The organism is Kribbella sp. NPDC056345, assembly GCF_042262745.1.
In the GTDB taxonomy this organism is placed as follows: Bacteria; Actinomycetota; Actinomycetes; order Propionibacteriales; family Kribbellaceae; genus Kribbella.
Genome location: NZ_JBHJQQ010000002.1, coordinates 409,095 through 463,336, shown reverse-complemented (window position 1 = coordinate 463,336; position 54,242 = coordinate 409,095). Strand labels below are relative to the sequence as shown.

The 54,242-nt window shown below is 66.1% G+C and carries 59 protein-coding genes and 3 tRNA genes (2 of these 62 cut by a window edge); 22 read left to right on the top strand and 40 right to left on the bottom strand.

Annotation, left to right across the window (positions count from 1 at the left end):
* From ACFCV3_RS07990 to ACFCV3_RS07935, 12 genes are all read right to left on the bottom strand, one after another.
* A protein-coding gene (locus tag ACFCV3_RS07990; RefSeq protein ID WP_376027368.1) for an antibiotic biosynthesis monooxygenase family protein crosses the window boundary here: on the bottom strand, positions 1-123 show its 5' end (the start). Its footprint begins 162 nt before the window's first position; only the first 123 of its 285 coding nucleotides appear in the window; its start codon is at positions 121-123; its stop codon lies beyond the left edge, outside the window.
* Positions 124-134: 11 nt separating this feature from the next.
* Positions 135-1,280 carry a VWA domain-containing protein gene (locus tag ACFCV3_RS07985; protein WP_376027366.1) on the bottom strand — a complete coding sequence of 382 codons (1,146 nt, stop codon included), beginning with the start codon at positions 1,278-1,280 and terminating at the stop codon, positions 135-137.
* On the bottom strand, positions 1,277-3,457 hold the full coding sequence (locus tag ACFCV3_RS07980) for a DUF5682 family protein (RefSeq protein ID WP_376027364.1): 2,181 nt from the start codon (positions 3,455-3,457) through the stop codon (positions 1,277-1,279). The genes ACFCV3_RS07985 and ACFCV3_RS07980 overlap by 4 nt, the downstream gene beginning before the upstream one ends.
* A complete protein-coding gene (locus ACFCV3_RS07975; RefSeq protein WP_376027361.1) occupies positions 3,454-4,533 on the bottom strand; it encodes an AAA family ATPase in 1,080 nt (359 codons plus the stop codon). Before ACFCV3_RS07975 ends, ACFCV3_RS07980 begins: the two co-directional genes overlap by 4 nt.
* Positions 4,530-5,933 (bottom strand): DUF5691 domain-containing protein, encoded by a 1,404-nt coding sequence (locus tag ACFCV3_RS07970; RefSeq protein WP_376027358.1) that lies wholly within the window; start codon positions 5,931-5,933, stop codon positions 4,530-4,532. The genes ACFCV3_RS07975 and ACFCV3_RS07970 overlap by 4 nt, the downstream gene beginning before the upstream one ends.
* On the bottom strand, positions 5,930-7,219 hold the full coding sequence (locus ACFCV3_RS07965) for an SWIM zinc finger family protein (RefSeq protein WP_376027356.1): 1,290 nt from the start codon (positions 7,217-7,219) through the stop codon (positions 5,930-5,932). Before ACFCV3_RS07965 ends, ACFCV3_RS07970 begins: the two co-directional genes overlap by 4 nt.
* A gap of 145 nt (positions 7,220-7,364) precedes the next feature.
* Complete coding sequence (locus tag ACFCV3_RS07960) at positions 7,365-9,533, bottom strand: MFS transporter (protein ID WP_376027354.1); 2,169 nt, start codon at positions 9,531-9,533, stop codon at positions 7,365-7,367.
* A 278-nt stretch (positions 9,534-9,811) separates the two neighbouring features.
* A complete protein-coding gene (locus ACFCV3_RS07955) occupies positions 9,812-10,459 on the bottom strand; it encodes an amidohydrolase family protein (protein ID WP_376027351.1) in 648 nt (215 codons plus the stop codon).
* Positions 10,456-11,328: an SDR family oxidoreductase gene (locus ACFCV3_RS07950; RefSeq protein ID WP_376027349.1), complete on the bottom strand. Its 873-nt coding sequence runs from the start codon at positions 11,326-11,328 to the stop codon at positions 10,456-10,458. Before ACFCV3_RS07950 ends, ACFCV3_RS07955 begins: the two co-directional genes overlap by 4 nt.
* Positions 11,325-12,062, bottom strand: coding sequence for an SDR family oxidoreductase (locus ACFCV3_RS07945; RefSeq protein ID WP_376027348.1), 738 nt, complete (start codon positions 12,060-12,062; stop codon positions 11,325-11,327). Before ACFCV3_RS07945 ends, ACFCV3_RS07950 begins: the two co-directional genes overlap by 4 nt.
* A gap of 93 nt (positions 12,063-12,155) precedes the next feature.
* Positions 12,156-13,088: a LysR family transcriptional regulator gene (locus ACFCV3_RS07940; protein WP_376027346.1), complete on the bottom strand. Its 933-nt coding sequence runs from the start codon at positions 13,086-13,088 to the stop codon at positions 12,156-12,158.
* A gap of 12 nt (positions 13,089-13,100) precedes the next feature.
* Positions 13,101-13,295 carry a hypothetical protein gene (locus tag ACFCV3_RS07935; RefSeq protein ID WP_376027343.1) on the bottom strand — a complete coding sequence of 65 codons (195 nt, stop codon included), beginning with the start codon at positions 13,293-13,295 and terminating at the stop codon, positions 13,101-13,103.
* A gap of 228 nt (positions 13,296-13,523) precedes the next feature.
* Here ACFCV3_RS07935 and ACFCV3_RS07930 point away from each other — a divergent pair, with 228 nt between their 5' ends.
* From ACFCV3_RS07930 to ACFCV3_RS07920, 3 genes are all read left to right on the top strand, one after another.
* Positions 13,524-14,330 carry a SigB/SigF/SigG family RNA polymerase sigma factor gene (locus ACFCV3_RS07930; protein ID WP_376027341.1) on the top strand — a complete coding sequence of 269 codons (807 nt, stop codon included), beginning with the start codon at positions 13,524-13,526 and terminating at the stop codon, positions 14,328-14,330.
* Entirely contained in the window at positions 14,327-14,824 is a 498-nt protein-coding gene (locus ACFCV3_RS07925; RefSeq protein ID WP_376027339.1) for a DNA polymerase ligase N-terminal domain-containing protein, read from the top strand. Before ACFCV3_RS07930 ends, ACFCV3_RS07925 begins: the two co-directional genes overlap by 4 nt.
* A 95-nt stretch (positions 14,825-14,919) precedes the next feature.
* Entirely contained in the window at positions 14,920-18,066 is a 3,147-nt protein-coding gene (locus tag ACFCV3_RS07920; protein WP_376027337.1) for a glycoside hydrolase domain-containing protein, read from the top strand.
* Here the strand turns inward: ACFCV3_RS07920 and ACFCV3_RS07915 are convergent.
* From ACFCV3_RS07915 to ACFCV3_RS07875, 9 genes are all read right to left on the bottom strand, one after another.
* Positions 18,063-18,689, bottom strand: coding sequence for a nitroreductase family protein (locus ACFCV3_RS07915; RefSeq protein WP_376027334.1), 627 nt, complete (start codon positions 18,687-18,689; stop codon positions 18,063-18,065). The genes ACFCV3_RS07920 and ACFCV3_RS07915 overlap by 4 nt on opposite strands.
* A gap of 454 nt (positions 18,690-19,143) precedes the next feature.
* The gene (locus ACFCV3_RS07910; RefSeq protein ID WP_376027331.1) at positions 19,144-19,752 is read right to left on the bottom strand and encodes a hypothetical protein; all 609 of its coding nucleotides are present in this window, start codon (positions 19,750-19,752) and stop codon (positions 19,144-19,146) included.
* A gap of 208 nt (positions 19,753-19,960) precedes the next feature.
* Positions 19,961-20,278 carry an ankyrin repeat domain-containing protein gene (locus ACFCV3_RS07905; protein ID WP_376027329.1) on the bottom strand — a complete coding sequence of 106 codons (318 nt, stop codon included), beginning with the start codon at positions 20,276-20,278 and terminating at the stop codon, positions 19,961-19,963.
* A gap of 64 nt (positions 20,279-20,342) precedes the next feature.
* Positions 20,343-20,867 (bottom strand): hypothetical protein, encoded by a 525-nt coding sequence (locus ACFCV3_RS07900; protein WP_376027326.1) that lies wholly within the window; start codon positions 20,865-20,867, stop codon positions 20,343-20,345.
* Between the two features lie 22 nt (positions 20,868-20,889).
* Positions 20,890-21,291, bottom strand: a complete 402-nt coding sequence (locus tag ACFCV3_RS07895; protein ID WP_376027324.1) for an ankyrin repeat domain-containing protein — start codon at positions 21,289-21,291, stop codon at positions 20,890-20,892.
* A gap of 109 nt (positions 21,292-21,400) precedes the next feature.
* Entirely contained in the window at positions 21,401-21,967 is a 567-nt protein-coding gene (locus ACFCV3_RS07890) for a suppressor of fused domain protein (RefSeq protein WP_376027321.1), read from the bottom strand.
* A 64-nt stretch (positions 21,968-22,031) separates the two neighbouring features.
* Positions 22,032-22,988, bottom strand: coding sequence for a penicillin-insensitive murein endopeptidase (locus tag ACFCV3_RS07885; RefSeq protein ID WP_376027319.1), 957 nt, complete (start codon positions 22,986-22,988; stop codon positions 22,032-22,034).
* An 82-nt stretch (positions 22,989-23,070) separates the two neighbouring features.
* Positions 23,071-23,688 (bottom strand): L-threonylcarbamoyladenylate synthase, encoded by a 618-nt coding sequence (locus tag ACFCV3_RS07880; RefSeq protein ID WP_376027316.1) that lies wholly within the window; start codon positions 23,686-23,688, stop codon positions 23,071-23,073.
* 9 nt (positions 23,689-23,697) lie between these two features.
* Positions 23,698-25,083 (bottom strand): PLP-dependent aminotransferase family protein, encoded by a 1,386-nt coding sequence (locus tag ACFCV3_RS07875; RefSeq protein ID WP_376027315.1) that lies wholly within the window; start codon positions 25,081-25,083, stop codon positions 23,698-23,700.
* Positions 25,084-25,147: 64 nt separating this feature from the next.
* Here ACFCV3_RS07875 and ACFCV3_RS07870 point away from each other — a divergent pair, with 64 nt between their 5' ends.
* Positions 25,148-26,191: a Gfo/Idh/MocA family protein gene (locus ACFCV3_RS07870; RefSeq protein WP_376027313.1), complete on the top strand. Its 1,044-nt coding sequence runs from the start codon at positions 25,148-25,150 to the stop codon at positions 26,189-26,191.
* Positions 26,191-26,514 carry a cupin domain-containing protein gene (locus ACFCV3_RS07865; protein WP_376027310.1) on the top strand — a complete coding sequence of 108 codons (324 nt, stop codon included), beginning with the start codon at positions 26,191-26,193 and terminating at the stop codon, positions 26,512-26,514. The genes ACFCV3_RS07870 and ACFCV3_RS07865 overlap by 1 nt, the downstream gene beginning before the upstream one ends.
* 1 nt (position 26,515) lies before the next feature.
* On the opposite strand, the gene ACFCV3_RS07860 is transcribed toward ACFCV3_RS07865, so the two are convergent.
* On the bottom strand, positions 26,516-27,076 hold the full coding sequence (locus ACFCV3_RS07860; RefSeq protein ID WP_376027309.1) for a class F sortase: 561 nt from the start codon (positions 27,074-27,076) through the stop codon (positions 26,516-26,518).
* Between the two features lie 74 nt (positions 27,077-27,150).
* Positions 27,151-27,900 carry a DUF4397 domain-containing protein gene (locus ACFCV3_RS07855; protein WP_376027308.1) on the bottom strand — a complete coding sequence of 250 codons (750 nt, stop codon included), beginning with the start codon at positions 27,898-27,900 and terminating at the stop codon, positions 27,151-27,153.
* Between the two features lie 223 nt (positions 27,901-28,123).
* On the opposite strand from ACFCV3_RS07855, the gene ACFCV3_RS07850 reads away from it, so the two are divergent.
* From ACFCV3_RS07850 to ACFCV3_RS07840, 3 genes are all read left to right on the top strand, one after another.
* Positions 28,124-28,816, top strand: coding sequence for a hypothetical protein (locus ACFCV3_RS07850; RefSeq protein WP_376027306.1), 693 nt, complete (start codon positions 28,124-28,126; stop codon positions 28,814-28,816).
* 36 nt (positions 28,817-28,852) lie between these two features.
* Positions 28,853-30,322, top strand: a complete 1,470-nt coding sequence (locus ACFCV3_RS07845) for an MFS transporter (protein WP_376027304.1) — start codon at positions 28,853-28,855, stop codon at positions 30,320-30,322.
* A 125-nt stretch (positions 30,323-30,447) separates the two neighbouring features.
* Positions 30,448-31,233: a type II CAAX prenyl endopeptidase Rce1 family protein gene (locus ACFCV3_RS07840; RefSeq protein ID WP_376027302.1), complete on the top strand. Its 786-nt coding sequence runs from the start codon at positions 30,448-30,450 to the stop codon at positions 31,231-31,233.
* Here the strand turns inward: ACFCV3_RS07840 and ACFCV3_RS07835 are convergent.
* From ACFCV3_RS07835 to ACFCV3_RS07825, 3 genes are all read right to left on the bottom strand, one after another.
* On the bottom strand, positions 31,173-31,985 hold the full coding sequence (locus tag ACFCV3_RS07835) for a M23 family metallopeptidase (RefSeq protein WP_376027300.1): 813 nt from the start codon (positions 31,983-31,985) through the stop codon (positions 31,173-31,175). The genes ACFCV3_RS07840 and ACFCV3_RS07835 overlap by 61 nt on opposite strands.
* An 80-nt stretch (positions 31,986-32,065) precedes the next feature.
* Positions 32,066-32,776 (bottom strand): DNA alkylation repair protein, encoded by a 711-nt coding sequence (locus ACFCV3_RS07830; RefSeq protein ID WP_376027297.1) that lies wholly within the window; start codon positions 32,774-32,776, stop codon positions 32,066-32,068.
* On the bottom strand, positions 32,773-33,516 hold the full coding sequence (locus ACFCV3_RS07825) for an SDR family oxidoreductase (protein WP_376027294.1): 744 nt from the start codon (positions 33,514-33,516) through the stop codon (positions 32,773-32,775). Before ACFCV3_RS07825 ends, ACFCV3_RS07830 begins: the two co-directional genes overlap by 4 nt.
* 245 nt (positions 33,517-33,761) lie before the next feature.
* Here ACFCV3_RS07825 and ACFCV3_RS07820 point away from each other — a divergent pair, with 245 nt between their 5' ends.
* Entirely contained in the window at positions 33,762-34,112 is a 351-nt protein-coding gene (locus ACFCV3_RS07820) for an STAS domain-containing protein (RefSeq protein ID WP_376027291.1), read from the top strand.
* A 102-nt stretch (positions 34,113-34,214) separates the two neighbouring features.
* On the top strand, positions 34,215-34,943 hold the full coding sequence (locus ACFCV3_RS07815; protein WP_132413941.1) for a polyprenol monophosphomannose synthase: 729 nt from the start codon (positions 34,215-34,217) through the stop codon (positions 34,941-34,943).
* 46 nt (positions 34,944-34,989) lie between these two features.
* Here ACFCV3_RS07815 and ACFCV3_RS07810 read toward each other — a convergent pair whose 3' ends face one another.
* Together ACFCV3_RS07810 and ACFCV3_RS07805 are read right to left on the bottom strand one after the other, a co-directional pair.
* Positions 34,990-35,340: a metallopeptidase family protein gene (locus tag ACFCV3_RS07810; RefSeq protein ID WP_376027288.1), complete on the bottom strand. Its 351-nt coding sequence runs from the start codon at positions 35,338-35,340 to the stop codon at positions 34,990-34,992.
* Positions 35,341-35,356: 16 nt separating this feature from the next.
* Positions 35,357-36,280, bottom strand: a complete 924-nt coding sequence (locus ACFCV3_RS07805; protein ID WP_376027285.1) for a hypothetical protein — start codon at positions 36,278-36,280, stop codon at positions 35,357-35,359.
* Positions 36,281-36,407: 127 nt separating this feature from the next.
* On the opposite strand from ACFCV3_RS07805, the gene ACFCV3_RS07800 reads away from it, so the two are divergent.
* The 4 genes from ACFCV3_RS07800 (at position 36,408) to ACFCV3_RS07785 (ending at position 37,949) form a co-directional block, all read left to right on the top strand.
* Positions 36,408-37,547: a hypothetical protein gene (locus tag ACFCV3_RS07800; protein WP_376027283.1), complete on the top strand. Its 1,140-nt coding sequence runs from the start codon at positions 36,408-36,410 to the stop codon at positions 37,545-37,547.
* Between the two features lie 73 nt (positions 37,548-37,620).
* Positions 37,621-37,693 (top strand) — tRNA-Glu (locus tag ACFCV3_RS07795).
* Between the two features lie 61 nt (positions 37,694-37,754).
* Positions 37,755-37,831: transfer RNA gene (locus ACFCV3_RS07790), tRNA-Asp, on the top strand.
* A 45-nt stretch (positions 37,832-37,876) separates the two neighbouring features.
* Positions 37,877-37,949, top strand: a tRNA-Phe gene (locus tag ACFCV3_RS07785).
* 209 nt (positions 37,950-38,158) lie between these two features.
* Here ACFCV3_RS07785 and ACFCV3_RS07780 read toward each other — a convergent pair.
* Positions 38,159-39,235 (bottom strand): methyltransferase domain-containing protein, encoded by a 1,077-nt coding sequence (locus ACFCV3_RS07780; RefSeq protein ID WP_376027281.1) that lies wholly within the window; start codon positions 39,233-39,235, stop codon positions 38,159-38,161.
* A complete protein-coding gene (locus ACFCV3_RS07775; protein ID WP_376027278.1) occupies positions 39,232-39,861 on the bottom strand; it encodes a hypothetical protein in 630 nt (209 codons plus the stop codon). Before ACFCV3_RS07775 ends, ACFCV3_RS07780 begins: the two co-directional genes overlap by 4 nt.
* 122 nt (positions 39,862-39,983) lie before the next feature.
* Here ACFCV3_RS07775 and ACFCV3_RS07770 point away from each other — a divergent pair, with 122 nt between their 5' ends.
* The 4 genes from ACFCV3_RS07770 to ACFCV3_RS07755 all read left to right on the top strand — a co-directional run bounded on the left by ACFCV3_RS07770 (position 39,984) and on the right by ACFCV3_RS07755 (position 41,540).
* Complete coding sequence (locus ACFCV3_RS07770) at positions 39,984-40,466, top strand: SAM-dependent methyltransferase (protein ID WP_376027276.1); 483 nt, start codon at positions 39,984-39,986, stop codon at positions 40,464-40,466.
* Between the two features lie 126 nt (positions 40,467-40,592).
* A complete protein-coding gene (locus ACFCV3_RS07765; RefSeq protein ID WP_376027273.1) occupies positions 40,593-40,862 on the top strand; it encodes an NUDIX domain-containing protein in 270 nt (89 codons plus the stop codon).
* A gap of 18 nt (positions 40,863-40,880) precedes the next feature.
* The gene (locus ACFCV3_RS07760; protein ID WP_376027272.1) at positions 40,881-41,183 is read left to right on the top strand and encodes a hypothetical protein; all 303 of its coding nucleotides are present in this window, start codon (positions 40,881-40,883) and stop codon (positions 41,181-41,183) included.
* A gap of 6 nt (positions 41,184-41,189) precedes the next feature.
* Positions 41,190-41,540, top strand: a complete 351-nt coding sequence (locus ACFCV3_RS07755; RefSeq protein WP_376028707.1) for a MazG nucleotide pyrophosphohydrolase domain-containing protein — start codon at positions 41,190-41,192, stop codon at positions 41,538-41,540.
* Between the two features lie 434 nt (positions 41,541-41,974).
* On the opposite strand, the gene ACFCV3_RS07750 is transcribed toward ACFCV3_RS07755, so the two are convergent.
* From ACFCV3_RS07750 to ACFCV3_RS07735, 4 genes are all read right to left on the bottom strand, one after another.
* Complete coding sequence (locus ACFCV3_RS07750; RefSeq protein ID WP_376027271.1) at positions 41,975-42,433, bottom strand: hypothetical protein; 459 nt, start codon at positions 42,431-42,433, stop codon at positions 41,975-41,977.
* Positions 42,430-42,813: a hypothetical protein gene (locus ACFCV3_RS07745; RefSeq protein ID WP_376027268.1), complete on the bottom strand. Its 384-nt coding sequence runs from the start codon at positions 42,811-42,813 to the stop codon at positions 42,430-42,432. The genes ACFCV3_RS07750 and ACFCV3_RS07745 overlap by 4 nt, the downstream gene beginning before the upstream one ends.
* Positions 42,814-43,015: 202 nt before the next feature.
* Positions 43,016-44,092: a TIR domain-containing protein gene (locus ACFCV3_RS07740; RefSeq protein ID WP_376027266.1), complete on the bottom strand. Its 1,077-nt coding sequence runs from the start codon at positions 44,090-44,092 to the stop codon at positions 43,016-43,018.
* Positions 44,093-44,526: 434 nt separating this feature from the next.
* Complete coding sequence (locus ACFCV3_RS07735; RefSeq protein ID WP_376027264.1) at positions 44,527-44,883, bottom strand: hypothetical protein; 357 nt, start codon at positions 44,881-44,883, stop codon at positions 44,527-44,529.
* An 851-nt stretch (positions 44,884-45,734) separates the two neighbouring features.
* On the opposite strand from ACFCV3_RS07735, the gene ACFCV3_RS07730 reads away from it, so the two are divergent.
* The 3 genes from ACFCV3_RS07730 to ACFCV3_RS07720 all read left to right on the top strand — a co-directional run bounded on the left by ACFCV3_RS07730 (position 45,735) and on the right by ACFCV3_RS07720 (position 47,552).
* On the top strand, positions 45,735-46,136 hold the full coding sequence (locus tag ACFCV3_RS07730; protein ID WP_376027262.1) for a VOC family protein: 402 nt from the start codon (positions 45,735-45,737) through the stop codon (positions 46,134-46,136).
* Positions 46,137-46,424: 288 nt separating this feature from the next.
* The gene (locus ACFCV3_RS07725; RefSeq protein WP_376027261.1) at positions 46,425-46,547 is read left to right on the top strand and encodes a hypothetical protein; all 123 of its coding nucleotides are present in this window, start codon (positions 46,425-46,427) and stop codon (positions 46,545-46,547) included.
* A gap of 501 nt (positions 46,548-47,048) precedes the next feature.
* On the top strand, positions 47,049-47,552 hold the full coding sequence (locus ACFCV3_RS07720) for a hypothetical protein (protein WP_376027260.1): 504 nt from the start codon (positions 47,049-47,051) through the stop codon (positions 47,550-47,552).
* 73 nt (positions 47,553-47,625) lie between these two features.
* On the opposite strand, the gene ACFCV3_RS07715 is transcribed toward ACFCV3_RS07720, so the two are convergent.
* The 6 genes from ACFCV3_RS07715 to ACFCV3_RS07690 all read right to left on the bottom strand — a co-directional run bounded on the left by ACFCV3_RS07715 (position 47,626) and on the right by ACFCV3_RS07690 (position 52,033).
* On the bottom strand, positions 47,626-48,312 hold the full coding sequence (locus ACFCV3_RS07715) for an HAD family hydrolase (RefSeq protein ID WP_376027257.1): 687 nt from the start codon (positions 48,310-48,312) through the stop codon (positions 47,626-47,628).
* The gene (locus ACFCV3_RS07710; protein ID WP_376027254.1) at positions 48,309-48,440 is read right to left on the bottom strand and encodes a hypothetical protein; all 132 of its coding nucleotides are present in this window, start codon (positions 48,438-48,440) and stop codon (positions 48,309-48,311) included. The genes ACFCV3_RS07715 and ACFCV3_RS07710 overlap by 4 nt, the downstream gene beginning before the upstream one ends.
* Positions 48,437-48,877: an HIT family protein gene (locus ACFCV3_RS07705; protein ID WP_376027251.1), complete on the bottom strand. Its 441-nt coding sequence runs from the start codon at positions 48,875-48,877 to the stop codon at positions 48,437-48,439. Before ACFCV3_RS07705 ends, ACFCV3_RS07710 begins: the two co-directional genes overlap by 4 nt.
* 156 nt (positions 48,878-49,033) lie before the next feature.
* Positions 49,034-49,795 carry a hypothetical protein gene (locus ACFCV3_RS07700; RefSeq protein ID WP_376027249.1) on the bottom strand — a complete coding sequence of 254 codons (762 nt, stop codon included), beginning with the start codon at positions 49,793-49,795 and terminating at the stop codon, positions 49,034-49,036.
* Positions 49,796-50,237: 442 nt separating this feature from the next.
* Entirely contained in the window at positions 50,238-50,888 is a 651-nt protein-coding gene (locus ACFCV3_RS07695) for a response regulator (RefSeq protein ID WP_376027248.1), read from the bottom strand.
* A complete protein-coding gene (locus ACFCV3_RS07690; protein WP_376027246.1) occupies positions 50,885-52,033 on the bottom strand; it encodes a histidine kinase in 1,149 nt (382 codons plus the stop codon). Before ACFCV3_RS07690 ends, ACFCV3_RS07695 begins: the two co-directional genes overlap by 4 nt.
* A 155-nt stretch (positions 52,034-52,188) precedes the next feature.
* On the opposite strand from ACFCV3_RS07690, the gene ACFCV3_RS07685 reads away from it, so the two are divergent.
* Positions 52,189-54,242, top strand: partial view of an MMPL family transporter gene (locus ACFCV3_RS07685; protein ID WP_376027243.1) — the 5' portion only. It continues 64 nt past the right edge of the window; 2,054 of the gene's 2,118 nt are visible here — the first part of the coding sequence; it begins with the start codon at positions 52,189-52,191; its stop codon lies beyond the right edge, outside the window.

The following is a 54,242-nucleotide window of genomic DNA, read 5'->3' as shown; positions in this document are numbered from 1 at the left end:
GCGTGCATCACGGAACCCGACCCGATCAGCCGCGAAGTCCGAGAGCATCTCCGCCCGCGCCTCCAGCAACTCCGAGGTCTTCTCCGGCAGCACGCGGAAGCGGGTCAGTTCGACGGTGGTCATCAACAGTCCTTTCACGACAGGTTGGTCGAGGCCCAGCTGGTGATGTCGTCGCGACGGATCGCGGCGGCCATCAGGTCCGGAAAGCGGTCCGGCGTACAGGCAAAGGTCGGTACGCCGAGCTCCACCAGCGCGGCGGCGTTCTCGGCGTCGTACGACGGGGTGCCGGAGTCGGCCAGTGCCAGTAGCGCGATCACCTGCACACCTGCTTCAACCAAACCACGGGCACGCCGCAACAATTCCTCACGCACCCCACCTTCGTAGAGGTCGGAGATCAGCACGAGAACGGTCTCCGACGGTTTGGTGACCAACTGCTCGCAGTACGCGAGGGCCCGGTTGATATCCGTCCCACCACCCAACTGGGTCCCGAACAGTACGTCGACCGGATCGTCGAGCTGATCGGTCAGATCGACCACCGCGGTGTCGAACACCACCAGACTCGTCTTCAGCGTCCGGATCGACCCGAGCACCGCCCCGAACAACGCGGCGTACACGACCGACTCAGCCATCGACCCCGACTGATCAATAGCCAGTACGACGTCCCGCTGCACACTGTGATTCCGCCGCGCGTACCCGATGAGCCGGTCCGGGACGATCGTGCCCAGGGTGGGTGAGAAGTGTTTGAGGTTGGCCCGGATCGTCCGGTCCCAGTCGATGTCGGAGTGTCGCGGCCGACCGGTCCGCCCAGCGCGGTCGAGGGCGCCGGTGACCGCCGCCTTGGTGCGCTCGGCAAGTCGCGCCTCCAGCTCGGCGACCACCCGGCCGACCACCTCGCGAGCGGTCTGCTTGGTCTCCTCGGGCATCACCTCGTTGAGCGCCATCAGCGTGCTGACGAGGTGAACGTCGGGCTCTACCGCGTTCAGCAGCTCGGGCTCCATCAGCATCCGGGTGATCCCGAGGCGGTCGACCGCGTCCCTCTGCATCACCTGGACAACCGTGCTCGGGAAGTACTGGCGGATGTCGCCCAGCCAGCGCGCAACCCGCGGCGCCGATGACCCCAGCCCCGCCGCACGTTGACCACCATGGTCGCCAGGCGACGCGTCGTACAGCGCGGCGAGCGCCTTGTCGATCGACTGGTCGCTGGAGGAGAGCGTCGTACCGGTCTCGGGGTCGGCCTCGCTGCCGAGCACGAGTCGCCAGCGCCGTAGTCGCTCGTTCATGAGACCCCCAGCAGCTGAGCAACCACAGGCAGCACAGAAGTAGCCAGCTCGGCGTCAAGGTCGTCGTCATTGGCAACCACCACACTCCCCGGATCGGCGAGCACCTTCGCTCGGGCCCCGATCGTACGCCGCTCCGGAGCCGCAAAAGTCCCAAAAGTCCTTCGCAGCAACGGTAAAACTTCGACGAAAGCGTCATCCGGGATTGCACCCAGCCAAGCGTCGACCAACCCCAGCAGGCGCTCGTCGTGCACGAGCAGCAATCCACCACCTGCCAGGAAGCCCTCGACAAACCCGGCCGCATCGGCGGTCGGCGTACCGGGTGACAGCGCGCGACCCAATCGGAGAGCAATCTCGTGGTCGGGCAACCGCGACGTGTCGAGCATCAGTCGCGTCAGTCGCCCGCGAATCAACGGCGGCACCGAAGGCCGGTCACTCAAGCCCTCCAAGGTGCGCAACCACTCAGCCCGAACCTCTTCCGCCAGCAATGAGGTCGCATCCTGTACGCCGTCGATCAGCTCCTGTACGGCGGTCGCCGCCTCCGGGTCGAGTCCGTGGACGGTGCGGCCGAGGCCGGCGCAGATCCGCGACACCATCCGGCTCGCGACCGTACCGAGCCCGGCGGTGTCGGTCCCGCGGACATCGCCGTACCGGGACGAACGAGCCAACGCGGGCAAGGCCTCCATCAGGTGACCGACATCCGCATCCGCGGCCGCCCTGGTATCGACGCCCTGCAGAAGATCGGGCAGGGCGTCGGACAGGTCGGCAAGGAGAGATTTCTCCAGCGCAGCAGTGATTTCCGCGAGGGTCGATGAGTCGGCCGCGACCTTGAGCATGACTGTGGTCGCGGCGCCGACGACCGTCGTACCGTGGGCGCCTGCGGCCACGAGCTCGACCTCGAGACCGGGATCCCAGATCAGCTTCCACATCTCCCGGAAGGTGCCTTGCGCGCGGCGCTCGTCGGCCGCGGGGACACCCCAGTGGACGCCGAGAATCCGGAGGCGATGCAGGAGCCGCGACTTCAGCAGGTCGTTCGGCTTGCGCAGGTCGAGCTCGATCACCCGCTCGGTCGCGTCCCGGCGCAGTCTGAGCGTCCGCGCCTGGGTCGCGAGATCGGCAGCCACTGGTGCCTGTGGCGTGTCACCTGGTACCGATCCGAGCAGCTCACCGACGACCGCTTCGCGGGTGACGAGATTGAGGAGAACATCGTTTCCGTTGCAGAGCACTGCTCTCGTTGCTTCGGTGACCTCGCTCAGCCCCGCCAACGGGCGCTCGCGCAAAGCGGCCAAGGTGTCGGCGAGCCGGACAGCCTCGATCACGTGCGCACTCGACACCGGCAGGTCCTCGGCCCGCAGTACTTGGGCCACCTTGGTCAGCCAACGGGTGGTGATCTGGTCCGGCGCGGTGAACAGGTGGTGGTACCAACCGGGCGAGGTGATACCGGCGCCGTACCCACTGGCCGCCGCCAGGCGACCGTGCGTCCACGGCACCCACGTGCAAGCGACCTTCCGCTTCGGCAAGCCCTTCAGGATCCGGGCGTCATGTGTTGCCGGAGGCAACGGAGCCTCCAGCGCGGGAACATGCCAGGCACCACAAACGACCGCGATCCGCTCGAACCCTTCGCGAATCGCCTTCCGCAGTACGGTCCGCATATAAGCCTCGCGCTGCGCCTCCCGGCCGCTCGCCTCTTCGTCGTGCCGCAGTTCGCGCATCGCATCAGCGATCACGGTGAACGGCTCGGCGCCGTCCCGCCGCGACTCGATCACGTCGTCCCACCAGCGCTCGGGATCGTCGTACCCACCCGCGTTCGCCAGCGTCGCCAACGGATCCATCGACACACCCCGCCGACCCTCGCGACCGGACGACGCGAACTGATGTGCCGCCGGCAGATCGCAGAACCGCACCGGTACGTCGGCCGCTAGCGCGTACCTGATCGCCTGCCACTCCGGACTGAACACCGCGAACGGCCAGAACGCCGCCCGCGTCGAATCGTCCATCGCGTAAGCCAGCAAGGCGACCGGCGGTTCCATCTCCTCGGACGCCGCCAGCCCGACGACCTTGTCGGCCTCCGGCGGACCTTCGATCAGCACAATGTCCGGCCGCAACTCGATGAGTGCAGTCGCGACCGCCCGCGCCGATCCCGGGCCGTGATGCCGGATCCCGAGCAGGTGAACGGTCATCCGGAGATCTCTCGCGCAGCCCGATAGAACGGGGCCCAGTCGTCGCGCTCGCGGACCACGGTCTCCAGGTATTCCGACCAGACGACGCGATCCGCGGACGGGTCCTTCACGACCGCCCCGAGGATCCCGCCGGCCACGTCGGTCGGCCGCAAGACGCCATCCCCGAAGTGCGCGGCGAGGGAGAGACCGCCGGTGACCACGCTGATCGCCTCGGCTGTGGACAACGTGCCGGACGGCGACTTGACCGCCGTACGGCCGTCTTCGGTGCGGCCCGAACGCAGCTCGCGGAAGATCGTCACCACCCGGCGGATCTCGTCCAGGGCGTCATCGGCCTGCGGCAGCTCGAGCGCCGCCCCGAGCTGTGCGACCCGGCGAGACACGATCTCGACTTCGTCCTCGGCGCTGTCCGGCAACGGCAGTACGACGGTGTTGAACCGGCGGCGCAGTGCGGACGAGAGCTCGTTGATGCCCTTGTCCCGATCGTTGGCCGTGGCAATGACGTTGAATCCCTTACGGGCCTGGACTTCGGTCGCCAGCTCGGGAATCGGCAGCGTCTTCTCGGACAGGATCGTGATCAACGCGTCCTGGACGTCGGACGGCATCCGGGTCAGCTCCTCGATCCGGGCGATCTTCGCGTCTGCCATCGCCCGCTGCACCGGACTCGGCACCAACGCCGCCTCACTGGGGCCCTGGGCAATCAACTGCGCGTAGTTCCATCCGTAGCGGATGGCCTCCTCGGCCGTCCCCGCAGTTCCCTGCACGAGCAGCGTCGAGTCCCCGCTGATCGCCGCCGCGAGATGCTCACTCACCCAAGTCTTCGCCGTACCGGGGACGCCGAGCAGCAACAGCGCGCGGTCCGTCGCCAGCGTCGCCACGGCAACCTCGATCAGCCGCCGCGGACCGACGTACTTGGGTGAGATCTCGGTGTCCCCGGCCCGTCCACCCAACAGATAGGTCACCACCGCCGCGGGCGACAACAACCACGCCGGCGGGCGCGCCCGGTCGTCCGCCGCCGCCAGCGCGGCCAGCTCCCCGGCGTACTCGGTCTCGGCATGCGGCCGCAGTACTTCGGTCATGACAGCTCCTCATAAAGCTCGCGGCGGAAGGTCAGGGTTTCGACGAGTCGACGGCGCCAGGTGTCTTCTTCGCCGGTCGGTTCGCGGGTGATCGGATGGTCCAGTACGTCGGGTGGCGCGGCGCGGGCGGTCACACTGGCCAGGCGGGCCCAGTCGCGCGCGGTGCCGACCTTGGCCAGCTGGTCGAGCAGCATGGTGGCGAGCGAGGCCGGCCAGGGGACGGGGAGGCCGCCGACCAGCTCGGTGATGTCGACGGTCTTGCGGAGCGCTTCGACAGCGGGGGCCCACTCGTCGGGTGGGAGAAGTCTGAGGAGTTCAGCGGGGCTGCGGGTGCCGGTGCCGGCGTTGGTTCGCAGGAGCTCGCGGGCCCAGTCGGCGGATGCTTCGCGGATGGTCGCCTCGGTCAACCCGGCTTGCAGCACCTCGGGTGCACAGCCTTCGACCGGCAGTTGCAGCCAGGCCGGGTCCATCGCCGACAAGGGGGTGGCGGCAACGATCTGGCGGAACCAGTTGGCGCGCTTGCCGATTCCTTCCGCAGCCTCGGAGATCACGCCGTCACGCTCCATCGCCGCGTTGAGCTGCCGGGGGAGATCGACGGTGAGAACGCCTTGACTGGCGAGCAGATGTGCGTGCAGGCGCTCGGACATGCGCTGGCTGAGGCGGCTGCCCGGCAGGCGGGTCAACAGTCCGGCAGCGACTCGCCGTACCTCTCGGGAACGGTCGTCGAGCGCAGCTTCGAGAAACTCCTCGTCGGCGGCGGACAGACCTTCTGTAAGCAGTGTGAGGAAGTCGGTCCGTGTTGCTGCGGATTCGGTCGGCCAGACCTCGCGCAGTGCCTCCAAGGCCGCAGCGGGATCGGTACGACGGAGGTCGCGCAGCCAGCTGCGTCGCTGCAGGGGGTCGCCATGGGCCCACAGCTCGGGGCTGTTGCTGTCAGCAACTGCCGCGTGCAGGAAGCGCCAGTCTGGATTGAGGTCTGCCAGCCAATGCGCCCGGCGCCCTGCGGCCGCGATCACCAGCGGACGGTACTCGGCTCGGTTACGCGCATGGTCGGCCAACGCCGGCAGGTACTCCGGTGGCACGCCCCATCCGCGCGCATCCGCAGCCCGCAACCACTCGCCGAGAGCTGTCGTCTGAAACCCACCGAGCATCGCGGCCAACCGACGAATCGCCACCGGCCTCGGCAACGGCCGGTCCTCACCAGGCACCCCAGGCAACGGCTCCACGTCACTCAGCGGCTTGCGCCCGGCCCGCCGGTAGAGCGTCGCCAAGGCCGCCGCATCCAGCAAGCCACCGTCACCAAGGCGTTCCTGGATCGGCTCCGGCAACTCCTCGAAATGCGTCGGCCGCCGCTCGGTCCCCAACAACGCCGAGCTGACCAGCCCGTCCCACCCCTTCACAGCAGCACCGGACGGTCGGCGTGCCAGCAGGTCATGGGGCGGAAGCCGGCTCGGTTCCATTCGCCGGCGACGGTGATCGGGTCGCCGGCTGAGACGGCCAGGAGCTTCCACGGGTCGACGCCGGGGAGGAGTTCAAGGGCGTCGCCTTCGAGATCGACGAGCGCCCAGCCTTCGCCGTACCGGGCTGGGCGGACGTCTTCGAGGACGAGGGGCCAGCGCTCGTTCCACGGGTCGGCGGCGACGGATTCGACGTACGACGCCAGGGCTTGGTGGGCGGTGGCCCCCGAGGGGCGCGGGGCGGGGAGGCGGGGTGCGGACTGGGTGAGCAATGCGCGCATCGGCAGGGCTCCGGGGTAGAAGGAGAGGACGCCGGGGACGTACTCGCCGGGTCGCGCCGGGAGCGGTTCGAGGGGACGACCGGCCGCGGCGAAGTTGAGGATCAGACCCACGCGGCCGGTTGTTGCCCCGCGCAACCACACGCGGCGGACTGTGAGGCGGTCGTCTGGTTCGATCACGCGGCCGAGGACCAGCCAGTCGTCCTCGACTTTCTCGCCATCGGCCAGGACGCGGGCGGTTTCGACAGTCCAGCCGATGCGGGACTGCACGGTATCCGCGAGCGCGGGTGGCAGCTCGGGGAGTCGGGCGTGGGCGGCGACGATCAGGTGGATGAGGGACAGTTCCTCGAGCAGCTCACCCGGCCAGCCGTGTCCACGCCCGACGACTGCGGCAGCACGCCGTACCGCCCCGGCGACACCCGGTGCCTGCGCATCGACCATCCGGGCAGCCAGCCGGCTCAGCTCGGTATACGCCCGCTGATCGAACCCACCCAGCCCCTGCCGCACCTGATCGTCCAACCAGCTCGCCAACTCCGCCATCCCCGCCGACACCCGATCAGCCCGGCGCGACGCCCGCTCCTGCGCAGCCAGCGGATCAGCAACCTCCCCCGGCTTCCGCTCCGGCCGCTCGGTCCGCTTGCTCACCCACGAGTCAACCCACTCCGGCTCCTCGCCCGGCCGAACCTCCCCGCCCGCCCACAACAACAGCAACCCCAGCGCATGCTTGCACGGAAACTTCCGGCTCGGACAAGAACACTTGTACGCCGGCCCACTCAAATCGACCGCAGTCTGATACGGCTGCTTCCCGCTCCCCTGGCACAACCCCCAGACGGCACGCCCGGACACCCCGCTGCCCGACCACTTCTCCGCCCGAGCCAACCCCTGCCCGGCCTTCGCCGACGCAGCATCAGAAGCCAGCGCAAGCACCTGCTCCGAATCCCACGTCTCCACCGCCCCATTCCATCACCCTCGACCGACACCCGAACGACAGGAGGTAGACGTGTACGCATACCCCACCGCCCGCCTGACGCTCGCCCGCAAACCCCAGTCGACCCATATACGTCCTGTCGTTCGTGCACGCGTTTGCCGGGGCGGGTCAGCCGAAGGGCTGGCGGTGTTCCACGTCGGGGTAGCCGTTGCCGGTGTGGTGATGGGTGGGCGGCAGGACGGTGTGCGGCGCCGCAGCACGTGTGGGGGTGGTGGAGAGTCCGTCTTGGATTTGGGTTAGGAGGCGGTGTTCGACCGCTTCGAGTTCGGCTATGCGGGTGCGGATCTCGTGTTCCTCGGCTCGGGCTTCGGTGAGGAGGTGGTCGGCCTCGGCCTTGGCGGTTTGGCGGAGGTGGTCGGCGGTGCGTTGGCTGGCGCTGAGGACGCTGAGCTCGTAGCGGCGGAGTTCGTCGGAGAGGTCGCCGGGATGGCGCCGGACGTCGAGCAACGCGGCGGCTGGTTGCGGGAGGGTGTCTTCGAGGGCGGCGATTTGCTGGTCGACGCGGGCGAAGAGGTCGGCGACGTCGGTACGCATCTGGCGGATGGTTATCGCCGCCGCCTGGACGCGTTCGTTGGCCTCGCGCTCGCGTTCGCGGGCGGTCCGCTCAGCCGAGGTGATCACGTCGAGGGCGACCGCAGCCGCACGCTCTGCCGGATCATCGGACTCACCCACCGATACGACGTCTTCATCGGTCATGGCGACCGTACGGCGTAGCGGGACCTCGCGGATGAACAGCACCGCGAGCAGGCTGACGACCGCCGACGCGGCCGCGATTATGAAGATCCGCCCGGTCGCGTCGCCATAGGCGTGCCGGACGATCTCAGCGACCGGTGCGGGCAACGCATTGACGTCCAGCACCGAACCACCCGAGCTGGGCGGCGGTGCGCCGACAGCCGCAAGGTTGCGGGTGATCAGTTCGGTGACCCGGTTCGCCAGGACCGCGCCGAGGACGGAGACTCCCACCGCACCACCGAGGCTGCGGAAGAACGTGACGGTCGCACTCGACGCGCCGACCTGGCTGACGTCGACAGTGTTCTGTACGGCGAGCACCAGGTTCTGCATCATCATGCCCATGCCGATTCCCATGGCGAGCATCCCGAGACCGACGTACCAATAGGCGCTCTCGTGGTCGATCGTGCCGAGCAGCCCGAGCCCCGCGGTCAGGAACAGTCCACCGAGAACCAGGTACCGCTTCCACTTGCCGTAGCGGGTGATCAGCTGCCCCGACCCGACCGATCCGAAGAACGAACCGAGCATCATCGGGATCGTCAGCAGACCGGCTTCGGTCGCGCTGTACCCGCGCGCGACCTGGAAGTACTGCCCCAGGAACACCGCGCTACCGAACATCGCGATCCCGACCGCAAGGCTGGCCAGGATCGCCAATGCAGTCGTCCGCTCGCGAACGACCGAGACCGGGACGAGCGGGTCGCGCGCGTGGGTCTCGACGATGACCGCCAGGAGACCGAGCAACGCCGTACCGCCGAGGTAGGCACCGGTCTGCCAGGACCACCATGCGAAGTGCTGGCCGGCGAACGAGACCCAGATCAGCGGCAAACTGGCCGCGCCGGCGATCAGTACGGCGCCAAGGTAGTCGAGCCTGATCGGGCGCTTGAGCACCGGCAAGGTCAGGTACCGCTGCAGCACGATCATGCTGACGACAGCCAGCGGCACGCAGACGTAGAAACACCAGCGCCACCCGAGCCACGAGGTGTCGACGATGACACCACCAACCAGCGGGCCGGACACAGTCGCGACCGCCATCACCGCGCCCATGTAGCCGGAGTACCGGCCGCGGTCGCGGGGCGGGATCGCCGCACCGACGATCGCCTGGGCCAACGCCATCAGCCCGCCCATCGCGAGCCCCTGCAGCACCCGGGCACCGATCAGGAACGGCACGTTGTGCGCCATCCCGGCCAGTGCCGAGCCGACCACGAACATGATGATCGCGAGCTGCACCAGCAGCTTCTTGCTCATCAGGTCGGACAGCTTGCCCCAGACCGGCGTCGACACGGTCATCGCGAGCAGGCTGGCGGTGACCACCCAGGTGTACTGCGTCTGCGACCCCTCGAGGTCCGCGATGATCGTCGGCAGCGCGTTACTGACGATGGTCGAGCTGAGCACCGCGGTGAAGAGTGCCGCGAGCAGGCCGACGAGGATCTCCAGGATCTGCCGATGGGTGAGCTCGGAGGCCGGTACGGCGGCCGGCGGATCCGCCGGTGCGTACTGGGACCGGTAGCGAGTGATCGGGGCCGTTGCCTCGGTCCGGGTGGCTGACATCGGGTTCCGTTCGTCCGCGGGGTCGCTTCGGCCGGAGGGCAGCGGATCAGCACTGTCCCCCGGGGCGGAAAGCGGCCGGCGTTTCCTCACCCAGCCAGGTATTTGGTTGCAACTACCAACGATAAACCCGCGGTGTCAGCAACTCGTCACCGGGAGTCCTGACTTCTTTTGAGACGACCCCTGCCCCGGATGGCGTTTGCCACGTACGATCCGGTGCTTGTCGAGTCAACGACACAAGCCACCCCGGCGGTGCTGTCAGGGCCCGCCGGGGTACCTCCTCACCGGCAGCAGTCGACGGCTGCGAAGTTCTTCCACAATGCCGACTCGTCGATGCGGTCGGCCAGGCAGGGCAGCAGGTCGCCGTGCGAGATGGTGAACCGTACGTCGGGGTGCCGGGCGAGGACTCCGGTCAGGGTCAGGTCGGTGACCGCTCGGGCGATGTCGAAGGGGAACTCGATCAGTGCGCGCGGCCGATCCAGCGCGACCTGCCGCCATTGCGGCGGTGAGGTCGGATGCAGAAGCACTTGAGCGGACCGCTCGTTGAGAGCTCGCCAGAGCGGCTCCCACGAGGGCTCACCCGGGTACAACCCAGTTACGTTGCTCATCAGGATGATGCCGTCGGCGTGCAGTACGTCGTACGCGTAGTCGAGCTCGGCCAGCGCCGCATCGACATCCGGCAACGGAAGACTGGCGAGGAAGGTGAGACCGGGCTGCTCGCGGCAGCGCTCGGCGGCCAGTTCGTTGACGCGACGCGCCAGCACCCGCGCGCGGAAGTCGTCTCCGAAGTGCACACCGGGCGACGGGATCGACAAGACGTCGCCACGCGAGTACGTCGGCCAGCCAGGCATCCCGTCCGGTCGGAGATGCCCGGCTCGCTCCGCCGCGGCGACGTACTCGGGCGGCAGGAAGTGCGTATATACAGTCATGCGACCGGGTGCAGGAGGTCTTCCAGGCCGATCCGGTGCAGGAGCTCGGAGCGGACTCGATCGGCGACCGCGTTGACGACGATCGCGCCGTCGTCCGACGGGTCGTAGCTCACCCGGAACGGGCGCTTGCCCTTCTCGGTATCGACCACCGACACGATCAGCCGCGCGACCTCGGCGACGTCGGACCACTCCGGTTCCAGCTCGGCCAACCGCCGACCGACCTGATCCATCAGACCGGCGTACTTCGTCTCGTACGCCGCAACCACGTCGGTGTCAGCCGGTGATCCGCTGTGCAGGAAGTGGTTGGTGCCGTGCGTGAAAGCACCCGGTACGACGATCGTCGTCTCGATCCCGAATCGCGCCAACTCCAACGCGTAGCTCTGGGCGAGCGCATCCATCCCGGCCTTCGCGGCGAAGTACGGCGCCAAGTACGGCGGGGTGCCGCCGCGGGTACTCGAGCTGCCGACCCAAACCACCAACCCGTCCTGCTGAGCCCGCAGCACCGGCAGTGCCGCCCGGTTGAGTCGCTGGGTGCCGACGACGTTCGTGTCGTAGAGATCCAGCACCTGCTCCGGAGTGAACGCCTCGGCCGGCCCAGTCACCATGTGCCCTGCGTTGTGAATCAGTACGTCGATGCGCCCCTCCGCTCCGACCACCGTGTCGACCGCTTGCTGCGCCGAGGTCTCCGAGCTGACGTCCAACTCGACCGGCCGCAGCCCCGGCGAGTAAGCGGCCGCGTCGGCCGCGGCAGTCGCGTTCCGGCCGGCGAGCTCGCGCATTCCGGCGTACACGGTATGACCGGCGTCGGTGAGGGCGCGGGCGGTGAGCGCACCGAAGCCACTGGATGCGCCGCTGATCAGGACGATCATGCTGCCGAACCTCCGTTGGCGTAGATGACCTGGCCGTTGATCCAGCGCGCGGGGCCGGCCAGGAAGGCGATGATCTCGGCGATGTCGGACGGCTGGCCGAGGCGCTCGAGCGGCGGTTCGGCGGCGATCCGGTCGATCAGTTCCTGCGGTTTGCCGTCGAGGAACAGCGGGGTCGCGGTCGGGCCGGGGGCGACGGCGTTCACGGTGATGTCGCGGCCGCGGAGCTCGCGGGCCAGGATCAGCGTGATCGCCTCGACGCCGCCCTTGCTCGCGGCGTACGCCGAGTAGCCGGGGCGGGCCAGCCGGGTCAGCGAGCTGGAGATGTTGACGATCGCGCCACCGTTGCGGACCCGGCGGCTGGCCTGCTGGTCGACCACGAAGGTGCCGCGCAGGTTGGTCCGGACGATGTCGTCGAAGACGTCCAGGTCGAGCTCGGCCAGCGGCGCGAGCGGCATGATGCCGGCCGCGTTGACGACCACGTCGACCCCGCCGAACTCCTGCTCGGCCCGATCGAACAGCGCGGTGACCGCGCGCTCGTCGGCGACATCGGCCTGTACGGCGATCGCCCGGCCACCGTCGGCCTCGACCTCCTTGACCGCCAGTTCGGCGCGGTCCTTGTTCCCGGAGTAGCCGATCACCACCGCGTAGCCGTCGCGGCCGAGCCGGCCGGCGGCCTCCCGGCCGATCCCGCTGGACCCGCCGGTCACGATCGCGACCCTGGTGTTCTCACTCATCGTCGTTACCTTTCGAGACTGTCGTTTCGTGCTGACATCTCGATCGTGCTCCGGACGATGGATCAAGTCCAACGACTCAAGTCGATGGCAGGATCAATCCTGTTGATGCATCTGCGCACCCAGCGAGGTCCCCGGCGGCTGCTTGAGATGCGTGCTCACCAGCCCGAGCAGCGCTCGCAGCGCCGCGGTCGGCTTCCGCTTCCGCAGGGTCGCCATGTAGAGCGACCACTCGAAGGTCTCGTCCAGGATCGGTACGACGCGGACCTCGTCCAGCCCGGCGACGGCGTACTCGGGCAGGATGCCGAGGCCGACCCCCTGCGCCAGGAACTGAACGCCGTTCTCGATTCCGAGCGCCTCGACCACCACCTGGCGCTCGATCCCGGCCGCCTCGAAGATCTGGTCGATCAGCGTCCGGGTCCCGAATCCCGGCGGAAAGTCGACGAACTCCTCGTCCGCGAGGTCCGCTACCCGGACAGATCGCCGCCGCGCCAGCCGGTGCCCGACCGGGACGGCCAGCACCTGCGGCACCCGGAGCAGCTCCCAGGTGGTCAACTCACGCGGCACACTGCCCTGCGGTACGCCGAGGAAACCGATATCGATATCGCCGTTACGCAACGCGACCATGATCCCGGCAGAGCCTTCGGCGTTCACTCTGAGTTGCAGTTCGACGTTCGGATAGCGACGACGGAACTCGGCCGCCGCGGCCGGCAGGTCGATCAGCCCCAGCCCGGGCAGCAGTCCGACGCGCACGGATCCACGCAGGCCGGCTCCGAGCTCGTCCACGACATCCCGGGCCCCCTGGACGGCATCCATCACCGCGAGCGCCTCGGGCAGCAACGCCGTACCGGCTTCGGTCAGGACCACGCGCTGCGCGTTCCGCTCGAAGAGGGTGACCTTCAAGTCCCGTTCAAGGGCCGCAATCGCAGCACTCACTGCACTTTGGACGACGTGCAGCCGGCGGGCGGCCAGCGTGAAGCTGCGCTCGTGCGCCACTGCCACGAAGTACTCCAGCTGCCGCAGTTCCACTCCGGCAGTGTGTCACTCGGCGGGACGGACCGCCTCGCGGTCCACCCAGACCAGGTGACCGTGGTGGCTGACCAGCACTTCGCCGGCACGCCGGCCGAGCTCGTGACCGGCGACCCAGCGGCCGCCGACGTTGATCTGGACGTCCCCAGAGGTCGGGACGCCGGTGGGTGCGGAGGAACCTTTGGCCGGGGAAGAGGCGAGAGGCATGGCGACCTGGATTCGTGACAGGGGCGGAGACTGGGGGTGGCAGCGACAAGACTACAACCGCATTGTGACGCGGCGTTAGCTGTAATTCGGATTGATCACGAAGCACAACGAAGCTGTAAGTGCCGAGAAGATGCATAACGGGGCCCGAGTGGGGTAGGAATGAGGTGCAAGGTCCTGACCGTGGTCCAGACATGTGCCGCGCCGTGACTCACGTCGCGAGGTCAGAACATGAACACCACTGCAGTTACCAGCTCCGCCCGGCAGCGCGCCGACCAGCGCGACAGCGAGGCGCAGGCCCTGCTGAGCCGCCGGGCCGCAAGCACCGACGAAGACGAACGCCGGCAGCTGCTCGATCAGGCGATCGAGCTGCATCTGGGCGTCGCCCACAGCATCGCGTCGCGGTTCCGCAACCGCGGTGTCGAGGCCGACGATCTGGACCAGGTCGCGTACCTCGGTCTGGTGAAGGCCGCCCGAAGTTTCGATCCCTCGACGGGTACGCCGTTCCTCGCGTACGCCGTCCCGACCATCCGCGGCGAGGTGAAACGGTATTTTCGGGACTGCTCCTGGACCGTCCGGATCCCGCGCCGCCTGCAGGAGCTGCAGGGCTCGATCGCCGCGGTCCGGCCGCAGCTGATCCAGGACCTGCACCGGGAGCCGACCCACGCCGAGATCGCCGCCGAAATAGGGGCCGAGGTCAACGAAGTGGAGGACGCGATCGCCGCCGACGGCTGCTTCTCCGTGCTCTCCCTGGACCGTCCGCTGGACGGTGACTCCGCGACCCAGCTCGGCGAGACGATCGCCGAGGACGACACGGCGTTCGAGCAGACCGAAGCGGTCGCCGTACTGGCGCCTGCGCTGACCATGCTGAAGCCGCGGGAGCGGCGGATCCTGGAGTTGCGGTTCGTCGAGGGGCAGACCCAGGCGGATATCGGGGCCGAGATCGGGGTCAGCCAGATGCAGGTGTCGCGCCTGCTCCGCGGCATCCTCGACCGGCTCCGGGACCGGCTCGAGCCCCCTGCGGCAGCCGCCGCTTGAGCCACCGGCCGATCTTCGTGGTGCAGCTGCACGACGCGCGAAGACTGCACTACGACGTTCGGCTGGAGGTGGACGGCGTCCTGAAGTCGTGGGCGGTCCCGCGGGGACCGTCCCTGGATCCGGTGGTGAAGCGGCTCGCGGTCTTCACCACCGATCACGACCTGGAGTACGCGTCGTACGAGGGCGTGCACGCGGACAGCAAGTACGGCAGCGGCGCCGTCATCGTCTGGGATGCCGGCGTCTACACGAACCTCACCCCGGGGAGTGCCGCCGAGGCGATCGAGCGTGGTCATCTCAAGGTGCGTTTACACGGGGTGAAGCTGGTCGGCGCGTGGGCATTCACGCGCACCGGGGAGGATTGGCTGCTGGTCAAGGTCCGTGACGACGACGCCGATCCGGCCGTCGATCTGACCGTGACCGAGCCGCGGTCGGTGCTGAGTGGTCTAACCATCGAGGAGATGGCCGCCTCAGCTTCTGACCGTCAAGAGACCTGACCGGTTCCGGCCAGGCGTCCTACCTTGACCGGTTACAGGGCGCGATTGACACTGCATGCGTAGTTCTGACCTTCCTTGCCGCCCGGAGGACAAGAATGCGCAAGATCGCCATCGCCGTCTCGACTGTCGTCCTGACCGCGCTGCTACCGCTGCCGGCTCAGGCGGCGCCACCACCGGTCTGGACCCATAACGCATCCGACCGGCTCTTCCCCTACGCCACCCGGCCGGCGAACGCCCCGGCCTCGATCGACCTGTACGCCGCCCGCAACGAGACCGAGGCCGCCCAGATCGCGGTCCGTCCGACCGCGTCCACGTCGGGCGTCTCGGTTGCCGTGAGCAACCTGACCGGCCCGGGCGGCGCGATCCTCTCGGACATCACGGTCCGTCGCGAATACCTCCATCCGAATGTCTTCCAGGCTCCCGACGCGGAGCGTGAAGGCACCGGTTCGGCGTACTACGACGCGCTGGTCGAGAACACCCCGCGGACCCTGGCTGCCAACGTCACCCAGCCGTACCACTACAGCGTGCGCGTTCCCACCGGCGCGACACCCGGGCTCTACACCGGTACGGCGACCGTCCGGAGCAGCGCCGGGGATACCGTCGTACCGGTCCGGGTGACCGTCGCGTCGGCGACCCTCCCGCCGACGAACCAGTCGAAATTCAAGCTGAACAACTGGACAACCTCGGCCGGCTGGGACTACACCGGCACGATCCAGGCGATCCCGCTGCAGTACAACGTGCAGATGTACGACGAGAACTGGTGGCGGGTGATCGAGGCGATGGCCCGCAACCACGCCCGGCACCGCAACAATGTGGTCTTCGCCGACTTCCAGGCACTGCTGATCCCGAACACCACGATCGATGCTGCTGGCAACTACACGTTCGGCTGGGAGAGCTTCGACCGGTTCATCCAGATCTACCGCGATGCCGGTGCGCTGCAGTGGATCCACACGCCGCACCTGCTGATGACCAGCGACCCGGGAGCCGGGCTGCCGAACCGGCTCGAGATGCTGAAGCGTTCCGCGAACGGATCCACCCAGATGGTTCCGGTGAACTCCGGTTCGGCGGAGGCGACGGCGTACCTGAACAAGCTGTTCCCGGCGCTCAAGCAGCACCTGGACGCCAAGGGTCTGACCGACATCTTCTACATGAGCGCGAACGACGAGACGACGCGGACCGAGGACACCAACGCGGCGAACTGGATGTACGAGATCTACCGCAAGTACTTCCCGAACCCGAAGCTGAACGAGGCCGAACTGGCCGTCCAGAACCCGACCGCGAACGTCACCGCGAACACTCCGATCCTCGATCTCTACGAGAACAACGTCGGGCATTTCCAGACCAAACGCCTTGCTGGCAACGAGTTGTGGATCTACAACTGCATCGGTCCGCGCGGTCCGTACCTGAACCGGTTCCTGATGTCGCACCTGGCCAAGACGCGGCTGACACCGATGCTGGCCTGGAAGGCGGATGCGGTCGGGTATCTGCACTGGGGGTGGAACTACTGGTTCGGCACGCTGGGGCAGAAGTTCGACACCTTCGACGGGGCGCAGAACGGGGACAACTTCATCGTCCGACCGAACGCGCCGGCGTACGACGTCTACGACAGCATCCGGAGTGAGGCGCAGCTGGACGGGGTCGAGGACTATGAGCTGTTCACGCAGCTCGCCGCGACGAAGCCGGTGCTCGCTCGCGCGTTGGCGAACTCGCTGCTGACGAACTCGTACACGCTCGACAAGTCGGGTGCCGCGGTGGACGCCGTACACCGTCAGGTTCTGGATGCTTTGGCAGCTGGCGGGCCAGATCAGGTGTACCCGTATTTGGACGACTTCAGTGCCGGATCGCAGTCCTGGCAGGCCAACGCCGGCACGTGGTCGGTGTCGGGTGGTGCTTTGACCCAGACGAGCACTGACAAGTGGAGCTACGTTGCCGGTCTGGAGGGACGCGCGTACGGCGATGTGGCGGCGAGCGTGGATCTGCAGATCCGTGGCGTGAATTCCAATGGCGGCAACACGAACTGGGCCGGGCTGGTGGTTCGCAACCTGAACCCGACCGACTTCGAGAGCGGCTATCTCGTGGCCCAGCGCAACAACGGTGAGGTCTTCGTCTTCAAGGCGGGCGCGACGCTCGGCAAGGCGCAGGCCGTCGGTTACGCACCTGGTCAGTTCAACCGGCTGCGGGTGGTTGCGCGCGGCAACAAGATCACCGTGTACGCCGGGACCGGTACGGCGCCGGTGCTGACCGTGACCGACTCGGCGTTCACTGCCGGCGGGATCGGGCTGGCGAGTGGTGGCGTGAACGTGGCCTTCGACAACGTCCGGCTCGACCCGGACGTGAACCCGGCCGAAGGCGGTGCGGTGTCCGTCTCCTCGTCGTACGACAGTGACGGCTGGCGCGCGATCGCAGCCGTCGACGGACGCCGTACGTCGGACGCCAGCTCGATGGGGTGGACGTCCGGGGCGGCCTCGAGCGCGACCGACCAGCAGACGTTCAAGGTGGATCTCGGTTCTGCGCGGTCGCTCGGCCGGGTGGATCTGTATCCGCGGGCGGACGGTGCCAATGTGGGGATCGGGTTCCCGATCGACTACGACGTACAGGTTTCGCCGGACGGATCGTCGTGGAGCACCATCGGCACGCGAGTCGGCCAGCCCAGGCCTAGCGGCGTACAGTCCTTCGACTTCTCAGCTCGCAGCGTGCGCTTCGTACAGGTGATCGGGAAGCGGCTGGCGCAGGACCCGTTCGGGACCTACCGGATGCAGTTGGCCGAGGTCGAGGTGGCCGGTGGCAACTTCGCGGCCGGGCGACCGGTCAGCTCGTCGACCTCCTCGGAGTTCACTGGTGAGGGCTGGCTACGCGCCAACCTGACCGACGGCGCACGCCAATCGCGCCTGTGGAACTCAATGGGCTGGACCAGCGATTCCGTCCCCGCCACCTCACCGCAGTGGGTCCGCGTAGACCTGGGCGGACCATCGCGTATCGCGAAGGTCGATCTGTACGCGCGGTCCGACGGTTCCAGCACCGGCGGCGGCTTCCCGATCGACTACGTCGTCGAAACCTCGGCCGACGGGGTCAACTTCACTGCGGTCGCCACGGCGAACGACGTACCGCAGCCCGGCTCCGGCGCGGTGACCCACACCTTCCCGACGACCACAGCCCGGTACGTGCAAGTGCGCGGTACCGAACTGCGGCCGGACGGCGAAGGCGGCCACCGCATGCAGCTCGCCGAACTCGAAGTGAGCTAGAACGTATCGATGTGGATGACCTCGTCAAGTGACTGCCGCGGAGCAGGCTTGAAGGTGTCCCCCGTGTAGTACGCAGTCGGAAGCAGCACGGACTGCCGGACCTCCTCCGGCAGTCCGAGCAGCTCCTGAATCTCCTTCTCGTAAACCATGTGCAGCGTCGTCCACGCCGTACCAAGCCCACGCGCCCGAGCCGCCAAGCAGTAACTCCAAGCCGCCGGCAGAATCGACCCCCAAGTCCCCGCCTGATTCCCAGCCGGCAACTTGCTCACCGTGAGGCACGGAATCACCAACACAGGCACCTGCCCCATCCGCTCCCCCAAGTACGCCACGCTGTCCCCCACCCGCCGCTGAACCGGCCCCCGCTCCGGATCATCCGCATGCAACTTCCCCGCCGCCCCCGCGCTGGCCAGATACTGTTCCACCGCCAGCCGGTAGTACTCCCCAATAGCAGCCCGCTTCTCAGCATCCGTCACCACCATCCAGTGCCACGTCTGCCTGTTACTCCCCGAAGGCGCCTGCACCGCCACCTCAATACACTCCCGAACCACCTCAATCGGCACCGCCCGCTCAAGATCCAGCCGCTTCCGCACGGTCCGGGTAGTAGTCAGCAACTCATCAGGCATCAAATCCAAAGTCTCCGTCACCCTCCCTTTCTACCTCGCCGCCTGCACAACGACAGGAGGTAGTCGCCCACGTAGACGGCACGCCCGCGGGGAACCACCCGCAGGAGGGTCGTCGCATACCTATACGTCCTGTCCTTGGAGCAACGGCTCAACAGGTACAGAGGGAGTTGGGCCATCCCGGGCACCGACCACAAGGATCGGCTTACTAAGGTGCAATCGCGCCAGTACTACAGATCCCTGAAGCTGATTTGCTAACAATTGCGGGCCTTGCAACGGCGGCAACCGCCAACCCCACCAAGCCTTACCGTAACTCCACCGAGATCGGCGAGCTGGTCTCGATCGCGAGCTCGCTATCGGATCGACAACTTGAGCGATTGATCGACCTTGCCCGCAACCTGAAGCCGGAGCGCCCTACAGCGCCGTGCTGAGCGAACTCGAGATACGGGACGGTTGCTCAGAAGCTGAATGACGCGCGCTGAAACTCCGTCCTCACGTCACTCAGGAGATAGCCCGCCTGACCGTAGAACGAGGGATCGTACGGAAACAGCCCCAAGTGCGCGCAATACCGCTCAAGCATGTCCGAAGTCAGACGCTCACGTTTCAGACGACGCGTATAACGCTCAGTCTCCTCGAACGGCAACGGCTCGCCGTACGTCTCAAACGTCCGGCGCCCCTCCCAGAGCGACCCAATCGCCCTTACCGTCTCCGCGCCCTTGTGCACCACAAACTGAAGATCCCGGCCGTGGTCGAACTCGGACACCCCATCGGTAAGCACAACCCCTTCGAAGCCGGCTTGTCTGCACAAACCACTCACCGCCGTCACAGCATCGGAGGCCGGCATGTCGTCGAAGTACGCCGTCCACTGTCCATCGCCGCAGTCCCACAGCAGTTCCCGATCGCGTTCAGGACCGAACGGGAGCAACCGACCGATCCCCGACGACAACTCACCTTCCAGGTGCTCCACGGCGAGACCCGGCTGCCATTTCGCAAACCAAGCATGCGACCGACGCCATCGCTCCAACGCCTCCGCAGCGACCGCGACGTTCACCTTGAAGAAGCCCATGCCTCGACCGGGGACAGGCAATTCAGATGTCATTGCGCTCCACTTCAGCTCGCTCCCACACCGCCCGCACGTTGCCGCCAACACGACCACCCACGATGAACTCGACGGACAGGTCGCTGGCCTCGCTGAACCACCCAGTCCAGCCATCGCTACAGAATCAGTCAGCCCGGCCTGCAGAGCCCATTCCCCTCCTCAGGGAGTTGTGTGACTATGTCCGTCGCTCCACGAAGGCCTCGATCAGCGATACCGCGAGCCAGTGCCCTCCGACCTGGGCCATGTGAAGAGCCCACGCTCCGCCATCCGTGGCGGGTGACGCCAGCGGATCCGCACCTCGCGCGAGCAAATATGCCGTGACATCGACATGCAGCGGTTCACCCGTTTGCGTGTGCCCGTCAAGTTCGACGTCGATCGCGTGCTGAAGGAGCGTCAGCCCGCCGTCGACTTCTCCGACGTCGACGCCACTGTCCAGCAGTTCGCGCAACGCCGGAAGATCCTCGTGTTCGACAGCAGCATGAGCTGGTGTCATCCCGGTCTCCTATCAGCCTGCAGTCATGTGAAATCCCATACCGGCTTGCGCAGTTGACTTTGAATCAGGCCTTGGCGGTTGCACCATCGACCCAGCTGACGAAGGCGTCGGTCTCTACGCCCTGGCCTGCGATGATCCGGTGACCATACATCGCGGTGAGCAAGTCGGGGTCGATGTTGTACTTGGGGTTCGGGACCCGTGTGAAGCCCATGATCACGTGCCGCTGGTACGCAAGATCACGCTTCCCCTTGTCGAACATCACCCATTTCAGATGGGGGTTCCGCTCGATCATCACATCGCCCAGGAACAGTCCGATGTCGTTCACCACGGCGTACCAGATCGGTCGGAGCCGACTCACCGCCGAGTCGCCCTCGACCTCGCTGCGGAACCAATCATTGAGCGCCTGAAGGCCGGGAGAGCTCGACGACAACTCGACGCCGTTGTTCTCCAGCAGTCGCCGCAACTCGTCGATGCGTTCCGACTTGGCCGCCATCAGTAGCTGAAACGCGGCACGCGCCTCGCGCCTCGGCAACTCGTGCAGCGGCCCCCATACACCGGGGTCGAAAGGCTTGTACTCATCCCAGTTCACGCTTACCCCGTGCAGTCTGTGCTCAGTCCGGCAGATCGGTGAAGAATTGCGCCACGTCATAGTTTGCTATTAGACGCGCCAAACCGACCGGCGTCTGACCATGCTTATTAACAGCATACGGATCTGCTCCGTGGCTCCGCAACAGAGATATCAAATCACCGGCACCCTTGGAGTTGAAGACTGCGTCAGACAAGGGTGTATTGCCGAATCTGTTCACGACATTGACAGATGCGCCACGATCGAGCAGCAGACGCGCTGCTTCTACTGCATTCTCTTGACACGCGAAATGTAACGCCGTGAATCCACGAACATCTTGGGCATCAACGTGGGCGTCTTCATCGAGGCATCTGATTATCCGCCCGACATCATTCTCCAAGGCAGCATAATGCAACTCGGTCCGCGCGTACGGATCGGAGTTCCTCATTGATTCGAGCCTCTCTTCACTCCTGGTGATGTACTGCCTGCTGGAATCGCTCGGCTCAGCTGATTCTCTCTACTCGGGTAACTGGCCCTCGTCACCTGCTGAGGCGGGACTACAGTTTCATCCCTGAGCGATGGAAGTCGACGAGGTCGGGGTCCTGCTCGGCGAGTTGATCCTCGAATGCATCCCATCCTCGGTCCGCGATGAAGTCCGCCTCACCCGTGGTGATTGGCACCAGCCACGCCACGACGACGTCGCCATCGGCACCGGAGAACGTAGCGAACTCGTCAGGAAAGTAGACCGGCATCGTCACGTACAACGCCGTCAAGGCCGACGTGGGCACGATGGAATCTGCCGGACCGATCACGTTGCCTCGCAACAGCAGACGCTGTCGCGCGATAGCCATCGAGCCCACCTGGAACAGCAGCGATACCACTCGGTCAGCTGCCAAGGATTCCGGCGCCAGTATCAAGAGCTCCTGACGGATAGCGCGCCCCGACGCTGGAGACAACAGCAGGTGCCGGCTCAGGCCGAGCGTCGCGTAGCCAACCGAATCGGCGTCAGACCCACCGGAGAAGCGGACGATCTGAAACGGCATCGCCGCTCCATCCGGGTCAAGCGACCAACCCGTGTGGATCGGTCCGAGAACACGCTCGAAATGTTCAACCAGGCTCGTCATGTCACGGCCAGCATCTCGCGTCGTTGTTGCCCTGCCAAGCGGTTGCAGATCGGACACTGCAAGGTCAGCAGGTGTAGAGGGAGTTGGGGTGGACCTTTTCGCAGAAGCGGATGTGGAGGTGGTTGTCGTGGGCGGGCCACTCGGTGGTTAGGCCTTCGTTGATGAGGGTGGGGTCGTTGAAGAAGATGATGCGGACGTGGCCGGGGGCGGCGGCTCGGATTGCCTGGACCAGTTGGCGGGTGGCGGCTCGGTCGTAGGTGGTTGATTGCCAGGTGATGCGGCCGGCGGTGCACTGGGCGTTGTCGGTGCGGATGGGCCAGATGTCGATGTCGAGGCCGACCTCGTGGCTGCCGTGGCCGGGGATGTCGCCGCCGTGTTCGAAGCCGGCGTCGCCGTACGGGACCTTGCCTTGGGCTGTCGAAGCGAAGGAGCGGGCTGCTTGCTCCAGTTGGGCGACTGCGGCTGAGGTGCCCCAGTTGGCGGCTGTGCCGTTGCCGTCGGGGTCCTGGTCGCAGAGGTTCGCGGTGAAGTCGGGGTAGTCGTAGTGCCAGGCGAGGTTGCGCCAGGTGATCGGGCCGACGATGCCGTCCGAGCCGATGCCGGCGTGCGTCTGGAAGGCGGCGACTGCGTCGCGGACCGTCGTACTGAAGACGCCGTCGACGGGGAGGCTGAGGCGGCGCTTGGCGTTCAGCTCGACCTGGAGTGCTTTGACGGCCGCGTTGTTGTCGCCGGAGCGGATGGTCGGCGCGAGCGCGGCCCAGGTCTGCGGGCCGACGATTCCGTCTGCGCCGAGGCCCTTCGCGGTCTGGAAGGCCTTGGCGGCAGCCACGGTTGAGGCGCCGAAGACGCCGTCGGCCGGGGCGGACTGGCCGTTGTGCTGCAGCAGGTACTGAATCGCCAGTACGTCGGCGCCGCGGTTGCCGCTGCTCTGAGTCGGGAAGAAGGCGTTCGCATACGCGCTCGCGCTGGTCGGAACGAGGGCGAGAGTCAGTGCGAGGAGTACGACCAGAAGACGTCGCATGGATGTTCCTCCGGGGCGGAAGAGGGAACTAACTTACGGTCCCTCGCCACAATCCGGCATCAATTACCGCGAGCGCAAGGCCTTACTCGAAAGGCGACGGATCGCCGGCGCCCACCCGGACCACCTCGGGGAAGTCCTCGGACAGGTCGATCACCGTGGTCGGCTCGATCCCGGTCTCGCCGTCGACGACACCGTCGACCTGGTTGTCGAGCTCCTCCTTGATCTCCCACCCCTGGGTCATCGGCTCCTCGTGACCGGGGAGCAGCAGCGTGCTCGACAACATCGGTTCGCCGAGCTCCTCGAGCAGCGCCTGGGTGACCACGTGATCGGGGATCCGGACACCGACCGTCTTCTTCTTCGGGTGCAGCAGCCGCTTCGGAACCTCCTTGGTGGCCGGCAGGATGAAGGTGTAGCTGCCTGGCGTCGCCGCCTTGATCGAGCGGAAGACGGCGTTGCTGATGTGCACGAACTGCCCGAGCTGGGCGAAGTTCTGGCACATCAACGTGAAGTGGTGCTTGTCGTCCAGCTGCCGGATGGATCTGATCCGATCGATGCCGTCCCGGTTGCCCAGCGCACAGCCGAGTGCGAAACCTGAGTCTGTCGGGTAGGCGATCAGCCCGCCGCCGCGAACCAGGTCGACGACCTGACCGACCGCACGCTTCTGGGGATTCTCCGGATGCACATCGAAATACCTGGCCACCTGCCGAGCCTACCGCCGCTCGCGCGCTGCGTGAGCCACCCGTTCGATCCCTTCGCGCAGCGTCGCCTCGGGCAGCGTGAACGGGATCCGGGTGTGGTCGTCAGCCGCCCCGAAGACAGCACCGGGCAGCAGGGCGACGCCGTACCGGGAGACGAGCTGGCTCCACTGGGTGGCGGTTCGGTGCGGCAGGCGGACCCAGAGCGATGCGCCGGCGCGAGGTTCCTGCCAGGTCCAGTCGGGTAGGTGTTGCTGGAGGAGGCCGGTCAGCGTGCGCAGCTGCACGGGCAGTGTTGTACGACGTTCTTCCGCCGCGTCCTCGTAGTGATCGAAGAGGCGCCGGGCCAGCTCTTGTGCGACCAGCGAGCTGCCGAGATCGCTGATCCCCCGGACCTGTGCGAGCCGGCCGACCGTCTGCGGCGCACCCCGTATCCAGCCAAGCCGCAGACCGCCCCAGAACAGCTTGCTCATCGACCCGACCGTGACCAGGCGATCGTGTGTCCCCAAGGTCGAGTCGGTGGGTGCCAACGACGTACCGGCGAGTGAGGTGTCGTCGACCAGCACGAACTCATACCTGTCCAGGAGCCGAGCGAGGCGTCGGCGGCGGTCGGCGGACATCACCACGCCGGTCGGGTTGTGCCCCGGGGACTGCACATAGACCAGTCGCGGCGCCTCGGTCACCAGCAGCTTCTCCAGCGCGTCCACGTCGAGACCGTCGCCGTCCATCGGGACCGTCCGCAGTCTGCTGCCAGTGCGCGCGAAGGCATCCAACGCTCCCCGGTACGTCGGCTCCTCGACAATCACGCGATCACCCGGCTGCAGGCAACCCCGCGCCACCAATTCCAGCGCCTGCTGGGCTCCCGACGTGATCAGGATGTCCGCGGGCGCGGTCGATTCGCCGTACCAGCGGGCGATCCGCTCACGCAGCGCAGGCAAGCCTTTGAGGTGGTAGCCGTGATGGGTGGTCGTCAGGTGCAGGTAGTCGTCCCGCGTGAGGCTCGCGGCCACCTCCGCGACGATCCCGAGACTCGGCAACGCGGCCGTCATGAAGTCGATCGCCGGCGGCCCGTCGAGAAACTGGCTCGCGGCGTGATCACCGGCGAGCTCCCGGCTCGACACGGTGTGCCGGGCCTGGGTTCGGACCCTGGTCCCACTGCCGCGCCGCCGCTCGAGCCGGCCGCTGGTCTGCAGTTCCTGGTACGCCGCGACGACCGTCGTCCGGCTCATCGTGAGGGCCACGGCGAGCGCCCGTTCGGGTGGCAGGACCGCGCCGGGCGGCAGTTCGCCGCGATCGATCAGCTCGGCCAGGCCCTCGCTCAACCGCCGGTAGAGCGGACCTGTCGGCGTACCGGTCCCTACCAGCATCCGGGTCAGCTGGTCGGTGGTGATCCTGTCCATTCGAGTCCAATTTCGGCGATGTGGCTCTGGAGATCATCGCACCGGGCAGGTCAGGGTTGACCCCATGAGCGTCACCTATCAGTTCGAGTACGCCGACCGGCTGCGCTGCGCGTTCATCGGCGCCGGCGGGCACTCGTACCGCAACGTCTACCCGGCCTTCCAGTACGCACCGGTCGAGCTGGTCGCGATCTGCGATGTCGACCTCGACCGCGCCCAGACCTACGCACGCGGTTTCGGCGCACCGACGGCGTACGCCGCTCATCACGCGATGCTGGCTGCCGAACGGCCCGACGCGGTCTTCATCGTCACGTCGTACACGGACAGCGGTGACGTGCAGGCGACGGCCCTGGCCGAGGACTGCCTGCGGGCCGGAGCCCATGTGTGGATGGAGAAACCGACGGCGGCCGGTCTTGCGCAGTTGGACCGGTTGGAGGCGGTCGCCGAGGAAACCGGGCTGACGGTGATGACGGGGCTGAAGAAGATCTTCACGCCGGCGATCGAGAAGGTCGCAGCCATCCTGCGTGATCCGGACTTCGGGCCGGTCAGCTCGATCGCCGTACGGTATCCGCAGGCCCTGCCGGCGCCCGCCGATCGGTCCGACGATGTCGCGATGATCGGGTTCCTCGACCACATCTTCCATCCGGCCGCGATCCTCACCTATCTGATGGGCCCGGTACGGCGGCTCAGTTACGAATGGGAGCCGCGGACCGGGGCCTCGGTCTCCAGCCTGCTGTTCGAATCCGGCGCGATCGGGTCGCTGCATCTCGCGGCCGGCTCGGCCCCCGGCGCTCCGCTGGAACGGGTAGAGGTGATCGGCGACGGCGCCCATGTCGTGGTCGACAACGGCGTGCGGCTCACGTACTACCGGCGTGGAGTCGAGTTGCCGTACGGGCGATCGGCGTCGTTCATCGCCGAGGACGAGGTCGCGCCGCTGTACTGGGAGCCGGAGTTCTCGCTCGGACAGCTCTACAACAAGAACCTGTTCTACCTCGGCTACGTCCCCGAAGTCGTGCACTTCTGCGAGAGCGTGCTGGCCGGAAAGCCAGTACAGAAAGGGACCCTGGCCGATGTCCGGATGATTCTCGACCTGTACGAAAGGTACCGATGATGATCGAGGAACAGCCGTGGGGACGGCTGGAATGGATGGTGTCCGGTGCCCTGGGCAACTCCACGACGATGACGGTCGGGCGCTGCTACATCCGGCCGGGTGCGCAGAATCCGCGCCACTACCACCCGAACTGCGACGAGGTTCTGCATGTCCTGCAAGGGACGATCGAGCACAGCGTCGACGACGAACGCGTTCGGATGGGGCCGGGTGACACGATCAGCATCCCGTCCGGCCGCGTCCACAACGCGCGCAATCTCGGCGACGACGAAGCGATCTTCGTGATCGCGTTCTCGAGTCCGGACCGCGAGGTCGTCGGCGAGTGAGCTACTTCGCCAGGCCGACCGCAGCCGCGGTGACGACGAGATTCTCTTCGTAGCCACCGGTCTTGGCGTCGTAGGCGCCCGTGCAGGTGATCAGGACGAGCCGATGATCGCCGGTCTGGTTGAAGGCGCCACTGCGGGTGGCCAAGGCGTCCTTCGGGACGGATATCTTCGAGACGATCCGGTACGTCGCGCTACGGCCGGCAGCACGCAGTACGACGTACTCGCCGGGCTCGGCCCTTCGTAGTCGGGCGAAGAATCCGAGGCCCTCGGTCTTCGTGTCGACGTGACCGGCCAGAACGATCGAACCGAAGGGGTCACCGGCCTCGGCGCCACCGTCCCACCAGCCGACGCGTTGCGCACCGGACGGCACCTGCAGCTGGCCGTTGACCGTGCCGGCTGGGAGGACAGGCGCGTGGGCGCCGCCAGGCAGCACCACCTCGGTCGGCACGAACCGGATGCGCTGGCTGGGCGCCGGCGTACCGATGCGGCCCGGTGCGACCGTGCCCGGAGGCGTGATCGCCTTCTCGAAGGGGGTGGACGACGACGCCCCGGTGTTCGGCACAGCTGCATCCAGCTGCGCGGTGCACCCCTCCAAGCCCACGCAGCAGCACAACAGCAGTCCGACCAGCAGCCTCCTCAGCGGCGTTTCACCCTTCTGACAGTGATTGCCGTGCCCAGGAGAAGCAGAAGTGCGATCCCGGCCAGCGTTGCGGACTGGTCGGGGCCGGCTCCGGTGTTGACGACCTTGGGCTTCGGAGTTCCGGCCGGGCCGAGTTTGATCGTGCCGACCGCGACTGTCATCGTCTTCTGGCTCGGTGCGCCGACCGCGAAAACCCGGGTCAGATATCCGGCCTTCACCGGCAAATCCAACGGACCGAGAACGACCGGTGACTTCGCACCGGCAGGCACGATCTCGACACGGTAAGTGGCCGCCGGGACGACTACGTCGAGTGATTCCCCGTTCGCAACATTCGCGAACAGAACCTGACCGTTCACCCGGATATCGGCCGGACCGACCGCGGCCGTGTGCGCGACCCGGACCGCACCTTTATCGGCCGGGACCGCAGCGAGCTTGTTGGTGTACGACGTGATCACCGGAGCACCGCCCGGTGAGGCCGGCTGATGGATCACCACGTCCAGGCTGCCGCCGGAACCGACCGTCACCTGACGCTCGATGACGACCTTTCCGCCTTGTTTTGCAGTGATTGTGCGCTGCCCGGCCGAGACACCGAGCGGGCCGATCAGTTTGGCGGCCGGCACCTTGGTTGCCACTTCACGGCCGTCGATGCTGATGTCGAGGTTCCGCCCGGGCAGGCCCTGGACGATGTAGAGATTGCCTCCGGCGGCGCCCTGCGCCGGCATCGCGAAGACGGCCGGAGCCGCCACAACGGCCAGTACCAGAATTACCGGACCTGGTATTCTCGAAAATACCGATCGGAGATGTTCGGACACGCTACGTTTCCACATTTCGCCCCCTGGATGTTCGCGCTCACAGTGCCCCCACACATTTGCCGAGAATCGGCGAATTGCGGCGTATCGTAAGCGCAAACAGATCCGGCCGCCAGAGGCAGCGCGCCCAACCGGATCCGTTTCTTGGGGGCGATGCGTGATGCCACATCGCAGACGAGCGCTCATCCTGGCCGCGCTGATCCTGGTGCTCAATGGCTGTTCCGGAGAGCCCACGCCAGTGCCGCCCAGTCCGGGGGCCGGCGATACCGAGGCCATTCTGCCGCCTGGCCAGTCGGAATCACCCGAGACGCCGGGGCCGGGGCTCACCGCGCCGGGGATCCGGCTGACCGCCGTACCGCGGGCTGACGGGTCGTTCGACATGGTCGAGGAGGTGATGCTGGCGGCAGCGGTCGACGTACTGCAGTTACAGGTTCCTACCTCCGGGGAGCAGTTGCCGGGGTTGATGACGAAGACGGCTCCGCGGGCGTCGGATCTGCAGTTGCTGGCTGATGATCAACTGGTGCCACTCGACGCGACCACGGTGGAGACCACTCGGGATCTGCCGCTGATCTCGGCCGCCAAGAAGCTCCGGTTGACGTATCGGCTGACCGGGACGACGGTTCGCCGTACGCCACAGCGGCCGGAGCGCGCCGCGGCCGCGTTGCGCCCACTGATCGCGCCCGCCGAGGCCACCTTGCCGACAACGGTTTCGGTCTCTTCCGGGCTGTTGAACGCAGTCTGTCCTTTGCTTCCGGAGACTCGCTGCGTGGTCGGCGATCCGCCGGCACTGAAAATCCGGCCGGACATTCCGGTCGCCCAGGCACTGGTGGTGATCCAGCTCGACCTGCCCTGATGCGGTTTTGTCCGAGGGGGCGCTTACTGTGAGTTCATGGCGGAGGAACGGATCGCATTGGGGACCGCGCGAGCGCGGTGGGTGCTGGCGGCCACGGCACTCGGGTCGGGGATGGCGTTCCTCGACGGCACGGTGGTCAACGTCGCGCTGCCGGCGATGGGCGAGGACCTCGGCGCCGACATTGCCGGTCTGCAGTGGATCGTCAACGGCTACATGCTGATGCTGGCGTCGCTGATCCTGCTCAGCGGCTCGCTCGGCGACCGGCTCGGCCGGCGCCGGATGTATGTGATCGGCGTGGCCTGGTTCGCGGTGGCCTCGGTGATCTGCACGATCGCACCGAATCTCGAGGTGATGATCGCTGGGCGAGTGCTGCAAGGCATCGGCGGCGCGCTGCTCACACCAGGCAGTCTGGCGATCCTGCAGACCACGTTCGCGCCGGGCGATCGCGGCAAGGCGGTCGGGACGTGGTCGGGGCTCACCTCGGTCGCGGCAGCGATCGGGCCGTTCGTCGGCGGGACCTTGGTGGACAGCGGTTCCTGGCGGCTGATCTTCCTGATCAATGCACCGATCGCTCTGGTCACCATCCTGGTGACGCTGAAACATGTGCCGGAGACACGGGACGAGACGATGGCCGGCAAGCTCGACCTGGGCGGCGCCGGTCTGGCGACGATCGGCTTGGCCGGCTTCACCTTCGGGTTGATCCAGGCAGGTGAGAGTGGCTTCGGCAACGCGGCGGTGATCGCCAGTCTGGTGATCGGACTGCTGGCGTTCGGCGTCTTCGTCGAGGTCGAGCGACGCAGTTCGCATCCGATGCTGCCACCCGGAATCTTCGCCAACCGCCGCTTCACCGGGGCGAACCTGGTGACCGTGGTCGTCTACGGCGCCCTCGGTACGGCGACATTCCTGGTGGTCGTCTACTTCCAGACAGCACTTGGGTACGCCGCGGTCTGGGCCGGCGCATCCTTGCTGCCGATGACCGCCTTGATGTTCTTCCTGTCTGGGTGGGCAGGTGGACTGGCTGAGAAGATCGGGGCCCGAATACCGATGACGGTCGGGCCACTGCTGATGGCGGGTGGGTTCCTGCTGATGCTGCGGATCTCGCCTGACTCGCAGTACGTGACCGCGGTGCTGCCGGCGGTCGTCGTACTGGGCCTTGGACTGGTTGCGACAGTGGCGCCGTTGACGGCGACCGTGTTGTCGTCGGTCGAGGACCATCACGCGGGGATCGCCTCCGGGGTGAACAACGCGATCGCCCGGTCGGCGCAGTTGATGGCGGTCGCCGCGATTCCGATGGCGGCGGGGATCACCGGGGAGTCGTACCGGGATCCTGTTGCCTTCAGCAATAGCTTTCACCGGGCGTTGATCATCTCCGCCGTGCTCGCCGTGGCCGGGGCCGTGATCGCGTGGACCACGCTCGGAGACGGGACCAGGCGCCGTACGGTGCAGGTCCTGCATCACCGGCACTGCGCACTGGAAGCACCGCCGTACACGGACGCCGCCCGCTGACCGCTGGACGACATGTCGACAAACCGGGATCTTTTTGACACGGTCGTGCGATATGCTCGCCGGTAAGCGATCTGGGGAGGTACGGGGTGAACGTGTGGTGGCGGGCGGCATTCGGAGCCGCGGCGATGGGGTTTGCACTGGGGTGCTCGATCACGGTGTCCCAGGCGGTGCACAACCGGTATGTGCCGGCAGTGGTGTGTGCGGTGGTGGCCATCCTGCTGATCCGGCCGTTCCGCCGGCGCCAGGAGTTGGGACTACGGAACGCGGCTCGCGGACTGCTCAACGGGCTGCTGGTGACCGGCGGCAGTGCGGCCGTCGTGCTCGGCGCGGGCACGCTCGCCGGCTGGATCAGCTGGGGCCGGTTCGACCTGCATCGCGTGCTGCTGTTCCTGCTGACGAACACGATCATCGCGCTACTGCTCGAGGCTCTGCCGGAGGAGCTCAGTTTGCGTGGTCACACCTGGAGCGCGCTGCGATCGCGGTACCGCGGCCTGCTGGCTGCGATCGGGACGACGGCGTTGTTCCTGCTCGTGCCGGGGATCTCGTCGGCGGTGCAGCTCATTCTCGGGACCATCTTCGAGCAGAACACCCAAGAGCTGAGCTTCGCGCCCCCGGGAGAGGACCTCGTTTCGTACCTGTTCCTGCTGACGATCTTCGGGTTCACGCTCATCGCCGCCCGCGTGGCCACCGGTTCACTGTGGGCCAGTGTCGCAACGCATCTGACCTTCCTCACGGTGAACCGGCTGACCATCGACGGCGCCAAGCGCGACTCCGGTTGGTCGGCGAGCGTGATCAGCCAGGACGTGCTGCTGCTCGTCCCGGCGTACCTGGTGCTCGCCGCCCTCGTCTACTACGTGCAGTTCTTGATATCGCGGCCCCAGTTGTCCTTGGCCTCGTCATTACCCCAATGAGCCAAGTGGAAAGCTGAGACGTACTGGTTGGCCGGGCCGACGTCCAGGTCGGTCTTCAGCCACCACTTGTTGTAGCTGTCGCCGACGCGGACCACCGGGCCCTCGACCCGGCAGTAGACGTAGCTCGTGCCCTTCTTCAGCGTGCCTGTCGAAGGGTTGACACCAGGAGAGGCGTAGCCGGGCCCGTCCTGGAACGTGTCCACCCAGAATTTGGTCGCGACGGGACCGCTGCAGTTCTCGCTCGTCTCCCAGTATTCGAAGTACGCCGTCTTCTGCGGGACCTGGACGCCGCGGAACTTGGGCTGCAGGACGGTGCCGTTCAGCTTCTGCTCGTAGTGCAGATGCGATCCGCTGGAGTTGGTGCCGGTGTTGCCGACGGTGCCGATCTGGGTGCCTAAGGCAACCGTAGTGCCGACCGCGACGGTCCGGGTGTCGAGGTGCAGGTAGCGGGTCTGCCAGCCGTCGCCGTGGTCGATGACCACCATGTTGCCGGCGTCCGTCACGTAGGCCGAGACGGTGACCGTTCCGGCAGCCGAGGCCAGCGTCGGTGCCCCATGGGTCCGGCCGGACCTGTTGATCAGATCGAGCTTCTCCCGCGGGTTGTGTCCGCTGTGCGTGGACATCGTCCAGGTCTCGCCGCAGGGGACCGGCATTTGGAAGATCGGCGGGTCGGCAGCGGAGGCCGACGTCGGCGCGGCGTACAGGCCGGCGGCGACCAGAACCGCCAGCACGGCCAGACGGATGAGCTTCATGAGGCGGGCCTTTCATCGGGTCCGCTCACGGTAGATCCGCCGTACCGGGTGATGCAGTCCTTTCGAGCGTGGCCGAACAGTTAGCGCTGTGCGCGGTAGTGCGCGCGAACGTCGACCGGGAGGCGCTCGATCGCGTAGCGCAGCATGGTCCGCGGCATCGCCGGTGCGTGCTCGTCGAGGAAGACCCGGAGCTCCTCCTCGGACACCCGTTTGCCGGCCTCGCGCAGCATCCAGCCCGCCGCCTTGTGGATCAGGTCCTCACGGTCGTCGAAGACTTCGGGTGCGAGGTGGTAGATGTCCTCGCTCTCACCACGTCTGATGAACCAGTGGGTCGCGACCAGGGCAATCCGGCGTTCCCAGAGCGACTCCGAATGGACCAGGCTCGTCAGGACGTCACGTGGCTTGTCGACCAGATGGCCGCCGACGATCTCGGGGGCGCTGCAGTCGACCAGGTCCCAGTTGTTGATGTACGCCGTGCTGCGGAGGTAGAGGTCGTAGATCTCTTCTCGCTCATTACCTCTGCCGGCTCGATCAGCGAGCAGGCAGAGGACGGCCAGCCGGTGCTCGTGGATCGGGCTGGTCAGGGCCTGCTCGAGATCTTCGAGCGGGACCGCGGCTCGGAGATACGGCTTGAGCAGGCCGCGGATCGTCGAGAGCTTCACGCCCGCCATCTGATCGCCGTACCCGTAGCCGCCGGGCTGGAGCTGGAAGTAGCGCTCGAGGACTTCGGCCACCTGGGGATCCGCGGCGTCGTCGATCTCGGCAAGCAGAGTGGTTGCGGTCAGGGTCATATCAGCATGCCGCCACTGGCCCGGAGGTTCTGGCCGGTGATCCAGCGGCTGTCCGGACCAGCCAGGAAACCGACGACGTCGGCGATGTCGGCCGGTTCACCGACCCGGGCCAGAGCGGTCACGCTGATCAGCATGTTCTGGACCTCGGGTGGGTTGTTGTCGTAGAACATCTCGGTCGCGGTCGCTCCCGGCGAGACCGAGTTGACGGTGATCCCGCGGGCGCCGTACTCGCGGGCGGCGATCTTCACGAACTGCTCCAGCCCGGCCTTGCTGGCGGCGTACAGGGCGACGGTCGGGACCGGCATCGCCGTGTTGAGCGTCGAGAGCGCGATGATCCGGCCGCCGTCGGGCAGCACCTGAGCCGCCCGCTGGATCGCGAAGAACGGACCACGCAGGTTGGTCGCGAACAGCTCGTCGTACATCGTCTCGGTGACATCTGCGATCGGCGCGATGGTCGCCAGCGCCGCGTTGCAGACGAAGATGTCCAGCGTGCCGGTCGGCTCGGCAGCCCGCTCGAACAGCTCGGGCACCGCGGACACATCGGCCTGGTCGGACTGCACCGCGATGGCCTGACCACCGGCCGCCTTCACCTCCGCGACCACATCGGCCGCTTTGGCTTCGCTGTTCAGATAGGTGAAGGTGACGACAGCACCGTCCGCGGCCAAACGCCGTACGATCGCTGCGCCGATCCCCCGGGAACCACCGGTGACGAGAGCTGCCTTGCCGTCGAGTACGCCCATGCTCTTTGTCTACCATCCGGCAGGGACAGTCCGCGTCGTCGTTACAGGGCTTGACTTTCTGGCAGCGCTTCCACAACAGGCAGGTCACGCTCCGGGGTTATCCGTCGAGCAGGCGTTGTGACGTTAAGCCGCGGGGGCATACGGTTGCCCCAGGGCAGTACAACCCGCCAGGACGGACCGGCGGCGCAGGACTGCCCGGGGGAGAGACCGGCGTGACAAGCCAGCCTGAGCCGCGGGACGGCGAAATGATCAGAACGACGTTCGACGCGGTCACCGAAGAGCTGGAGCCGGGCGTCCTGCTCGTGCGCCTGTCCGGCGAGCTCGACATCGCCACCACCGACTTCGCCTCCGAATCGATCCGGGCCGCCGTCGCTCCACCGGCGCGACTGGTGCTGATCGACGTCTCCGCCGTCACGTTCCTCAGCTCGGCCGGCCTCGGGAACCTGGTCGAGGCCCGCACCCTGGCCGGCCGGCACAACATCACACTCGCCCTGGTCGGCGTCGGCCGTCCGGTCGATCGCCCACTCACCGTCACCGGCCTGGGTGGCCAGTTCCGCATCTTCGCCTCGGCCTCGGAAGCGCTCGCGGAGCTCTGAGTCCGGCGGGTTGCCGCGGGCAACACGGGCTTCCGGCGTACCGCGTCACGGTCTCGACCGTTAGGTGCGGTAGCGTCCGGTATCCCCCGAAGAAGGAATGGCATGGGTGACTTAGCCAAGATCGTGATCGTCGTACCGACCTACAACGAGCGGGAGAACCTGCCCGTCCTGGCCGGGCTGCTGTCCGACCTGAACCTGCCCGGGCTCGAACTGCTGGTCGTCGACGACAACTCCCCCGACGGTACCGGTGACGTCGCCGACGAACTGGCGAAGGAATCGCCGGACAAGATCGGCGTACTGCACCGCACCACCAAGGACGGCCTCGGCCGCGCGTACATCGCCGGGATCACCCGCGCGCTGAACGAAGGCGCCGACATCGTCATCCAGATGGACGCGGACCTGTCGCACCCCGCCTCGGTCATCCCCTTGATGGTGGAGACCCTGCGGACCACCGACGCCGGCCTCGTGATCGGCTCCCGGTACGTCGAGGGCGGCTCCGCGGCCGCCGAGTGGGGCTGGCACCGCCGGGCTCTCTCGGCCTGGGCCAACTTCTACGTGAACGCGCTGCTGCGGCTGCATGTGAAGGACGCCACCGCCGGCTTCAAGGCGTGGAAGGCCGACACGCTGCGGTGGATCGACGTCGCCTCGATCGAGAGCAACGGCTACTCGTTCCAGGTCGAGATGAACTACCGCACGGTGAAGCGTGGCCTGCGGATCGCCGAGGTCCCGATCCACTTCGAGGAGCGCACCGAAGGTGTCTCCAAGATGAGCCTGCGGGTCCAGCTCGAGTCGGCCCTGATGCCCTGGAAGCTGCTCTTCAGCCGCTCCTGAGCTGCTGCCTTTTGACCGCCGTACGACGTTCGCGCCGTACGGCGGTCTACCCGTACCCGAGTTCGTGCAGCCGGGCGTCGTCGATGCCGAAGTGGTGCGCGATCTCGTGCACCACCGTGATGTTCACCTCATCCACGACGTCCTCGACGGTCTCGCACATCCGCAGCGTCGGATTCCGGTAGATCGTGATCCGGTCCGGCAGCACCCCGCCGTAGTAGTGCCCGCGCTCGGTCAACGGGATCCCCTCGTAGATCCCGAGCAGCTCCGGGTCCCCGGCCGGCGGATCGTCCTCCACGAAGATCGCCACGTTGTCGATCAACGCCGCCAGCTCACCCGGTACCTCGTCCAGCGCCTCAGCCACCAGCACCTCGAAGTCCGCCCGAGTCATCTCGATCACACTGCCAGCGTACGGACTACAGCCAGCCCTGCCGGGACGCCTGCACGCCGAGCTGGAACCTCGTCTGCGCACCGAGGGCTTCCTGGAGGCGTCCGATCCGGCGCGCGATCGTCCGTTCGCTGACCCCGACCTCCCGTGCGATCGACTCGTCGGTGAGGCCGGCGCTCAGGTAGGTCAGCAGCCGCTTGCTCTCCAGGCTCGGTCCGGCCTCGACGTCGTTCAGCTCGGTGGTGTTGGTGATCGGTACGGCGATCCGCCAGAGCGCGTCGAAGATTCCCTCGAGGCCTTCGAGCAGCGCCGATTCGTGGACCACCATCGCGACGAACTCGGGCCGGGCTTCCGCGGAGCGGGCGGCAACCAGGGCCCAGCGGTGGTCGACCAGCGTCAGGTTGAGCGGTACCCGCGGGAACACCCGCGCCTGCTCACCCGCGTCGATGCACTGCTGGGCCATGTGGAGCGCGGCCGCGTCCTGGAGTACGTGCGCTCCGTAGATCACGTCGTACCGGACGCCGCGCTTGAGCGCATCGAACAGTCCGGTCACGATCTGTATCTCGCGCGGGGCCATGATCGTGCCCATCGTCATGGCTCGGACGTGGTGCTGCGCATCGGTCTGTACCGAGTCGATCACGGACTGTACGGCGTCGTACGTCGGGAGCAGCTCCAAGTGGTCATGCTTGCCGGAGGCCGCCCGCCAGAGCTCCGTGAGGACCTCTCCGCTCTCTCGGACCAGCGCGGCCCTTCTGGCGTGCTGCTCGGCCAGTGCGTCCAGAGCGAGTCTGGGTGGGCGGACGACCACACCGTCGTTTGAGAGCTCCACGAGGCCCAGTGCGACCAATTCGTCGACGTACTGCGGCTGCGGGTGCTCCACGGGGTGCTGCAGCAGCTCCAGGTAGAGCTTCTCTGCCTCCGGTGAGAGGTCTAGTGCGCGAAGCGCTTCCATGCCTCTGTGTACCACCGGCGACAGGTTCCCGCCATGCCGGTTTCTGACACCGCCGGCGTCTCGTACCGGGGGTGTGAGCGGCCAATACTGACCGTGCTCTGTTCCCCACGCGTCACAGGAGTCCTCAATGAGAAAACGCCTCGTCTGGCCGGTGGTCGCCGTACTGGGCCTCACCCTCGGTCTCGCTGCGCCGGGCAGCGCTACCGCGGCCCCGGTCGCCGTACCGGTGTTATCCGACCAACTGCCCGCGCTGAAGGCACTCGCCGAGGCCGGACAGGAACGGCTCGGCCTGTCTCGGAGCTCGGTACAGGACGCTGCACTGGCCGCGATCGACCCGACGCAGTACGAGTGCTCGGACGCACCGCCGCCCGTACTGTCCGCAGTCCTCCCCGACGCGACGAGCTGGACCCAGGACCAACGCCTGGCCGCGACACTCGTGCTGCTCTTCGACATCGCCATGGTCGATGCGGTCTACCTGCCACAGAGCGGCCCGTTCACGTACGGCGCCCACGGTGACTTCACCTCCCAGGTGGACCGCACGGACCGAAGCCTGCGGACCTTCTGGGACATCCCGTCCACCGGAATCGAGCTGGTCCCCGCCCACGGCCACACCCTCCTCAACCCGGCAGTGAGCGCCCGCGTCCTCACCGCCCTGTACGGCGTCGCCCCGGCCTCGGCGCAGGCCATCGGCCAGCTGATCGCCGACCAGCTGAACACCCCGGCCCTCGGCTACGGCGACCTGCCGGTGTTCACCTTCAACGCCTACGCGGCCTCAGGCGGCGAGGTCATCCCCGGGTACCCGACCGCAGTCCGCCGCATCGTGCTCGGCGACGGCGTCCTCGACGGCTTCGCCAAGGTCGGCCTGGGCGACGTGGCACCCCGCGCGATCCTGGCGCATGAATTCGGTCACCAGATCCAGTTCGCCGACAACCTGATGCGCACCGACCTCCCCGCCCCCGAAGCCACCCGGTGGGCCGAACTCATGGCCGACGGCTTCGCGTCGTACTTCCTCACCCACGCCCGCGGCGCCGCCCTCCAGTGGAAGCGCGTCCAGCAGTTCAGCCAGGTCTTCTTCCAGGTAGGCGACTGCGGCTTCACCGCCCCCGGCCACCACGGCACCCCCACCCAGCGCCTCCGAACCGCCCTCTGGGCCTACTCCGTCGCCGACGCCGCCCGCCCCCAGGGCCACATCCTCCCCGCCCTGTCCTTCCACACCCGCTTCGTTGCCCAATACCCCCAGCTGACCGCCCCCGACGCCACCAACTAACTCGTTTTGGCAGCAGGCAAACTCTCCTCTATGCTTACGGCTGTCCCTGGAGCTTCGGCTCCCGCGGGTCCGAGTCCCCATCGTCTAGTGGCCTAGGACGCTGCCCTTTCAAGGCGGTAACGCGGGTTCGAATCCCGTTGGGGATACGGTCGAAAGGCCAGTGTCAGAACCACCCCGAAGATGCTGTAAGATCATCGAGGTCAACCTGGCCCAGTAGCGCAGTTGGTTAGCGTGCCGCCCTGTCACGGCGGAGGTCGCGGGTTCGAGTCCCGTCTGGGTCGCCAGGAGAAGGGGGCGGTGAGAAATCACCGCCGCCAAACTTTCTCCCCGGTCAGGTAGCTCAGCTGGTAGAGCGTCCGCCTGAAAAGCGGAAGGTCGGCGGTTCGAGACCGCCCCTGACCACCTTCACCTTCACCCTCTCCGACACCGGAGGGGGATTTTTCTTTTGAGGATTAATCTCCCCCAGCGTGCTACGCGGTCGCTCCCTCGTCGCTCCGCTCCTCACCCGCGCCCACTACGCGCGCACCCGCCCGCCCTCGGCGGTGCGTGCTATCGCGCGCTCCTTCGCCTACCGCACGCCGGCGATAGCCGCGAGCACTCGGCCAAGGGACTTAGGCCTTGAGCCGGAGAACTGGTTCGGTGCTATCCCCAAGGAAGACCTCCTGCTGCGGACCGCTCACCGTCAAGCGGTAATGCTCACGAGACGGGCGACCTGCGGCGAGCCAAGTCGTGTAAGCGGCTTCAATGTCGTCCCAGACCTTGCTGGGTCCACCTTGGGTTACCTGATCGTCGACCAGGCGGGCCCAGGAGCCGTCTGGACGAAAGAACAAAGAGACGCCGTCCACGGTTGCCGGACGAACCTCAGGGTTCGTCAGATCCAGCCAGAAGCGGGCCTCGTTGTCGGAGTGGATAGACGCACCGAACTTGTATGGGCGTGTATCGCCGGAGCCGTGCAATGCCAGCCGAATCAGATCTCCAGCGAGAGCCGGAGCAGCCTGATGACGTAGCGGCATGAAGTAAGCCGACGCCGACAGGAAACGGCCAGTCGCACCGTCGCCGGCTGAGGTCTTGCGCAGCACGGCAACGCCGGCACCAAGCGGGGTCACAATGGCTCCGTTCGACCGGAGCTGATTCAGCCATGCCTGGGGGATGTAGTCGAGCCGGCAGGTGGCGATCACGGCGTCGTACACGCCGGCGTCCGGGTCGCCATCGGCTCCATCGGCGGCCACGACGCGAGGGGAATATCCCGCGCGATTCAACCGCTCCTTGGCTTGGGCGACCAGGTCCGGATCGATGTCGACACTTGTCACGTGGTCAGCGCCCAGCCTCTCCGACAAGAGAGCTGTGTTGTAGCCCGTGCCGGTTCCGATCTCGAGGACTCTCTCGCCACCCTCGAGCTCAAGGGCCTCCAGCATGCGCGCCATCAAGCTCGGCGCTGTCGACGAGGAACGCACATCCTCTGTCGTCACCAGGTGAACATCCGAGTAGACGCCCGCCAGCCACTCGTCTCCGAAGGCCTCATCAACGACCGTGCTGCCCTGTTGGTCGTTGCGATAGAAGCGAGGCACGAACAGATGGCGAGGCACCGCCATGAACGCCGCCTGCCAGCGTTGATCGACCAGCGCGCCGCAGGCTACAAGGTCGGCAACCATCTTGCCGAGGTATTCGCTCGACGTCGGCTCGCTCATCGGCAACTGCTCTCCAAGAAATCGGTGATCGCCTGGGCGATCGGGGTACGAAGCTCTGGAATGAAGGCCCATTGTCCGTTGGGGTTGGCTTCGAGAAACACCCAGCCACGTCCCGGCACGATTCGAACGTCGAGAGCCGCGAAGGTCAGCCGAAGTTCCCGGAGCAGGTCGAGAACAGACCGACGTACATCCGCCGGCACGTCGACAACCCGGTAGCTGACTTGCTCATGGTGGGCGCGGATATCGATCGGCCCAGTTGGGTCGGTGGGATGGATCTCGGCGGCGAAGAGTTGGCCGGCGACCGCGGTCATCCGAACGTCAACGCCCGGAATCAGCTCCTGGAACAGATGCGCAGTTGCCGAGATTCTCGGGTCCGACCAGAGATCTTCGGCGACCTCGGCCGTGTACAACACGCCACTCCCGTGCTCATCGTCGACGGTCACCATCGTCGCCAAGGACTTGGTGATGATCCTGCCACCCACCGATCGCGCAAAATCGCCTACCACCTCCGGCTCATTGGTGATGAGCGTCGCGGGCACCTGCAGACCACAGCGTGTGGCGACAGCGAGCTGATGCGGTTTGACCCGCGCGTCCGCCATGGCTGCGCGCCAGGCCGTCCGCGACATGCGCTCCAGCCTCTCCGTCTACCGAGCCAAAGGCATCCGCTCAGTCTCCGAGCTCGACAGCCGAGCAGCCCGATACCTCGCCGCAGTCGATCGCTGACAGCGCCTTACCAGCAAGGGAAACGATGACCGACCAGTCGATCACTCTCCACCCCGTCGCCCACGTCATCGGCGGCCGAGTCGAACCAACCGACGACTACTGGGGCGGCACCCAGGCAATCATCCGCATCGACGACCCGCGCCTCGGCCCCGACTCCACCAAAGGCCTCGAAGACTTCTCCCACATAGAGGTCGTCTTCCACTTCCACCTAACTGACAAATCAGACCTCCACCTCGGCGCCCGCCCAGCCCGCAACAACCCCGACTGGCCGGCCGCAGGCGTCTTCGCCCACCGCAACATGCGCCGCCTCAACTGGCTAGGCGTCTCCCGCTGCCGCCTCCTCAAAGTCGACGGCCTAGACCTCCACGTCGAAGACCTAGACGCCGTAGCCGGCACCCCCATCCTCGACATCAAACCCTGGTTCACCGACTTCGGCCCCCGAGGCCCCATCCACGAACCCACCTGGCCCACCGAAATGCTCACCAACTACTTCGCGGACCACAGATAGCTCGGCAGACGGCCAATGCACAGCCTCGCTGACCCCAACCACAAGCTCAAGACGGGTGGACAACTGCCCATTGGCGACCACGCGGTTGGCCAGGCTTCCTAGATCGAAGCGGGCTCAACCCAGAAGGTGCAGGTAAATGACCCACCCGTACCGCGACGCCGATGTAGCAGCCGATGGCGAGCCGGAGAAAGAGTTCAACCCGGCATCGCGGCCCGACTGCCGAGGAAGACAACAGCGGCGGGTGCCCTCGTCCGCAACAGCGAGGGTCTGATCCTCTTCCTTGAGGCTGTCTACAAGCCAACCCTTGAGATTCCTGGCGGGGTAACCGAGTTCGACGAGTCGCCACTAGAGTCCGTTCGTCGTGAAGCTCGCGAGGAAATCGGGATCGACATCTAGATCGGCCCGCCGCTCGTCGTGGACTGGATCCCGACCTCGGGTCCGTGGTTCGACGGCATCATGTTCATCTTCGACGGCGGCATCCTCACCGACGACCAGATCGCCCAAATCACCCTGGACGACACCGAAGCCCGCCGCTTCCAGTTCATGCCCCTCGACGGGGCCAGTCCCCGAATGCGTCCGTCCATGGTCCGTCGGATCGCTCGCGCCCAAGAAGCGCATGCGCAAGGCTCCCCGATCTACTCCGAGTACGGCCGCCGACCCGAGCTAAAGACTACCGAGACCGTACCGGCCAATCGGCAGACCTCCGCCGGTGAGTAAGTCACCCTGGCGGAAGGTCCGCGAGTTCCACGAGGTCTTCGGTTTGTCACACCCCGACCACCCGACGCCCCTGCACCTGAGCTCGCCGAAGCCCGCCAGCGAATCCTTGACGAGGAAGTCCGTGAGGTCGCCGAGGCAGCCCAGGGCGGCGACTTGGTCGAGATCGCCCACGAGCTGGCAGACGTCGTCTATGCCGCGTACGGAACGGCCATCAGCTACGGAATCAACCTTGACGCCATCATCACCGAAATCCACCAAGCCAACATGGTCAAGCTCGACCACGACGGCCGGCCGATCGAGCGCAACGGCAAGGTCCAGAAGAGCGACAGGCATCGCCCTCCTGATGTTGCCAGGTGATCGCCAGTCAAACTGCACCGGACGCCTGAAACTCAACGGCTCGATGACGGATCGGCCAGCCGATGGCCGTCCTGACTTGCGGGGCTGTGACCACGAGATTGCGCAATGATCGCCAACCCCATTCCCGACGAACTACTTCGACTGGCGTGCTCGTATAGCGGCCGCGTTTCGAATTGCGTTTACATATGGCAGGTCTTCGTCTTGCACATTCGACGGCAACTCGGCGAACGGCACAACGGATCTGTGACTATGCGACCTCGACTGCATCCAAGCAGACCAAGCATCGTGCACGTCAGCTGCGGTCACACTTTGACCTTTCGAGCGCATCAAAACCGCATAGATCACGAATAAGAAGTCGGAATCCGGCGGCGGATCGGTCGATCTGTCGAGCAAGCTTCGGATAAGTGCGGCATCGTCGTCGAGATAGGAGGCCATCAGACTACCTTGCCGATAAAGAGAAGGATGTATAGCGCCGCGAAGACCCATGGAACAAACCTCTCGACCGCACCCAGTTCTGCGTAACGGCCGCGCAAACCGCGAATCGGATCTGCTTTTAGCGACTTCCACTCATCAGCGAATACCTGATGTGGCAACTGCTTTTCCAGTTCAAGGATAACGTTGAATTTTGCCCGATTCAGATCGCGATAACTACGCAACTGTAGCCACCAGGACACCGACAGCGCCACGCCGGCCACCGCAACCACCCCATTCGCCCACCACGGTGACTTGACAAGCGAGGGTGCAGCCAGGCCAACTACGCCAACGAATGCAGTCTGGACCGTCAGGAAGAACGAATTGGCCGTCGCCCGACGCGCTGAAATTCGGTCCGCCATTTCTACCGCGAGCTTGTACAGGTCTACAGTCATTGGATCCGGCACACCGGGAGTGGTCACCGACCACCCTCCACGAGTGTCTTCAAGTTGTCCCACGTCCACTTGTAGAGCTTATCACTCGACTTCGCAGTAGTTGGCTTAGTCCCCGTCGCATCCTTGTAGCCATTAAGAAGAAAGTATGGAATTGACTCCTCTTGCGCGATCGACAACTCCAGGGCGACGCCGGTTGCAGTATGTGTATTGAGCCCGCATATGACAGCCACGACATCGCTAGCTCGAATCCTCTTCCTCGCCTCAATCTTCCAGTTCTGCGATGCGACCTTGATTGACCAATCCGCGATACTAAAGGGCGAGTCCGCGAGCCGGGACTGACCGACTAGGAAGTCTTTCAGACGGGCGTCATGATCATAGTCGAAGCTAATAAATACACGTGCAGCCATTCCGCTCACCCCTCCACTGACCCAACAGAGACCACGCCGCGTCGCCCTGGAAGCCATCTTGAGGCCATCTTACGATCGAACGGGCAACGCGTGCATCATATGGCAATGGTCATGCATATTGGAAGGTGTGGAGCGATACCGATTCGCCACTAAATGTACACGTTCTCGACTGGCGATCGAGAATCCGCACGCGTTTGAGCGGTCATCTAATCCGGCGCTGCAAACGTTTGAACTCTTTTGTGGCTGCCTTGTCGAGTTCATCAGGGATTTCTAAGGTGACCTCCATCCGTATCGCAATACCTGGATCACCCCGCTCGATTCGCTGTGGAAGATCGTGAACGCTCCACGCAAACTCATCCACAAAGGATCGCATGCGCCAAATCGGCTGGTCATAGAATCGAGATACAATGTCTCTCAGCCGAGAATATTCGTCGGGCATGGCGGTGCCACGAAGTTGTGCCGCAGTGTCTATGAACCCTTCATAAACATCACCAAATCGCTTGGCGATGTGCATGATCATTTCAGGGTTACCGGGATAGCCCGGCGGCCCGAACGCACCCTCTTGTACTTGAGGGTCCAGCACACGCATAAACTGCTGTACCAGATGCTGGCCCCTGTCCATTGCCTGCTTAATCGCCACGTTCGCATCGGCGTAGCTGTCAAGATGGATGCCCGTCGACCGAACGTACCCGATAGCGTGATCACGGCACTTGTCCTCCACCCGGTCGCGGGCTCGTATCAGCGAACCCGCATAAAGCAGATACTCCCAGCCGGGCGGGCGCTGAGTAACGAGTCTCTGCAAGGCATCCGGCGATGATGGCACACCTGATGACCATAGGGGCGTCGGCGTGGTGTGGTGGCCGAGCTTTCGGAGCACCTGCTCTACGATGCCAACAGAACCAAAGCGAGCCGCGTCGAGATACGCAATGGACGGCAGCAGTCCATCCAGTTCTGTGTCGTCAATTCGAACCGGAAGTATATAGGCAGATTTCTCGCGAAGCGCTCGCGCCTGAAGGCTCCGGCGTTCATGCTTGGTCCACATATTCTCGGAATAGGCTCTGGAAACGAACATGACGGCATACCGAGACTCCTCCCGATAGACCTTGTCCAACAACTCTACAAGGTTCTCCCCCCACACATTTGCCGTCTGATCTTCATCATAGAAGATCCGAACGGCGGCTAACTTCAGGCCGTTAGCGACCTCCTGTACAAATTGGCGCTCCGCGCCCGCAAAGGAGAGCGCCACATCATATGTGAAGGCGGAGGGATCTCTCGTCATGTGGTCAGCATCTCAGGTGACGGATACTGGTCATACTCCTCGGCGACCCACCTGAGACCGAAGCCGCACCCAACTCAGCTCAGCATCGCCAGCGCCCGATCGCGCCAGAAGGCCCGGCCGCTCAACCCGGCGATCCGGGCCGTTCGGCGCGGCATCGCCCGTGCCCGAGCGGGTGGGCAGCGGTCAGCCAGAGACCGTCACTCGACTCTCGATTGCCCGCTTGAGCGGGAGCACCGTCGAGCGGTGGGCTCAGGAAGAAAGGTCGGTTCCCAGACTGAATGCCGCGCGGTGCCGCAACCAGTACCGCAACAGCCAGCATCACGCCGCCCTGGTACGAAACCGGGGGACCCGCAAGTGCAATACCGCAGGCGCGCGGTTCTCAGGCCGCTGTCGAACTGAGGGCTTTCGAGCCCGCACGAACTGCTGCTGGTGCGCTATGACATCGTGGCACCCTTCGCTTCTCGGTCTACGAGGAACTGATCGAGTAGTTCGAACAGCACCCTGATGACGTGCTGCTCCTGGTCAGCCGAAAGCCCTTCGCTGCCCCATCCGTCGGGAAGCGCGAGGTGACGCACCTGACCGGGCCAAGCGTGGTTGCATTCCTGGCCGCGTTTCTCCACCAGCCAGTCCAGCCAGCCACTCAGGCCTGGACCGCCATGGCGCAAGGAGTGCTGGTCGTACCCCTCCAAGAACGCCTCCAGGCCAGGGAGGGTGGTTCGACCGATGAACATCCCGGGGCGCCTGGCCACGCAGGCCCAGTATTCGCGCTCGCTCATCTCGATGAGGTCCATCCGATCATCATCTCCGCTAGGCCCAGCGACAGGTCCAGCAACACCGGCCGCCAGTGACGACCGCAGTACGGCGGCAAGCCCCGCGTGGACGACGATCCTGCAATCCCGGCTGGAAGCGCTGTTGAACTGAAAGTGGAAGGTCGGCGGTTCGAGACCGCCCCTGACCACTTTCGCTCTCTCCGACTTCGGAGGGGACCTTCTTTTCCCCAGCGTGCTATCGCGCGCCTTCTCCTGCCGCACGTCCGCGGTTGCCTGCCGGCATTCGCTCCACGTGCGATACGTCACTTGAGGCGAGGCAGCGACTGGGGGCTCGTCAGATCCAGCCAGAAGCGGGTGGAGTGACCTGCTTGCTCAACCTGGATCCTCGGCACGCTAAGTCCAGGTTGTCTGCTTAACCTGGACTTACGGCAGTGCTAGTCCAGGTTAGATGCCCAGCTGAGTGCTGGTGACGGGCAAACACCCGCACGGCCAAGCAGAGGTGGAGCTGCGCCAGAGGCAATCGTCCACCCGTGTTGTCGCAGTGGTAGCCCGGTGGTAGCCCTTGGCGCAAGGACGACCAGCCATCGGGTTCTCACCGTCACAACGTTCAGTGGGTCGCAGGATTGGTCAACCGAGTCCCGTGGGCGTCAGACGAGGAGTCCTGCTGAGGTCATGGACGGGGCAACCGCGCAGGTTGTCCGGCTCGATCGGCGTACCGATCGGTCGTGAAGATGTAGCCGGTATCGGCCTACTTTGCGCCGGCCGCCAGACGCTCCCTCGCTTGCAGCGCGTTGTGGGTCCTGAGCACGTCTAGGCAGGCTCTGGTGATATTCGCGTGCAGAGCCTGTTCGGTCTGGGTAGCTTCGAGCGGTATGAGCCTGAGTGTGTACAACGTTGCGTTCGACTGTGCTGATCCGTACGCGATCGCGTCGTTCTGGAGTGGGGTGACCGGTCGCCCGCTGGCTGAGGACGATCATCCCGGCGATCCCGTGGCCACGATCCTGCTCGCCAACGGCGTCACCCTGTACTTCGAGAGCGTCCCGGAGCCGAAGGCCGTCAAGAACCGCGTGCATCTGTGCCTACGGCCCGACCCCGGCAAGACCCGCGACGAGGAGGTCGAGCGAGTGCTGGGCCTGGGCGCGACGATTGTGGACGACCGACGGCAACTCGAAGGCAACGGCACAGGCTGGGTCGTGTTCGCCGACCCGGAGGGCAACGAATTCTGCCTCTTACACGAAGGCGTCGGAAGAAGTCAGAAGGAGCCCACGGAGTAGCTCGTCCGCACGAACAGATGACGAGGTATTCCTCAGTGGCCGCGAAGGGTCTTCGAACTCGACGACCAGAACTTCGCCGGGAAGCGTTGGCGCAGGTCCTGGTCGAGTTCTGTGGCGATCATCTGAAGAGGCGGCTTGCTCTGACGGCCTTCCTTGAGGCCGGACGTACCTAGCGCCACGGCCTGGTCGAGGCCGCCTTCGTGGCCAACTCGTCGTCTCCCGCGATTCGGTGAACACTTATCGCGTAGTAGTCCCACTTTCACGCCATGTTGTCAGCAAGCTGAACCCATGAATGGCACCGCAGATGTTTGCGATGGCCTCCACCCGAACACCGGTATGCCGTGCATCCTCGGAGACCACGAGGGCTACCACCGGACCGCGGACGGCGCGGAATGGCTGGACGAGGAGTAGCCCTCACCAGGCCGGCGGGGTGTGCGCGTGAGGCCATGAGAACCGCGCACACCCCGCCCACCACTTTGAGCAGTCACCCCGTCGTGCCAGCTACGCCCACTATCTGAGCCACCGTCTGGGTGTACGGAAGAACTGGTAGAGGTCGCCACTTCAGGCGACCGGCAGGCGCTGGCTGCCGTCCGTGCTACCCGTGAGGCTCACTACTACCCGTTCTTGCGTACGCCCCACCCGGCCAACGACGGCGCCATACCAGAAGGAAGCTGCGTATCTGATAACCAGTTCCTTTGCCGCGTGAGGTTCTGGCAGGCTGCAGGCGTGCAGCCGGTGCCATCAAGTAGTCATCGTTGGTTGTTTGATTTGACGGATCCAGATCCCGTTCGTCGGCGGGCAGCGTTGGAGCGGCACGCCGACCTCGTAGCTACATGGTCCGACGGGCTTCGGTGGTCGAACGCTCTATGGTTCGAAAACGGTCGTAGCTTCGACTTTTCACACTCACCGAGGTTGACCGCGCAGTACGACCAAGCGCTCGCCATGCAGAACAACGCCATCGATCGAACGCTCTACAGCGTTGCTGGGGAGTTCATCCCTGCGCGCTACCGGGAACTCGACGACGCAGCGTCAGTGCCTTATGCGGTTCTGTTCCTCCAGTGGGAAGTCAGCTTTCAGCAGGAGTGGCGAAGCGCGGCACCGTGGTCACCGTGGGGGATGAAAGCGAGCATCCTCCGCAGCTTCATCAACGCCGGCCCGTTGGGCTGGGAGGAGGCCTTGATCGACCTCGTGATGGCCGCGGTCAATCGCGAGCACTGGTGTGAGGACCGTTGGTACGCGGCTTTGGCGCGACGCCTCGACAGTCCTGAACTCCGGAACCTGCTCGGGGAAGCGGCGGCGTCACCCGATCCGCTCGTGCGGCTGCGAGCCGGATACGTCAGCGCAGTACTCGATGATCGCGGCATGGCGGTTACTCTCGCCAGCTGGAGGCACTGGCTGGCAGCAACCGACAGCTGAGCATCGGGCGCCGCCGTTCGCCGCAATGCCCGACTCCAACCATCCCCCCTTGAACCTCGAGCTGGGGTGCAGCTCAGCGGGCCCGGATGGCCGCGGTGAGTTCGGAGATGTTGTTGATGATGACGTCGGCTCCGGCGGCGGTTAGGGCGTCGGACTTTCCGGGCTTGTTGGCGTAGCCGATGCTGGCGGCTCCGCTGGCTTGGGCGGCTCGGATGTCGGTGGGCTGGTCGCCGATTAGTGAGCACGCTTCGGGGGATACTCCGAGGGCTTGGGCGGCTCTGTGGATCAGGTGGAGGTTGGGCTTCATGAGGGTTGGGTCCGAGGGGTCGCGGGCTTCGATGTGTTGGATGAAGTCGGCGAGGCCGGATCGGGCTAGGTAGGCGTGGACTGCGGCGGCGGCGTTGTTGGTGACGATCGCTAGCTGGTGCCCGGTCTCTTGGCAGGCAGCGAGGAACTGTTCAATGCCGGGCGTCGGGGTGGCGGTCTGGACGGCTTTGACCTCGGCGTTGCGGAGAGTCTCCTCCATGCTTAGGGCTAGGTCTCGTGAGACGCCTGCGCATTCACGGAGGACGTCGTGGGGGCTCGGCAGGCCTCCGAGGGCGGCTGGTAGTAGGCCGAGTTGGTCGTAGGCGAGTGCGCGGAGGTCGTCGGCGATCTGGGCCGCGGGGTGGCCGGCGAAGACGGAGCAGACTGGGCCGTCGAAGTCGAGCAGGATCACCGGGCTGCGACGGAGGATGGCGGCCAGCGCGTCGGCGGTCACGGCTCGTGGGTCCGGTCGAGTTTGTCCCAAAGGCTGTTGCACCGATGGTGGGCCTGGTCTACGTCGCTCACCGCGCGGTCGGACCGAGCAGGATTGTTGCCGATGGCATCGAAGATCGTTGCCTTCATACGAGGGCGTCCTTGATGACTTGGGCGTCGTTGTCCAGCAAGGATCTCTCGCGTTCCACCTCGTCGGGGATGATGGTCCAGCCGTCTCCTGGGTAGCGGGGGATGACGTGGAGGTGGAAGTGGAAGACTGTCTGGAAGGCGGCTTCGCCGTCGCAGAGGAAGACGTTGATTCCCTCGCAGGGCATGGCGGAGCGCCGTATCGCTCGGGCCATTTCGTGGGCGACTGACCAGACGTGAGTGCTCGTGGGTGCGTCGAGGTCTTCGAGGCCCACCGCGTGTTTGCGGGGCACGACGAGAAGGTGGCCGGGTGTGACGGGGTGCAGGGACATGAAGGCCACAACGGTTTCGTCCTCGTACACCACACTGGCCTCGGCCTGGCGCGCCACGATGGCGCAGAAGATGCACCCTTGCGTCGTTGACGTCGCGGTCTGTGTCATGCGCGCAATACTTCCAGTGCATCCAGACGAGCGCGATGCAATTGATGCCAGGCGGCGATCACGAAGCCCGGTCCGTTGTAGTTGTTCAACGCGAAGCTCAGGCAGTCGCCTCCTCGACCGCAGCGGCCACAACATTCGTGGTCGGCTCTCTCGTGCCTAGCCGTCGATTCGAACGGCAGGAAACGGCCAGTGGGGGTCGTCGTAGCGGGCGAGGCCGGGGATCGCCAGGAGACGTAGGACGTTTCGGAGATGGGCGGGGTCGCCGTGGTCGCCGATGCGGCTTGGGGCGTGGCGGAGCAGCCAGGTGGTGAGCTCTTGGCGTTTGCCTTCCTGGTCGTCCATGGTCCACCAGAACATGTCGTCCTGAAGCAGGTCGAAATCCCATTGCGCGATGGTTTCGGCGAGGCGTTGGTCAGCCATGGGATGCCGGATCGACTCCCACGATGCGAGCCAGGGGCCTGCGCTACCTGAGGCCTCGACGCAGAGGGCCAACGCTTCGTGGGCCGGCGCTGGCGCGGTGGCCGCGGTGAGGCAGTGGGCCCACCAGGCCTGCAGGAAACCGAGGACAGCTTCAGCTTGCTCTGCGGGCCATTGCTGCCAGTTGCCGCGAGAGAACGAGTAGCCAAGGTCCCGAAGGTCGTAGTCGCTGACAGCGCCGTTGGCGAGAGCGGCTGTCAGCTGAGGCATGATGCGGCGCAGGATGGCGGCGTGGTCGCTCCAGTCCGGAGCCTGCCAAGTGCGGCGCAACAAATCCGGCTCGAGTTCTACGTCCGGAACCTTGAGGCTCGCCAGTTCCTCTGCGCTGCCCCAATGGCATTCGCAATTCATCTCGTCGGCGCGAGCAGTCATCCCGCGGAACGCACGCGCCACGCGCTTCAGCGCATCGTCGAGCGTCGTTGGCGCGGGTGGGTTCGTCACGGGCGTCGCTTTCGGGGCTCTGAGCCTTGCCACTAGGAGAACGACCACCCTACCTAGGCGCACGACTGAGTGCAGCTGGATTGCGTAGTCCACTGGGTGTACCGAAGAACTGGTAGAGGTAGGCCCTGCTTGCGGCAGTCAGGCGTAGGCGCTCGCTCTTCCGGGCGTTTTCGATCACTACAACCAGTCCTTCGGTACGCCTAGCCCACAACATCCCGAGGCGACTACGTCGAGCAGCTCGATGAGAATGACGAGTGATGCCAACGATCCGCTGGTGCAAGTCCCCAGCTCAGTCCGAAAGCCATCGCCGCATAGCCACAGAGCGGTCGGGGCGGGCGGTAGCCCGCGAGGGCGCGCGGAGCGCGCGAGGACTTGGGGTGGGTGGGGCGGCTGCGTAGCGTGCGACGTAGGAGTGGGCGTAGCTGCTGCGGGGGATAGATGCTCAGGGTTTGAGGCGGGCGGTGGTGTAGGCCCACATGGCTATTTCTACTCGGTTTCGGGCGCCTATTTTGGCCATCACGCTGGTTAGGTGGGTTTTTACGGTGCTGAGGCTGATGTGGAGGTCTGCGGCGATCTCAGCGTTGGTGCGGCCTTTGGAGGCTGCTAGGAGGACCTCTTCTTCGCGGGGAGTGAGGGGGTCGGTGGGTTGGGCGGGGGTGCGGGAGGGTTCGGCGAAGGCTGCCAGGAGGCGGGCGGTGATGTTGGGGGCTATCAGGGCGTCGCCGTTGGCTGCGGCGTGGATGGCTTGGACCAGGAGGTCGGAGCCGGCGTCTTTGAGGAGGAAGCCTCGGGCGCCGGCCTTGAGGGCGCCGTAGACGTATTCGTCCAGGTCGAAGGTGGTGATGACGACGATGGGGAGGGGGTCGGGGACGCCGGGGCCGGCTAGTTCGCGGGTGACGGCGATGCCGTCTAGGCCGGGCATTCTGATGTCGAGGAGGCAGACGTCGGGGCGTAGGCGGCGGGCGAACTCGATGGCTTCGACGCCGTCGGCGGCTTGGCCGACGACCTCGATGTCGGGTTGGGCGTCGAGGATCATGGCGAGGCCGGTGCGGACTAGGTCCTGGTCGTCGGCTACGAGGACGCGGATGGTCATCGGCGGACCGCCGTTCGGGGTAGTACGACGTCGACCGACCAGCCGCGGTCCGGGGCGGGGCCGGCGGTGAAGGTGCCGCCGAGGAGGGTGGCGCGCTCCGTCATGCCGGCCAGGCCGTAGCCGAGCGAGTTGCCGGGGGCCGAGGTGGGCTCGCCGTCGTCGCGGACGGTCAGGCGCAGGGAGTCGCCGTACGACGTGAGCCGGACGTCGACGCGGGTGGCCTGGCGGGCGTGCCGTACGGCGTTCGTGATCGACTCCTGGGCGATTCGGTAGATCGCGGCACCGACCCCCGGGCCGAGGTCGTCGAGGTCGCCGGACAGCTCGACCCGGACTCGCGGGTGGTCCCCCGCGCTGGCGGCGAGCCGCTCCAGGTCGGCGACTCCGGGTTGCGGAACGAGCGCCGCCGTACCGTCGTCGCGCAGGAGACCGACCATCGTCCGCAGCTCGGCGAGCGTGCGCGTGCCCTCGGTCTCGATGATGGTGAGCGCGTCGACTGCGGCTTCCGGGCGAGTGGCGGCGACGGCTCGGCCGGCCTGGGCGCGGATGACGATGGCCGAGACGTGGTGGGCGACTGTGTCGTGCAGTTCGCGGGCCAGTTGTTCGCGCTCGCGGAGGCGTACCTGGTCCAGTTCGCGGAGCCGGGCGGTCCGCCGGTAGCGGGCCGCATGGCCCAGTGCCGCCGGGAACAGCAGGAACATACTGCCGGCGACCGCTTCGCCCCACCCGGGGAAGTCGGCGGCGGTGCCCGACACGAGTGCAGTCACGACGAACGCCAGGCCGATCAGGACCTCGCGGCCGGATCCCCAGCGCAGGAGCGCATACGGCAACAACACCACGCAGAGCATCGAGTACAGGCCCAACGGCTCGATCCCGCTGATCAGGACCACGAAGTTGGACAGGATCAAGACGCTGAAGACGCCGACCACCACCTGCAACGGATGGGTACGGCGCCAGAGCAGCGCAAACGCGGTTGCCACAGCCAAAACCACCGAGACGGGACGCCAGACCACGTCCTCGCGGAACACGCCTTCCAGCACGGCCGCTATCAGTAGGCCGCCGAGCAGCACCCAGTCCCGCCACACCCTCCTGGGCGGGTCTGGTGCTCGCGGCTCGCGTAGCAGCGAGCGGACGGCGTTTCTCAGCATGCCCACAGCGTAGAGACTCCGGCACCTCGGCGTATCGGCTCAAAGTACGGGACGCGACCTGGCTGATCGGTCGAGGGAAGTCCGGCTCATCGCCCGAGGTGGCGCCCTGCCCTTCGACCGCAGGCTGAACCCAACTCTCGCCGAAAGGAACCCTGATGAGGTCGAACCTGTACAGACTGGGCCGGTACGCCGCTCGCCGGCCCTGGGTGGTGATCGGAGCGTGGCTGGTCATCGCGGCGCTCGTGGTCGCGGCATCCGGTGCCTTCGGCAAGAAGCTCGAGGAGTCGTTCGGAGCGCCAGGTGTCGACTCGCAGGCGGCGACCGATCTGCTGTCGGCCGCTGGAGCGGACCAGGCCGGGCTCACCGCCCAGGTCGTCGTCACCCCGCGAGATTCAGCCGCAAAGCTCAACGCGCCCGAGTTGCAGGCCGCGCTCACGCGGGTCCGGTCGACCGCAGCGGCGCTGCCGAACGTGCTGGCGGCCGGCGATCCCGTGATCTCGCCGGACGGGAAGGTCGGGCTCATCCGGCTGCAGTATCCGGTGCTCGACAAGCTCGAGCCGAGCGATCTCGAGCAGCTCAAAACACTGACATCGACGCAAGAGCCCTTGCGGGTCGAGCTGGGCGGGGATCTCTTCTACGCGTTCGAAGAAGGCCAAGCAGGTCTCGCCGAGGCGGTCGGGTTGATCACGGCAATGGTGATCCTGCTGCTCGCCTTCGGATCGATCATCGCGATGGGGCTGCCGGTCGGGATGGCGGTGTTCGGCCTCGCGCTGGCGGTCAGCTCGCTGTCCCTGGTGAACCATCTGATCGCCCTGCCCGCCTGGGCGCCTGTGCTCGGCAGCATGATCGGGCTCGGCGTGGGCATCGACTACGCGCTGATGATCGTCACCCGGCACCGCGAGTTCCTGACCGCCGGGATGGCGGTCGAGGAGGCGGCCGGGCGGGCTGTCGCCACGGCGGGACGGGCCGTGCTCTTCGCCGGTGGCACCGTGGTGATCGCGATCCTCGGGCTGGCGGTGGCCGGCGTACCGTTCATGACCGCCGGCGGCATTGCCATCTCCCTGATCGTGCTGACCATGGTGTTCGCTTCACTCACGTTGCTGCCCGCGTTCCTGGGGCTGGCCGGGCATTGGATCAACCGCCTTCAGGTACGCCGGGTGCGGTCGACTCCTGGTTCGGGGTGGCACCGGTGGGCGGGCCATGTGTCCAGGCACGCGGCCGTCTATGCCGTCGGCGCGACCGTCCTCCTGCTGGCTCTGGCCGCGCCTGTGCTCGCGCTTCGCGTCGGTACGCCGGACGACGGCGCGCTCCCCGTCCAACGCACCGAGCGCCGAGCATACGACCTGGTCGCCGCCGGATTCGGTGCCGGTAGCAACGGTCCGCTGGTGATCGCCGTCGACGTCTCGCGCGATCCGAGCGTCGTCCAACCCCTGTACGACGCCATCCGGGCCGACCGGGGCATCGCATCGGTCGCTCCCCCTCAGGTGAACTCCACGGCGGGCGTCGCGACGCTGATCGCCGTACCGACAACTGGTCCGCAGGACGACGCGACGATGACAACGGTCGAACGGCTGCGCGCCGAGGTCTTCCCCTCGGTACTGCGGGACAGCCCGGCGAAGGCTCATGTCGGTGGTCAGACCGCGACGCTGGCGGATGTCGGTGCGAAGGTCAACGACCGGCTGCCCTGGTTCATCGGCGCCGTGATCCTGCTGTCGGTTGTGCTGCTCACACTGGTGTTCCGGTCGATCGTCGTACCGCTGAAGGCCGCACTGATGAACCTTCTCAGCATTGGCGCGTCCTTCGGCGTCATCGTGATGGTCTTCCAATGGGGCTGGGCCGCGGATCTGATCGGGCTGGAGACGACCGTCCCGATCCTTCCGTTCATCCCGATGTTCATGTTCGCCGTGGTGTTCGGGCTCTCGATGGACTATGAGGTCTTCCTGCTCACCCGGATCCGGGAGGAGTACGTCCGGACCGGTGACAACACCGCCTCGACCATCCACGGCATCTCGACGACCGGTCGCGTGATCACCTCAGCAGCGCTCATCATGATCGCGGTCTTCGTCAGCTTCTCGCTGGCCAACGATCCGACGGCCAAGATGTTCGGTCTCGGCCTGGCGACCGCCGTACTGATCGACGCAACCGTTGTACGGCTGGTTCTCGTACCGGCTTTGATGAAGCTGCTGGGTGACGCGAACTGGTGGATGCC

Bases quoted from the DNA above. Each gene is read 5' to 3' on its own strand.
- ACFCV3_RS07775 (WP_376027278.1), bottom strand. From the start codon at position 39,861: ATGTCGCGGACGGCCTGGCGCGCAGCCATGGCGGACGCGCGGGTCAAA.
- ACFCV3_RS07895 (WP_376027324.1), bottom strand. From the start codon at position 21,291: ATGAGGAACTCCGATCCGTACGCGCGGACCGAGTTGCATTATGCTGCC.
- ACFCV3_RS07915 (WP_376027334.1), bottom strand. From the start codon at position 18,689: ATGCCTGATGAGTTGCTGACTACTACCCGGACCGTGCGGAAGCGGCTG.
- ACFCV3_RS07835 (WP_376027300.1), bottom strand. From the start codon at position 31,985: ATGAAGCTCATCCGTCTGGCCGTGCTGGCGGTTCTGGTCGCCGCCGGC.
- ACFCV3_RS07955 (WP_376027351.1), bottom strand. From the start codon at position 10,459: ATGACTGTATATACGCACTTCCTGCCGCCCGAGTACGTCGCCGCGGCG.
- ACFCV3_RS07865 (WP_376027310.1), top strand. From the start codon at position 26,191: ATGATCGAGGAACAGCCGTGGGGACGGCTGGAATGGATGGTGTCCGGT.
- ACFCV3_RS07930 (WP_376027341.1), top strand. From the start codon at position 13,524: ATGAACACCACTGCAGTTACCAGCTCCGCCCGGCAGCGCGCCGACCAG.
- ACFCV3_RS07950 (WP_376027349.1), bottom strand. From the start codon at position 11,328: ATGATCGTCCTGATCAGCGGCGCATCCAGTGGCTTCGGTGCGCTCACC.
- ACFCV3_RS07920 (WP_376027337.1), top strand. From the start codon at position 14,920: ATGCGCAAGATCGCCATCGCCGTCTCGACTGTCGTCCTGACCGCGCTG.
- ACFCV3_RS07885 (WP_376027319.1), bottom strand. From the start codon at position 22,988: ATGCGACGTCTTCTGGTCGTACTCCTCGCACTGACTCTCGCCCTCGTT.
- ACFCV3_RS07905 (WP_376027329.1), bottom strand. From the start codon at position 20,278: ATGACACCAGCTCATGCTGCTGTCGAACACGAGGATCTTCCGGCGTTG.
- ACFCV3_RS07975 (WP_376027361.1), bottom strand. From the start codon at position 4,533: ATGACCGAAGTACTGCGGCCGCATGCCGAGACCGAGTACGCCGGGGAG.
- ACFCV3_RS07780 (WP_376027281.1), bottom strand. From the start codon at position 39,235: ATGAGCGAGCCGACGTCGAGCGAATACCTCGGCAAGATGGTTGCCGAC.
- ACFCV3_RS07690 (WP_376027246.1), bottom strand. From the start codon at position 52,033: ATGCTGAGAAACGCCGTCCGCTCGCTGCTACGCGAGCCGCGAGCACCA.
- ACFCV3_RS07890 (WP_376027321.1), bottom strand. From the start codon at position 21,967: ATGACGAGCCTGGTTGAACATTTCGAGCGTGTTCTCGGACCGATCCAC.
- ACFCV3_RS07840 (WP_376027302.1), top strand. From the start codon at position 30,448: ATGGGGTTTGCACTGGGGTGCTCGATCACGGTGTCCCAGGCGGTGCAC.
- ACFCV3_RS07910 (WP_376027331.1), bottom strand. From the start codon at position 19,752: ATGGGCTTCTTCAAGGTGAACGTCGCGGTCGCTGCGGAGGCGTTGGAG.
- ACFCV3_RS07740 (WP_376027266.1), bottom strand. From the start codon at position 44,092: ATGACGAGAGATCCCTCCGCCTTCACATATGATGTGGCGCTCTCCTTT.
- ACFCV3_RS07710 (WP_376027254.1), bottom strand. From the start codon at position 48,440: ATGAAGGCAACGATCTTCGATGCCATCGGCAACAATCCTGCTCGGTCC.
- ACFCV3_RS07695 (WP_376027248.1), bottom strand. From the start codon at position 50,888: ATGACCATCCGCGTCCTCGTAGCCGACGACCAGGACCTAGTCCGCACC.
- ACFCV3_RS07745 (WP_376027268.1), bottom strand. From the start codon at position 42,813: ATGGCTGCACGTGTATTTATTAGCTTCGACTATGATCATGACGCCCGT.
- ACFCV3_RS07730 (WP_376027262.1), top strand. From the start codon at position 45,735: ATGAGCCTGAGTGTGTACAACGTTGCGTTCGACTGTGCTGATCCGTAC.
- ACFCV3_RS07800 (WP_376027283.1), top strand. From the start codon at position 36,408: ATGAGAAAACGCCTCGTCTGGCCGGTGGTCGCCGTACTGGGCCTCACC.
- ACFCV3_RS07945 (WP_376027348.1), bottom strand. From the start codon at position 12,062: ATGAGTGAGAACACCAGGGTCGCGATCGTGACCGGCGGGTCCAGCGGG.
- ACFCV3_RS07815 (WP_132413941.1), top strand. From the start codon at position 34,215: ATGGGTGACTTAGCCAAGATCGTGATCGTCGTACCGACCTACAACGAG.
- ACFCV3_RS07980 (WP_376027364.1), bottom strand. From the start codon at position 3,457: ATGACCGTTCACCTGCTCGGGATCCGGCATCACGGCCCGGGATCGGCG.
- ACFCV3_RS07850 (WP_376027306.1), top strand. From the start codon at position 28,124: ATGCCACATCGCAGACGAGCGCTCATCCTGGCCGCGCTGATCCTGGTG.
- ACFCV3_RS07735 (WP_376027264.1), bottom strand. From the start codon at position 44,883: ATGGACCTCATCGAGATGAGCGAGCGCGAATACTGGGCCTGCGTGGCC.
- ACFCV3_RS07830 (WP_376027297.1), bottom strand. From the start codon at position 32,776: ATGACCCTGACCGCAACCACTCTGCTTGCCGAGATCGACGACGCCGCG.
- ACFCV3_RS07985 (WP_376027366.1), bottom strand. From the start codon at position 1,280: ATGAACGAGCGACTACGGCGCTGGCGACTCGTGCTCGGCAGCGAGGCC.
- ACFCV3_RS07825 (WP_376027294.1), bottom strand. From the start codon at position 33,516: ATGGGCGTACTCGACGGCAAGGCAGCTCTCGTCACCGGTGGTTCCCGG.
- ACFCV3_RS07770 (WP_376027276.1), top strand. From the start codon at position 39,984: ATGACCGACCAGTCGATCACTCTCCACCCCGTCGCCCACGTCATCGGC.
- ACFCV3_RS07875 (WP_376027315.1), bottom strand. From the start codon at position 25,083: ATGGACAGGATCACCACCGACCAGCTGACCCGGATGCTGGTAGGGACC.
- ACFCV3_RS07820 (WP_376027291.1), top strand. From the start codon at position 33,762: ATGATCAGAACGACGTTCGACGCGGTCACCGAAGAGCTGGAGCCGGGC.
- ACFCV3_RS07725 (WP_376027261.1), top strand. From the start codon at position 46,425: ATGAATGGCACCGCAGATGTTTGCGATGGCCTCCACCCGAACACCGGT.
- ACFCV3_RS07705 (WP_376027251.1), bottom strand. From the start codon at position 48,877: ATGACACAGACCGCGACGTCAACGACGCAAGGGTGCATCTTCTGCGCC.
- ACFCV3_RS07805 (WP_376027285.1), bottom strand. From the start codon at position 36,280: ATGGAAGCGCTTCGCGCACTAGACCTCTCACCGGAGGCAGAGAAGCTC.
- ACFCV3_RS07845 (WP_376027304.1), top strand. From the start codon at position 28,853: ATGGCGGAGGAACGGATCGCATTGGGGACCGCGCGAGCGCGGTGGGTG.
- ACFCV3_RS07960 (WP_376027354.1), bottom strand. From the start codon at position 9,533: ATGTCAGCCACCCGGACCGAGGCAACGGCCCCGATCACTCGCTACCGG.
- ACFCV3_RS07870 (WP_376027313.1), top strand. From the start codon at position 25,148: ATGAGCGTCACCTATCAGTTCGAGTACGCCGACCGGCTGCGCTGCGCG.
- ACFCV3_RS07935 (WP_376027343.1), bottom strand. From the start codon at position 13,295: ATGCCTCTCGCCTCTTCCCCGGCCAAAGGTTCCTCCGCACCCACCGGC.